Source organism: Streptomyces sp. KM273126 (genome assembly GCF_004337435.2).
Taxonomy (GTDB): Bacteria; Actinomycetota; Actinomycetes; order Streptomycetales; family Streptomycetaceae; genus Streptomyces; species Streptomyces acidicola.
This window is the reverse complement of sequence record NZ_SJXB02000002.1, coordinates 57,297-114,967: the sequence shown is the minus strand read 5'-3', so window position 1 is coordinate 114,967 and position 57,671 is coordinate 57,297. Positions and strand designations below refer to the sequence as shown.

Here is a 57,671-nt window from a genome sequence, read left to right as displayed (position 1 = left end):
CCGGACGTGATGCGCAGGCGGGTGGAGGAGACCCTGGACCTCCTGGGCCTGGCCGCCCTCCGTGACCGCCCCATCGCCACCCTGTCCGGCGGTCAGCAGCAGCGTGTCGCCATCGGCTCGGTCCTCACCCCGCACCCCCGGGTCCTCGTCCTCGACGAACCGACCTCCGCGCTGGACCCGGCCGCCGCGGAGGAGGTGCTGGCCGTGCTCCAGCGGCTCGTCCACGACCTGGGGACGACCGTGCTGATGGCCGAACACCGGCTGGAGCGCGTCATCCAGTACGCGGACCAGGTGGCCCTGCTGCCCTCTCCGGGCGCGCCCCTGGTCCTGGGCACGCCGTCGGAGGTGATGGCCGTGTCTCCGGTGTACCCGCCGGTGGTGGACCTCGGGCGCCTGGCGGGCTGGACGCCGCTGCCACTCACGGTTCGGGACGCGCGGCGGCGGGCGGGGGTGCTGCGGGAGCGGCTCGGTCGTACGACAGCGCCGGGCGCCGAGGGCGTGAGGGCCGGTGGGACCGTACCGGAGCCGCCCCTCCCCACGGCTCCCCGGAAGCCGTCCCGCCACCCCCGCTTTCTCCGCTTCCTCCGCGGGCGTGCACCGTCACCCGACCTGAACGGCTCGGCTCCCGCCCACCCGGCGGAGGTTGACGCACTCACCGTCCGCCGCGGCCGTGTCGAGGCCCTCCGCCGTGCCGGTCTCACCGTCACGCCCGGCGAGACGATCGCCCTGATGGGCCGGAACGGGGCCGGAAAGTCCACGCTGCTCGGCGCCCTGGCCGGCCTGGTGGAACCGTCCGCCGGAACGGTGCGCGTGGGCGGGGCGGTCCCCCACCGCACGCCCCCGCGCGACCTCGTCCGCCGCGTCGGCCTCGTACCGCAGGAGCCGCGGGACCTGCTGTACGCCGACACGGTGGCCGCCGAGTGCGCGGCGGCCGACCGGGACGCGGGCGCCGCGCCGGGCACGTGCCGGGCGCTGGTCTCCGGTCTGCTGCCGGGCATCGACGACGACACGCACCCGCGGGACCTGTCGGAGGGTCAGCGCCTCACCCTCGCCCTGGCGGTGATCCTGACGGCCCGCCCTCCCCTGCTCCTGCTCGACGAGCCGACCCGCGGCCTGGACTACGCGGCGAAGGCCCGCCTGGTCGGCGTCCTGCGCTCGCTGGCGGCCGAGGGGCACTCCATCGTGCTGGCCACGCACGATGTGGAGCTGGCCGCCGAACTCGCCCACCGGGTGGTCCTGCTCGCCGACGGCGAGGTGATCGCCGACGGCCCCGCGGCGGACGTGGTGGTCGCCTCCCCGTCCTACGCCCCGCAGGTCGCCAAGATCCTGGCCCCGCAGAAGTGGCTCACGGTCACTCAGGTACGTAAGGCGCTGGCATGACGGCAACCACTGGGGCAAGCACCGCGAGAACCCCTCGGCAAGCCCGCCGGGCCCGCCCCGTCCGTCTGGGCCCCCGCTCCCTGGCCGCCCTCGTCCTCGTCAGCGCCGTGGGGGTCGCCGGCTTCGGCTGGCCCTTCCTCGCCCCGCCCGCCTCGCAGGTGAACGCCCACGCGCAGGACGCCCCCTGGCTGTTCGCGGGCCTGCTGGTCCTGCTGGTGGCCGTCGTCGCCGCGACGATCTCTGAGTCGGGGCTCGGCCCGAAGGCGGTCGCCATGCTCGGGGTGCTGGCCGCGGCGGGGGCGGCGCTGCGGCCGCTCGGGGCCGGAACCGCCGGGATCGAGCCGATGTTCTTCCTGATGGTGCTGAGCGGCCGGGTCCTCGGTCCCGGCTTCGGCTTCGTCCTCGGATCGGTCACGATGTTCGCGTCGGCGCTGCTCACCGGCGGGGTGGGCCCCTGGATGCCCTTCCAGATGCTCGCCATGGGCTGGTTCACGATGGGGGCGGGCCTGCTGCCGGGCCCGGACCGCCTCCGGGGCCGGTCCGAACTCGCCCTCCTCGCCGCGTACGGCTTCCTCGCCGCCTTCGCCTACGGCACCGTCATGAACCTCGCCGGCTGGCCCTTCCTCCATCAACTCGCGTCCACGGTCGCCTTCGCCCCGGACGCCGCGCTCGCCACGAACCTGGCCCGCTTCCTGACGTACTGTCTGGCCACATCCCTCGGCTGGGACCTGGGCCGGGCCGCCGTCACCGTCGTCCTGACCCTCTCCCTCGGCGCTCCCGTCCTCAAGGCCCTGCGCCGTGCCACACGCCGGGCCGCATTCGAGGCTCCGGTCACATTCGAGCCGACTGGCTGCGGTCCCAACGCGTGAACCGCCCCACAGCACACAGATCACAAACGCAGCAGGATCGTAAATCGCCAAGGGCGACAGATACCCGCCCATACCCTCTGTGACCTGCACATCATCAGCCAAGTTGCACATCCCCCTTCACTCATCACGCGATCATAACTAGCCCAAAAGCGTAGATCACGGACATGCGGCCGACCCGCTTTCCTGGAGGGCGTCGCGCGGCGCCGACACGCCCCACCCGGGCCACGACGCCGGCGCATGACCGAGCCGCACGGGTACACCGACCTCGCGGCGCGGGCATGCCGGCGACAGTCCTGTTCCCGACGAAAGGCATCCCGATGTCCGCCTCGACCGTCCTCCGTACCGCCACCACCCCGAAGAAGGCCCTCGCCGCCGCGGCAGCGGCAGCCACCGCCGCCGGCACCCTGATCGCCGCCACACCCGCGCAGGCCACGTGGGAGACCTCTCCCGCCCGGTCCCGGGCGGTCGCGAAGAAGATGATCGACGAGAGAGCCCAGTACCGGTGCTTCGCCAGGATCGTCGACCGCGAGAGCGACTGGCGCGTGACCGCGACCAACGCCTCCAGCGGCGCCTACGGTCTCATGCAGGCCCTGCCCGGCTCGAAGATGGCCTCGGCGGGCAGGGACTGGAGAACCAACCCGGCCACCCAGATCAAATGGGGCATGAGATACATGAACAACCGCTACGGCAGCCCGTGCGGCGCCTGGAAGTTCTGGCGGGCCAACGGCTGGTACTGAGCACGGTCGCTCCGCCCGGTTGTCGGTGCCGGCTGGCAGGCTGGCCGGCATGGAACAGCGAGAGCAGCGCACGTCGGTCCGCATCGTCGTCGTCGACCCGGACCTCGGCGCCCAGTGCGACCGGGCGGAGCACCACCTTCTGGCCCCCCTGGCGGGCTCGGCCCACGGGACCCGCGATCACGCACTGTTCACGGACGGGCTCGCGGCCTTCCGGCGCATCCGTACGGCACTGGCCGAAGCCGTGGCCCGAGGGCCACGGGTGTGGACGCCGAACGGCCGCTGGGAGCACGAGGGCCTGCGCATCGCCGATATACCCCCGAGGGAAACGGACGTGCTGTACGCGCTGCTGCGTGAGCTGTCCGCGGCCCTGGTGTCACCGCCGGACGCCCCCGACCCCTCGGGCGTCGTCGCGGCGTTGCGCGACACGATCCCGTCGGCCGGGCCGGGTGCGGACACCGCGGTCGGCCTGGTCGGTGCGCTGGCACGCGTGCTCGCGCTGGTGGACCTCGCCGCCGACGCCGACACCGCCACCCTCTTCGCCGCACTGGAGGCAACCGACGGCGAGGACGTACGGCTGACCCACGCACAGGAGGACGCGTGGCAACGTCTCGCCCACCGGGTCACCATGCTCCTGACGGAGTCCGCCCCGCTGCACCGTTTCCTGTACTGATCCCCGGGTGGCCGCCGCTCAGCCACGCCCGGTGTCCGGCGCCGTCGATCGGGCGAGCCGTTCCTGGAGCCGGGCGTGGCGGAACTGGTACACAGGGCCTGTCGCCCGCAGGATGTTGCGGCGCCGGGCGTCCTCCAGGAAGGACATCAGACGTACGGGAGTACCTTCCCGGGCGGAGAGCTGTGCGGCCGTGAGGACTGTGGCGACGGCGAGGTTGCTGACGGGGCCCGCGTAGAGGGCGGCCCAGAGGAACAGGAGGAGGGCGGGCACGGCCCCGGCCCACCACCCGAATCGCAAGCCCGTGTAGGGGTAGATCAGCAGCACCAGGCCGCCCCCCACCAAGATGCCGAGGACCAGCCTCAGCCGGCTGTGATGCCGCCATACGTCGCGAGGGCCGACCGACCGGGTGTCCGTCACCCGGGATCTCCTGAGCCTCTCCCTGACCTCGTCGTACTCCGGCCCTGATCCGGTCCCGAGGACGGTTCCCCTGATGAGTTCGTATCCGTCGCCGGTCGCCATCGTGGCACCGAATCCGAGGGGCAGCGCGGATACGTAGGAGAGCCAGGCCGGCCCCGGGGCGTCCCCGAAGTACCGGAAGAGCAACCACATCGAGGTTCCCGAGAGGAGCCAGATACCGAGGCCGATCACGAGGGCGGCCGGGGGAAAGATGTCACGCCATCCCGCGCTCGGGAGCGGATGGTGATCGCTGAGGTTCATGTGTCTCCGGCCGACGAGGGAACCTGCGGCGTACACCGTGGGAGGCACGAGCAGGCACGTCCCCAGGGGGCCGAGGGTCTGCCACAGCACGACGGCACCGACCGCCCCGTAGCACAGACTGACCACAACCCCGAGGAAGACGGCCCTGGGCCGTGATTCCGCCCAGGCGGGGATGTGCCACCACCGCAGGTCCTGCGTGCCCTCATCGGTGAGCCGGGCAGCAAGGAAGCGCAGGGTCCGCTCGGCGGTCTCGGGGGAATGACGCGGGCGCCGTTTCCCCGCCTTCCGGGTGTACGCCGCGGTGACCAAGTGGTCCAGGAGGTGATCCTCGATGGAGCGGGGTGTGGGGAAGCGCGTGTCGTCGAGCAGTTCGTCGACCGGGTCGTTGTCGTCGTAGACGTCGCGCACGAGGGCGATCTCCAGTGGCCTGGTCAGGGCCTGGGTGACCGCGCTGCCGGGTTCGTCCAGGAGACAGCGGGTGAGCGCCTGCCAGGCGGGCGGAATCTTCTCGGACCGGGAGTCGAGCAGGTACTCGGCGGCGTCCTCGGGACACACGGGTTCGATCTCCAGAGCGACGGCACCGCCCAGCCGGGCCCGCTTACCGGCCTGCACGGCTTCGTCACGCCGGGAGACCAGCACCAGTCGGAAGTCCGCCTTTTCCATCGCGCTCACCATGGCACCCCGCAGCTTGCCGCGGACTTCGTCGAGCCCGTCCAGGAAGAGCGCGATACGGCCGTTCTTCAGCAGATCGCGAGCCTGCTCACGGCCCTCCCGGCTCCGGAACAGCGGGTACTCACGGGAGAGCCGGACCGCCGCCCAGTCGGTCACGGTCTCCTCGGCCGGATTCCAGCCTTCCAGGGACAGCAGTACCGGTACCGGGATGCGCGCCCGGCCCTCCGCGTCGGCCGCCTCACGGTATGCGAGCGCGTCGAGGAGCAGCAGCAACACGGCCGCCGTCTTTCCCACCGCCGGAAGGCCGACGAGCAGCAGGCGGCCGGAGGCCAGCCCGCCGTAGACCTCATGCAGTTCAGGCAGGCCGCCGCCCTTGCGCAGGACCTCACGGGTGGTCTCCCGAAAACCGGGCACGGGGGGAAACCGGGCGCGTTTCCCTTCGGCGGTCGCTCCGGCGAGACGGCCCGCCAGCTTGATGCCGGTCACATGCCATCGCACCGGCAGCGGAGGCGGATTGAGCAGGCGCCGAAACCCGGCCTCCTCCTGCCACTGTTCCTTCACCGCCCTGGCCAGTTCGTCGGCCGCCACGTCGAGCGGTGGTCCGGCGACGGTGTTGTTGTGGACGATCTGGGTGTTGTGGTTGCCGAACTGCTGGTTGACCGGCCCGTTGTACGTGTTGCCGGGTCCGGTGGGTCCGGTGGGTCCGGAACCTCTCATCCCGCGGACCCGAAGTGGATTTCCTGGTGGTTGTGGTCGCCCGTCTGTACGTTGACCGGTCCGTTGAAGGTGCTTCCGGACATCACTCCTCCGACGGGGCCGCCCGCAGTACCGAACTCCCTCGCCAAGGCACGGAGTTGTGCGGCGAACCGCTCTTGCTCCTCCGACTGCAGACTCTCCAGCAGGGAGGCGAACTCTCCCTGCCACAACCGGGCGTGCTCGTCCCGCACCCCCTCCCGGTCGTGCTCGTCAGCGCCGTTCAGAGCGGCGGCGGTCCGGTCCAGACGGTCGAGGGCCTCGTTCTCCCGCTCGGGATCGCCCCGGCCTACGAGCCGCGCGCACCGCGTCCGGAACCAGGCCCAGGCATCCGCTCCCGCGGCTTGCACGACGGCCATGCCTCCGGCCCCTGCCACCGCCGCCATCGCTTCCACCAGCACTGTCAGTCGCCTCCCCGTCCGTATGCCCAACCGGGGCGGTGTGACGGTGGCGCGCGTCAGGCGTCTCCCATGTGCCGACACTCGAACCAAACGGTCTTGCCACCATCGGACCCGGGCTCCACACCCCACTTGTCGGTCACGGCCTCCACCAGGGTGAGCCCACGGCCACTCTCCGCCTCCTGAGTCAGCTCAGATGGTACAGACGGGAGTTGAGGAAACCCATCCTTCACGTGCACCCGGACCCCCGCCGCCTCCCGCAGCAACAGCACCTCGCAGCGCCGGTCCGGGACATGGCGTACCACGTTGGCGACCAGCTCGGTCACGCCCAGTTCCACGGCGTCGGACAGCTCCGCCATGCCCCACTCCCGCAGATGGAGGCGGACGACGCGCCGGATGTACCGCGCCGAGTGCTCACCGACGGTGAGGCACATGCGGTACTGCTCGGGGTGGGAGCCCACGAGGATGGGGGGAATGTATCCGTTCACACCACAAGCCTGACCTCGCACGACTACCGTCGGCTACCAATCGGATACAACCGGCCCGACAGTGGGCCGAGTTGCGCGAGAGGGGACCCAGCGTGACCCACATCAACACCCTCGACCCGGGCGCCTCACCGCTCGACTACTACGGGTTCGAGCTGCGGCGGTACCGCGAAGCCGCCGGGCTCACCCAGAAACAGCTCGGCGACATCCTCAACTACACGGGTTCGCTGGTCGGGCAGATCGAGACGGCCCGCAAGCTGCCGACACCCGAGTTCAGCGAGCGGGCGGACGCGGCGCTGGGGACGGGCGGGCTGCTGTCCCGGCTGGTCGATCTCGTGATGCGCAGTCAACTTCCGGCCTGGTTCCAACAGGTGGCCGAGTTGGAGTCGCGGGCCGTCGAGATCTGCACCTTCCAGACGCACATGATCCACGGTCTCCTCCAGACCAAGGAGTACGTACGTGCCGTACTCGGCGCGCTGGACCAGACCGATCTGGACGACCGCACCGCCGTGCGGCTCGCCCGCCAGCGCACCTTCGAGAAGGAGGAGTCGCCGGTCCTGTGGGCGATCCTCGGCGAGGCCGCGCTGCACCAGGCGGTCGGCGACCGGGAGGTCATGCGGGGGCAACTGGCCCACCTGTTGTCGTTCGAGGGGAATCCCCGGATCAACATCCAGGTGCTGCCGTTCTCGGCCGGTGCGCACGCGGGGCTACAAGGCTCATTCACCCTCTTCCGCTTCGAGCGCGACCCAGACATCGTCTACACCGAGGGCTACGGGAGCGGGCATCCGACCGCCAACCCAGACACTGTCAAGGACTGTTCGCTCCGTTACGATCATCTTCAGGCCGCCGCCCTCTCCCTCAAGGACTCGGCGGAGCTGATCCGACGCGTGATGGAGGAACGCTATGGAGAGCAACGCGATCCCGACGGGGACCCGGTGGCGTAAGTCCAGCTACAGCAGCGACCAGGGCGGCGACTGCGTCGAGTGCGCGCCGCTCGGCCCGCTGACTTGGCGCAAGTCGTCGTACAGCGGCGACCAGGGCGGCGAGTGCGTCGAGATCGCCGAAACCCCCTGCGCCACCTCGCCCACCACCCCGTCCATCGCCATACGCGACTCCAAGAACCCGGCGGGGCCCCACCTCACCGTCGGCCCCGCCGCGTTCGCCACGTTCCTCACCTGGACGACAACGGCTACAGCCGCTGGATGATCGTGCCGGTGGCCAGTCCGCCGCCCGCGCACATCGTGATCAGCGCGAACTCCTTGTCCGTGCGCTCCAGTTCGTGCAGTGCGGTCGTGATGAGCCGTGCGCCCGTCGCCCCCACGGGGTGACCCAGCGCGATCGCACCGCCGTTCACGTTCACCTTCGCCAGGTCCTGCTCGAAGACCTGTGCCCAGCTCAGCACCACGGACGCGAACGCTTCGTTGATCTCGACCACGTCGATGTCCTTCAGCGACATTCCGGCCTTCCCCAGCACCGCCCGGGTCGCGTCGATCGGCCCGTCGAGGTGGAAGTGCGGGTCCGACCCCACCAGCGCCTGCGCGACCACACGTGCCCGCGGCCGGAGCTTCAGCGCCCGCGCCATCCGCTTCGACGTCCACAGGAGCGCGGCCGCGCCATCGCTGATCTGCGACGAGTTGCCCGCCGTGTGCACCGCCGTCGGCATGATCGGCTTCAGGCGTGCCAGGGCCTCCATCGACGTGTCGCGCAGCCCCTCGTCCCGGTCGACGAGGCGCCACATGCCCTGCCCCGCCCGCTGTTCGTCCTCCGTGGTCGGCACCTGCACGGCGAACGTCTCCCGCTTGAACCGCTCCTCCGCCCAGGCGGCCGCCGCCCGCTCCTGGGACAGCAGCCCCAGCGCGTCGACGTTCTCCCGCGTCAGCCCACGGTGCCTGGCGATCCGCTCCGCCGCCTCGAACTGGTTGGGCAGGTCCACGTTCCACTCGTCGGGGAAGGGCTTGCCCGGACCGTGCTTGGACGCCGATCCCAGCGGCACCCGTGACATCGCCTCGACCCCGCACGAGATGCCCACGTCGATCACCCCCGCGGCGACCATGTTGGCCACCATGTGCGAGGCCTGCTGCGACGAGCCGCACTGGCAGTCCACCGTCGTCGCCGCGGTGTCGTACGGCAGGCCCATGGTCAGCCAGGCCGTCCTCGCCGGGTTCATGGACTGCTCGCCGGCGTGGGTCACCGTGCCGCCGACGATCTGCTCGACGCAGTCGGCCTGGATGCCGGTACGGCCGAGGAGTTCGCGGTAGGTCTCGCCCAGGAGATAGGCGGGGTGCAGGTTGGCGAGCGCGCCGCCGCGCTTGCCGATGGGGGTGCGTACGGCTTCGACGATCACGGGTTCCGCGGCCATGGGGGGCTCCTCTGCTCGGTTACCCGCGCGGCGCGGGGCGTCCCGGCCCGACCCGCCACGCATAACTAGTACGCGTTCTAGTTCTGTTGGCAGTGTGCTGACGGCGTGTCCGCCGCCGCAAGGGGCGTGCAGCCATCAGCGGCCTCCAGCAGGCTCCGGAGGCTTGATCTGCACGAGTTCCGCACGCAATTGAGGCACCCACGCCTCTTGCGACTTGTAGAACCCGTTACTACCGTCTCGGCAAATCCTCATAACTGATGGACCGTCAGAACGACGGGAGTCGCCCATGCCCTGTCCAGCGCTGCCCGACGGGTTCGACTTCACCGACCCCGACCTGCTGCACCACCGCGTTCCGCTGCCGGAGTACGACGAACTGCGCCGGGCCGAACCGGTCCGCTGGATCGCACAGCCGCACGGCCTGGCCGGCTTCGACGACGACGGCTACTGGGCCGTCACCCGGCACGCGGACGTCAAGTACGTCTCCACGCACCCGGAGCTCTTCTCCTCGTACCTCAACACGGCGATCATCCGCTTCAACGAACACATCGAACGCGACGCCATCGACGCCCAGCGCCTGATCCTGCTCAACATGGACCCGCCCGAGCACACCCGGGTCCGCCAGATCGTGCAGCGCGTCTTCACCCCGCGCGCCATCCGCGCCCTGGAGGACGCCCTGCGCACCCGCGCCCACAGCATCGCCCAGGAGGCTCTGGCGCAGCCCGGACCGTTCGACTTCGTCACCCGGATCGCCTGCGAACTGCCCCTCCAGGCCATCGCCGAGCTCATCGGCATCCCGCAGGACGACCGCGCCAAGATCTTCGACTGGTCCAACAAGATGATCGCGTACGACGACCCGGAGTACGCCATCACCGAGGAGGTCGGCCAGGAGTCCGCCACCGAACTCATCGCCTACGCCATGAACATGGCCGCCGACCGCAAGCAGTGCCCGGCCGAGGACATCGTCACCACGCTGGTGGCCGCCGAGGACGAGGGCAGCCTCGCCTCCGACGAGTTCGGCTTCTTCGTCCTGATGCTGGCCGTCGCGGGCAACGAGACCACCCGCAACGCCATCACCCACGGCATGCACGCCTTCCTCACCCACCCCGACCAGTGGGAGCTCTACAAGCGGGAGCGCCCGGCGACGGCCGCCGAGGAGATCGTCCGCTGGGCCACCCCGGTCAACTCCTTCCAGCGCACCGCCACCCAGGACACCGAACTCGGTGGCCGGACCATCAAGAAGGGCGACCGGGTCGGGCTCTTCTACGCCGCCGCCAACCACGACCCCGAGGTCTTCGAGAACCCGGACGTCTTCGACATCACCCGCGATCCCAACCCGCACCTCGGTTTCGGCGGCGGAGGCCCGCACTTCTGCCTCGGCAAGTCCCTGGCCGCCCTGGAGATCGACCTGATCTTCAACGCGGTCGCCGACACGCTGCCGAACCTCAGGCCCGCGGGCGACCCACGGCGCCTGCGCTCCGCCTGGATCAACGGCGTCAAGGAACTCCGGGTCAGCGCGGACTGAGCGGCTCTGGGGGCGTGCCCGAGCTTCCCCAGAGCCGCTCAGGCCCCCCGTACCCGGGCCGGCGGCTTCCCGGCTCCGCCGGCCCGGCACGGAGAGCCGGGCGAGATCCGGAGCACCGGGTTCACGCCAACCACACACGTCGGTGAACGTTCTGCCGCCGCCCCACGTCTTCGACTGTGGCATCGTCAGCCCCACAGCCTCGACCTCGAAGACTTCGAACGGAACCCCCGAACCGTGGCCCCTGCCGAACTCACCATCGTCCGGCCGGACCCCACGGCCACGCGCTGGAAGCGTCCCTTCCGCACCCTGTGGGAGCGCTACCGCGTGCCGTTCCTGGCCACGGTCCCCACACTCCCGCTGTACGCGGTGTGGTACCTGTTCCTCGCCACCGGCGGCGGGGACCTCGCGGCCCAGCAGGCGTGGACGGGGTTCGTGTCACAGCACGGCGGATCGGCGTACAACCTCTTCTGGTACGGCGGGATGCACACCGCCAACTACAGCCTGATCTCGCCCTATCTGATGGCCGCGATCGGGGTGCGCACGGTCACGGTGGTGTCCGGTCTGGTCGCGTCCTGGCTCGCGGCCGTCCTCGTGGAACGGGCGGGCGTACGGCGCCCCGTGGGCCCCGCGCTGCTCGCGTCGCTCGCGCTGTGGTGCAACGTCGCCTCCGGCCGCAGCACCTTCGCGCTGGGCACCGCCCTCGGCCTCGCCGCCTGTGTGCTGCTGACCCGTGAGCGGCGGGTCGTCCTCGCGGGTGCGTACGCGGCGCTCGCGACGATGGCGAGCCCGGTCGCGGGGCTGTTCCTGGCCGTGGTGGGCGCGGGCTTCCTCGTCGTACGGGACTGGGGGCGTGCCGCCGCGCTGCTGGTGCCGCCTGCGGTGGTCGTGGGGGTGACGACGCTGTTCTTCCCGTTCACCGGCGAGCAGTTGATGCCGCCGGCGCGGATCTGGCCGCCCGTGCTGCTCGGGCTGACCGTGACGGCGCTGGCGCCGCGGAGCTGGCGGGTGGCACGGTGGTCCGGGGTCGTCTACGCGACCGGGACCGTGCTCGTGTACCTGGTGGCCTCACCCATCGGCACCAACGTCGAGCGGTTCGCCGAGCTGTTCGCGCCGGCCGTGCTGCTCGCGGCGCTGCTCACCGTGCGGGGACTGCGCCGGAACCTGCTGATCGCGGTCCTCGTCTTCGCCGTGGGCTGGGTCGGCAAGAAGACGGTCGACGACCTGAAGGTGTCGACGACCGTGCCCGCGTGGGCCGCCGACACCCGGGGGGTCGTCCAGGCACTGAAACGGGCCGGCGCCGACCGCACCCGCGTCGAGGTGGTCCCCGCCCGCAACCACCGCGAGGCCACCGCGCTCGCCCCGCACGTGAACCTGGCGCGCGGCTGGAACCGGCAGCTCGACATGGAGCGCGGCCGTCTCTTCTACGACGGCACGTTCTCCGCCGTCACCTACCGTGCCTGGCTGGACCGCTGGGCCGTCGGCTTCGTCGTCCTGCCGCTGGGCAAGCCGGACGGGTTCGCCGAGGACGAGGCGCGCCTGGTGCGCGAGGACCGGCCCGACTGGCTGGAGCCGGTGTGGCGGGACGCGCACTGGCGGGTGTACCGGGTGCGCGGGGCCGTACCGCTCGTCTCGGCGCCCGCGACCGTCGTACGGACCACGAGCGCCGCAGTCGACCTGCGGATGCCGCGCTCCGGTTCGGTGACCGTGCGGGTGGCGTACTCGCCGTGGCTGCGCGCCGACGGCGGGTGCCTGACGCGGGACGGCGAGTTCACACGGCTGACGGTGACCGAGCCGGGCGCGTACCGGATCAGCTCGGAGTACGGTCCATCGCCGTCTCCCGCTCGCTGCTGACCTCCGCCGCCTTCGTCACCGTACGGGCGCGCGGGCCCTGGAGCAGATACGTCAGCCCGAAGCCGCCGCCCACCACGACGGCGCCGCCGACCGCGTCCAGCACCCAGTGGTTGCCGGTCGCCACGATCGCCAGGGCCGTGAAGAACGGGTGCAGCAGGCCCAGCGCCTTCATCCACCACTTGGGCGCCAGGATCGCGATCACCAGACCGCACCACAGGGACCAGCCGAAGTGCAGCGACGGCATGGCCGCGTACTGGTTCGTCAGCGCGGTCAGTGTGCCGTAGTCGGGCTGGGAGAAGTCCTGCACGCCGTGGATGGTGTCGATGATCCCGAGGTCCGGCATCAGGCGCGGCGGGGCCAGCGGGTACAGCCAGAAGCCGAGCAGCGCGAGCAGGGTGGCGAACCCCAGGGACGAGCGCGCCCAGCGGTAGTCGACCGGGCGGCGGACGTAGAGGACGGCGAGGACCGACAGCGGCACGACGAAGTGGAACGACGTGTAGTAGAAGTCGAAGAAGGCCCGCAGCCAGTCGATCTTCACCACGGCGTGGTTGACCCAGTACTCGATGTCGATGAACAGGGCCTTCTCGATGTCGAGGATCTCCTGGCCGTGTTCCTCGGCGGTGGCCCGTCCGCCGGTCGCCGCGAGCCGGACCTGTGAGTAGGCGGCGTAGGTGACGCGGATCAGCAGCAGTTCGAGCAGCAGGTTCGGGCGGGCCAGGACACGGCGCAGGAACGGCAGGAGCGGGACGTGCTTGAAGCGCGTGGGGACCGGTTCCGCATAGTCGGTCGGGATCGGCGACTGGTAGTGGGGCGAGGTGCGGGACAGGAACGGCACGACCAGGGCGGCGGCGAGCGCGGCCAGCAGGACGACGTTGTCCCGCAGGGGGTACAGGGCCGCCATGTTCGGCAGCATCATCTTCGCGGGCAGCGTCATCACCAGGATGACGGCGACCGGCCACAGGTACCGGTCGGAGGCCTTCCGGCCCACCCGGCCGACCACCGCGAGCAGCACCCACAGCAGTTGGTGCTGCCAGGTGGTGGGCGACACGGCGATCGCGACACAGCCGGTGATCGCGACCGCGAGCAGCAACTGCCCGTCGCGTGCGTACCGTACGGCCCGCCGCAGGCCGGCCACGGCGACGGCGGCGCCCAGCAGCAGGAACAGCCCGATCTCCAGCGGCCCGTTGAGGCCGAGCCGGAGCAACGCGCCGTGCAGGGACTGGTTGGCGAGGTCGTCCGCCGCGCCGCCCAGGCCGACACCCGCGAGATGGTGCACCCAGTAGGTGTACGAGTCCTGCGGCATCGCGGCCCAGGCGAGCGCGGTGCACGCGGCGAACGTGATCCCGGTGGACGCGGCGGCGCGGCGCCGCCCGGTGAACCACAGCAGCCCTGTGAACAGCAGCACGGTCGGCTGGAAGGCGGCCGCGATCCCTATGAGCACCCCGCTCGTCCGCTCCCCCCGGACGACGAAACACCCGGCCAGCACGAGCAGCACCGGGATGATGCTGGTCTGGCCCAGGTACAGGGCGTTGCGCACCGGCAGCGACAGCAGCAGCAGGCTGACCGCGACGGGCGCGGCGAGCAAGGCGGTACGGCGGGAGGTGGGCCCCGGCAGGGCGCGGGCCGCGATCAGCCCCAGGGCGACGACCAGGAGCAGTGTGCCGAAGGTCCAGCCCCAGCCGAGGGCCTGCTCGGCCGAGCGCGTGAGCGGTTTGAGGACGAGCCCGCCGAAGGGTGTGCCCGTGAACCGGGTCGAGTCGTACAGAGAACCCGTCACATGCAGCACGCCGTCGGGCCCGACCCAGGTCTCCAGATCCGTCAGCCGCTCCCCCTTGGGCGTACTCAGCACGACGGTGACCTGACGTACGGTCAGGACGGCGGCGACGAGCCACAGTAGGACACGGACCGCCCCCAGCCTCGTCGCCACCATGCCCGCCCCGAAGGCACTCCCCGGTCTGCTCTGCTCCGCGTTCGCCACGCCCCGTCGACCCTCCCGCCCCGCTTGTCCCGTATGTCACCATGTGCGCACCCTAAGAACTACCTCAGAGCCTCGCACTGCCCCAGGTGTGAGACGCAGGCAACCCCCACTTCACCTGACGTCTTCCCTGCTTTGGTCCGGATGACGATAGTGCGCGGAGGGTTGCGTTCACCCGTGCGAGGCGACACAGATCACAGCGGGGTTCCCAGGAGCGCGGGTTCCGCCCCGGCGGGACCAGCCGGCCACGCTGACCGGACAGACGAAAGGCATGGTGCATGAGCAGCAGCGAGTCGAGGATCTGGAACGACGTCGACGCCTACTTCTCCGCCCTCCTCGCACCGGAGGACGAGGCGCTGACCGCCGCGCTGCGCGACAGCGACGCGGCCGGGCTCCCGCACATCAACGTCGCCCCCAACCAGGGCAAGCTGCTCCAGCTCCTGGCCCAGATCCAGGGCGCCCGCCGCATCCTGGAGTTCGGCACGCTCGGCGGTTACAGCACGATCTGGCTGGCCCGCGCGCTTCCCGAGGACGGCCGGCTGATCAGCTTCGAGTACGAGGTGCGGCACGCGGAGGTGGCCCGCCGCAACCTGGACCGCGCGGGCCTGGGACGGCTCGTCGAGGTGCGGGTGGGCCCGGCTCTGGAGTCGCTGCCGAAACTGGCCGACGAGAACCCGGAGCCGTTCGACTTCGTCTTCATCGACGCCGACAAGGCCAACAACCGTAACTACGTCGAGTGGGCCCTCAAGCTCACCCGCCCCGGCGCGCTGATCGTCATCGACAACGTCGTCCGGGCCGGCCGCGTCACCGACGCCGGCAGCGACGACCCGGGCATCAGGGGCACCCGGGCCGCACTGGAGCTGATCGCCTCCCACCCGAGGGTGAGCGGCACGGCGGTGCAGACGGTGGGCAGCAAGGGGCACGACGGCTTCGCGCTGGCCCGGGTGCTGTACTGACGCGCCGTCAGCCCGGCCGTCTCGGGCCACGGTCCTCTCAGGCCTCGTGGTAGAAGCCCACGTTGACGCTGCGCGGGGCGGTGCGGTCCCGGATGACGAGTTCGCCCGAGCTGCCGCGCGGGAGCGTGAAGGTGGTGCCGTACGGGAGCATCTGCGCCTGCTGGCCGGCCAGCGCCAGGCTCACCTCGGAGGACGGCTCGGCGTGCGTGCCGCGCAGCCAGGTCACCTGCCAGTCGCCGTCGGGCCCGCACAGGAACTCCAGGTGGACCCGGGAGACGAACAGCCAGTCGTCGGGCGTGGCGAGCCGGCACACGGTCTTGTCGCGGCCCACACGCAGCACCGTGCCCGGGTCGCTGGGCGCGTCGGCCATCAGCATCCCGGCCGTCGCCCCGGTGTCCTCCTCGGAGACCGAGGCCATGGTGAGTTCGAGCACGTGCGCTCCTTCTGGGTCACGGGTTCCGGTCTGCGCGGTCCCGCAGTCCAGAGGATCCAATAATCACTCCGCGGCGCACGCTCAGCGCACCGCCGCCGCCGCATGATAGATCGCCGGCTCGGACGCCCGAGGCTGCTCCGGCACAATGGGGTCATGACCGAGCGAAAGCCACCGGGTGTCAGCTTCGAGTCCTTTGTCGACAAACAGATCCGGGACGCGGAGGCGCGCGGCGAGTTCGCGACGCTTCCCGGCGCCGGGAAGCCACTGAGCGGCGACGACACGTCGTACGACGAGCTGTGGTGGATCAAACAGAAGATGGCGCGCGAGGGCATGTCGGTCCTGCCACCGGCACTCGCCCTGCGCAAGGAGGCCGAGGACGCGCTCGCGGCCGCCGCGTCGGCCCCCTCCGAACGGCTCGTGCGGAAGATCATCACAGAGATCAACACGAAGATCCGCGACATGATGTTCAAACCCCCGCCGGGCCCGCCCCTGGGCCTCAAACCGTACGACGTGGAGGAGCTCGTCGGGCAGTGGCGCGAGCGCCGGGGGCGGGAGCGCGGCGAGAGCTGAGCACGTGGTCAGGCGAATAATCGTTTGCGGTCCATCGGTGCACCCTCCCGACAATGGCCCGCATGTCCTCACCTGCGACCACCGTCTGGTCCATCGCCCCGGAGCCCCACGACTCCCCCGTCGCCGCCGCACTCTGGCGGGCGTACTACACGGAGGTCAGCGACCGCTGGTACCTGCTGCACGAGGGGCGCCGGACGGACTCGGACGAGCTGGAACGCGAGGTCGCGGCTGACACGGGGGACCACCTGGCCCCGCCCGGCGGGCTGCTGCTGGTTGCGCGGTACGGGGGCGATCCCGTGGGCACCGCGGGCGTACGGATGCTGGACTCCGTCACGGCGGAGCTCAAGCGGGTCTTCCTGCACGAGAGGGCGCGGGGCAGGGGCGGGGCCGCGCTGCTCGTGACCGCCGCCGAGGACGCGGCCCGCGGCCTGGGTGCCGAGCGGATCGTGCTGGACACCCGTAACGACCTGGTGGAGGCCCGCGCCCTGTACACCCGGCTCGGCTACGAGGAGACCGAGCCCCACAACCAGCAGCTCTACGCCGAGCACTGGTTCCGCAAGGACCTCACCCGGCTCACAGGCCTCACTGGCCCCAAGGGTCTCACTGGACCCACAGGCCTCATGGGCTGAAGTACCTCGACGGCTAGAGGTTGTCACCGATGGGGCGGCGGTTGGCTCCGCCGTGGGGCCGGGTGCCCGGGCCGTCGTGGGGGCGTTCCTGGTCGGAGCCGCACAGTTCGGCGTTCAGTTCCGCCACCAGCTGCGCGAGGTCGGTGGGGCGGTCCGGGCCCCACCAGTCACCGAGAAGCTCGGCGAGGGACTCCTCGCGGGCCCGGGCCAGCCGGTCGGCGGCCTCACTGCCGGTGTCGGTGAGCTCCAGTTCGAGCCCCTCGCGGCGGACGAGACGGCGCTCCTCGACCTGCCGGGACGCGGCGAGGACGACGTCCAGCGGCACGGTGCGGCCCTCGGCCAGCAGCGCGGGCTCGGCCCGGCCGTACTTCCTGATCCGCAGCAGCAGCCAGCTCGCCGCCGGCAGCAGGTCGTAGCCCGCACGCGCGGTGATCTTCTCGTAGATCTCCCGCCGCCCCTCCCGGGACCCGAGCAGCGACAGGGCCCGGCACACCTCGTCGTACGACGACCTCTGGACCGGGTTGGTTGCCAGCGTCTCGCTGATGTCCGGCGCCGTCACCGAGGCCCGCAGCCGGTCCTCGTGCAGGAACCAGGCCAGCACGAAACCGAGGAGGGTGACCGGCACCGCGTACAGGAAGACCGCGGTGATCGAGGAGGAGAACGCGTGGAGGGCGTCGGCGCGGAGGGCGGGCGGGAGTTCGGCGATGCCGTGCGGGTCGGCGCGCAGCGTGGCCGGGGTGACACCGGGCGGCAGGCGGGCGCCCCCGAGTGCCGCCGCGAGCTTTTCGCCCAGGCGGCTCGCGAAGACCGTGCCGAAGATGGCCACGCCGAACGAGGCGCCGATCGCGCGGAAGAAGGTCGCGCCGGACGTGGCGACGCCCAGGTCCTCGTACGGCACCGCGTTCTGCACGATCAGCACCAGCACCTGCATGACGAGGCCGAGGCCCAGTCCGAAGACGAAGAGGTACACGCTCGTCTCACCGTCGGAGCTGTGCTCGTCGAGCTGGTGGAGCAGCAGCAGTCCGACGGTCGTGACGCCGGTGCCCGCGATCGGGAACACCTTCCAGCGTCCGGTACGGCTGACGATCTGCCCGGAGGTGGTGGAGGCCAGCAGCAGGCCCAGCACCATCGGCAGCATGTGGACGCCGGACAGGGTGGGCGAGACACCGCGGACGACCTGGAGGTAGGTGGGCAGGTACGTCAGCGCGCCGAACATGGCGAAGCCGACGACGAAACTGATGACGGCGGCCAGCGTGAACGTCCGGACCCGGAACAGCTTCAGCGGCAGGACGGGCTCGGCGGCCCTCCGCTCCACGGCGACGAGGCACACGGCGAGCACCACCCCGAGCACCGCCAGCCCGATGATCTGCGGCGAACCCCAGGCCCAGGTCGTGCCACCGAGCGAGGCGACGAGCACCAGGCAGGTGGCGACGGACGCGATGAGGAATGTACCGAGGTAGTCGATGACGTGCCGCGTGGCGGCGACGGGGATGCGCAGCACGGTGGCGATCACGATGAGCGCGACGATCCCGACCGGCAGGTTGACGTAGAACACCCAGCGCCAGCTCAGATGCTCGGTGAACAGCCCGCCGAGCAGCGGCCCGAGCACGCTGGTCGTGCCGAACACGGCCCCGAACAGCCCCTGGTACCGGCCTCGTTCACGCGGCGGGACGATGTCGCCGACGATCGCCATGGACAGCACGATGAGCCCGCCGCCACCGAGCCCCTGGAGCGCCCGGAAGGCGATCAGCTCGGGCATGCTCTGCGCCATTCCGCACAGCGCGGACCCGACGAGGAAGATGACGATGGCCATCTGGAAGAGCCGCTTGCGGCCGTACTGGTCACCGAGCTTCCCCCACAGCGGCGTGGCCGCGGTCGAGGCCAGCAGATACGCGGTGACCACCCAGGACAGGTGCTCCAGGCCGCCGAGATCGCTGACGATCGTCGGCAGCGCGGTCGACACGATGGTCTGGTCGAGCGCGGCGAGCAGCAGGCCCAGCAACAGGGCACTGATGGAGACCAGAACACCGCGGTTCGGACGCCCCGCGGCGGCGCCCCCGTGCCGGGCCGGGGAGGGGCTCGCGCCTCCGTCGGCACCCCCGGCCGCATCCGAGGCACGCGACGCAAGCGACGCGGACGACGTACCGGAGGCACCCGATGCACCCGATGCGTCCGGCGTACCCGATGCACCAGGTGCACCAGGTGCACCCGATATACCGGATGTGCCGGACGCACCCGACGCACCTGACGCACGCGCCGCCCCGGACGCGCCGGATGCACTCGACGCACCCGACGCACCCGGCATTCCTGACGTCATGAAGACCTCCCGAGGCGCGAGGGTCTTGCGGAGCCCGGTCCCGGGCTTCTCCCTCCATCGTGGCCGGTGTGACCGGTTATGGCCTGTTGAGTCCCGCCGGAATCTGTGATTCCGGGATGTCTGGGAGATTCTGTGCGCGAGATCTGCATAATTTCTGGAGATCGCGCGGGGAGGAACCACACGTGAGTGAAGCAAGCGGCAACGGCGGCGCATCGCACCGCCACCTCTGCCCGGAGTGCGCGGCACCGCGCACGCTGGACGGCACTCCGTCCTGCTCGTGCAACCGGCGCGCCTCGGAGGCCCTGCGCGACGCGCGCACGGCGGAGGCGGCGGCAGCCGAGGACTTCGACCCGTTACGAATACGGCCCTACGTCGAACTGAGCGGCGAGCGGGAAGCAACCCCGGCCGACGCACCCCCGTCGACCGCGCGGCAACCCGACGACGTCCCCACCATGGCCATGCCGGTGGCGTCCACGACGACCCGCCCGGACTCGGCCGACGTACGGCTCTTCGAGGACGACACCGCCGAACCCGCCCGCCCCGAGCCCGCCCATCCGGAACCCGCCGATCCCGAGCACACGGAGCCCACGCCCCCGACGCCTCCCGAGCGCGCGCCCCGGCTCAGCCGCCGCATGACGATCGCCGTCGCCGCAGCCGTCGCCACCGTGCTGGCCGCCGCGGGCTTCGCCGGCGGTCTCTTCTCGTACAACACGCCCACCCGCGACCACGCACTGCCGGACGACCTGCGGGCGAGTGTCCCGGACACGTCGGCGGACGACGAGGCCTCATCGGAACCCTCCGGGGCAACCCCGTCGACGGCCCCCGCGCCAAACGCCCCACCCGCACCGTCGAGCACGAGTCCGAGCGCGTCCCTCTCCACACCCGACAGCTCGGCACCCCCTCGGCCTCGCCGACCCCGACCCCGACCGCCACCTCCCCCAGCGCCACCGCCTCCGAGCCCCCCGGCTCCGGCGACGCCGACGAAGAGCCCGGCCCCCGAACCCTCCGCCGCGGCGACGACGGCCCCGAGGTCACCGAACTCCAGCTCCGCCTGCGCCAGGTGGCCGTCTACTTCGGCGACATCGACGAGAACTTCGACGAACAGGTCGAATCAGCGGTACGCCGGTACCAGTTCACCCGTGACATCGACGATGACGACCGGGGGGTGTACGGCGGGCCGACGAGGGAGAGGCTGGAGTCAGAAACAAGCGAGCCGTAGTCAATGCCCCCGGCCGGCGACAGCACCCACCCGAACCGCCCGCCGGGCCGGCCGCCGGGCAGACCGGCCAGCCGGTCGGCCGGACGCAGCGGGTCACCCCACCCGCACCCGTATCCCGCTCCCGTCGACCACGTCCACCGTCACCCCAGTGAGATCCGGCACCCACGCATCCGGCCGGTGGACCTGGGCCCGGGGCCCCACCCCGACCACCCGCATTCCCGCGGAGCGCCCCGCCGAGATCCCCGCCCCCGAGTCCTCGAAGACCAGACAGTCCGCAGGAGCGACCCCCAGTTCGGCGGCCCCCTTCAAGAACCCCTCGGGGTCGGGCTTGCTCGCCCCCACGGACTCCGCGGTGACCCGCACGTCCGGCAACGGCAGCCCGGCGGCACCCATCCGCGCGGTGGCCAACGCGACATCCGCAGACGTCACGAGCGCATGCGGCACACCGGCCAGCGAGGCCAGAAACGCCGTCGCGCCCGGAATCTCCACGACGCCGTCCACGTCCGCGGTCTCCTCGGCGAGCATCCGCGCGTTGTCGGCGTGGTTCTGCTCCATGGGCCGGTGCGGCAGCAGCACGGCCATGGAGGCGTACCCCTGCCGTCCGTGCACGACCTTCATGACCTCGTCTCCGTCGAGCCCGTGCCGATCGGCCCAGCGGCGCCAGATCCGCTCCACGACGGCGTCCGAGTTGACGAGGGTGCCGTCCATGTCGAGCAGGAGGGCACGGGCGGTCAGAACGGTGGTGGCCGTCATCGGCATGCTCCAGGAGACGGGAAGGGGCCGCGAACGGCCCCGGAAGGACAAGGTGACCCCGCCCGCCGGTCAGGGGTAGCGGGCGAGGGCCACTTTGTTCCTTCACGATACAAAACGGAGCCGCACCACGCCACCACTCCCGACCTGGGCTTTCACGGAAGGCGCACCCCGAGTTCACCCAGAAGCTCATTCGCGGGCTCGCCCACGGGTTCATCCGCGAGGCCGGCCCGGGCCCACAGTCCGCGGGCCCGTCAACGCGAGACCCCCGCCCCTCAGCCGACCACGGCCTCGTAGAGGCTCCACACGCCCAGCGCCAGCATCACCAGCGCCGCGACCTTGGTGATGAGCCGCAGCGGCACCCGCTTCATCAGCGCCTTGCCGCCCACGATGCCGAGCCCGGCCACCGCCCACAGCGCGAGCACCGCACCAAGGCCCACGGAGAGCGGGTCGTCGTAGCGGGCCGCGAGGTTGGCCGTCATGATCTGGGTGAGATCACCGAACTCGGCGACCAGGATGAGCATGAAGCCCGCCCCCGAGACCCTCCAGAAGCTCTGGTCCTTGGGCTTGCGGACCTCCTCCTCGCCGTCGTCGCCCTTCAGCAGAAGCATCGCCGCGCCACCGAGGAACAGCACGCCGGTGAGCGCGGACACAATGCGCCCCGGCAGCAGGGTCAGCACACTGCCGGCCGCGACGGCGAGCGCGACATGCACGGCGAAGGCGGCGGCGACACCGACGAAGACGTACGAGGCCCGGTAGCGCGTACCAAGAACGAGCCCGGCGAGTGCGGTCTTGTCGGGGAGTTCGGCGAGGAAGACGACGCCGAAGACGACCGCCATGACGCTGAAACTGATCACGATCCCTCAATCGGTCGGGGCTGCCCCGCCGAGAAAGACCGTCCACTGACGCGACACCTCGGCACGGCAGCACACGATGCACCCGCGCCGACGGGCACGGGTAGGTACCCGTACCGGACGGCACGGGCAGTGCACTGCTTGCCGAAGGTCTCGCTGGCCGGCCCCGTCACGGGGCCCGCCTCCGGGCGCCGGCTCAGCCGAGCTGAGCAGTATGTCGACGGTCCGGCGAAGAGCTACTCCCCTTCTGCGCCGTTCATCATACGGGACGGCGCAGACGCCCTGTGAGGGGCCGCCCGCCCCGAGCACCCCCGCCCGCAACAAAGCGGCACGTCAGAGGCTCGCCCCGAAATCCGACAGGAACCTGCACACCCCAAAGGCTTGTCCTGTCATGCGCACGTCACTAACTTCTCACCGAACGCTTACCCGCAGGAAACGGAGCGCCGCGAGAGTTCCGTTGCTCACACCCGACCACCCTCACCCCCAAGGGAGTTCGTATGCGCAAGTTCTACGCGCGTCGACGAGTCAGCATACTCACCGCGCTCACCGGTCTCATAGCCTCCGTCGCACTCTTCAACTCCCCGACCGCGTCCGCCGCGATGCCGACCCCGGTCAGCGGTGCCACCGCCCGCAGCTACCTCTCGCAGCTCACCGTGGCCACCGAGAACCGCACGGGCTACAGCCGTGACCTGTTCCCGCACTGGATCACCATCAGCGGCTCCTGCGACACCCGCGAGACGGTCCTCAAGCGCGACGGTTCGAACGTCGTCACCAACTCCTCTTGCTCCGCCACCAGCGGCAGCTGGTACTCCCAGTACGACGGCGCCACCTGGACCGCCGCCTCCGACGTCGACATCGACCACATGGTCCCGCTCGCCGAGGCCTGGGACTCCGGCGCGAGCAAGTGGAGCACCGCCCAGCGCCAGGCGTTCGCCAACGACCTGACCCGCCCGCAGCTCATCGCCGTCACGGACAACGTGAACCAGTCCAAGGGCGACAAGGACCCGGCCGAGTGGATGCCGCCGCGCACGGCCTACCGCTGCACGTACGTCCGCGCCTGGGTCCAGGTGAAGTACTACTACGACCTGTCGGTCGACTCGGCCGAGAAGAGCGCCCTGACCAGCGCCCTGTCCGGCTGCTGAACCGTTCCTCCGCACCCCGGCCGGGTGCCGAGCCCGTCCGGACCGTGACGCCGCGGTGAGACCCGGGCCTTCCCCTGAGCCCGCCCGGGCCTCACCCGGCACCGGCACCACCCACAGCCCCTGAGAGCCGCCGGCAACCGCCGGCGGCTTTCGTGGTCGACCGGCACCGCGGCGACCGCCGAGGCCGAACCGGAACCAGCGGAACCTCCCCGTTCCACTCCGTCGTTCCGTACCGTACGGGTCGACGAAGGAAGGTGATCGCCGATGGCGGGGCTGCGACTGGGGCCGCTGCTGAGATACGTGGACGACTCGTCCGCGACCGTATGGGTCGAGACGAGCCGTCCGTGCACCGCCGAGGTGCGCGGCGCCGACGGAGCAGGCGGCGAGGCCCGCACCTTCCAAGTGGCGGGCCACCACTACGCGTTGGTCCCGGTCACCGGTCTGCGTCCCGGCACGGCGTCGACGTACGAGGTCCTCCTCGACGGCGCCCCCGTGTGGCCCCTGCCCGACTCGCCCTTCCCGCCCTCCGAGATCCGCACCCCCGACGGGGACGGTGTCCGGGTCGCCTTCGGCTCCTGCCGCTGGGCCGCCCCTCCCACCCACGAGGCGGACCCGGTGGGCCCGGACGCCCTGGACACCCTCGCCGCCCGTATCGCCGCCGACCCCGCGGCCGAACGCCCCGACGTGCTCCTGCTGCTGGGCGACCAGGTGTACGCGGACGAGACGTCGGACGCCATCCGCCGCTGGCTCGCCGCCCGCCGCGACCTCACCGAACCTCCCGGCGACCAGGTCGCGGACTACGAGGAGTACACGCGGCTCTACTACGAGTCCTGGCTCGACCCGGAGGTGCGCTGGCTGCTCTCCACCGTCCCCAGCTGCATGATCTTCGACGACCACGACGTCATCGACGATTGGAACACCAGCGCCGCCTGGCTCGCCGAGATACGGGCCACCCCCTGGTGGCGCGAGCGGCTGCTGAGCGGGCTGGTGTCGTACTGGGTGCACCAGCACCTCGGCAACCTGTCCCCCGCCGAGCTTGCCGCCGACCCGCTGTACGCAGCCGTCCGCGCGTCCGCCGACGCCACGGACCTGCTGCGCGCGCACGCCTCCCGCGCCGACCAGGACCCCTCCTCGGTCCGCTGGAGCTACCGGCGCGACTTCGGGCGCGTCCGGCTGCTGATGGTCGACACCCGGGCCGCGCGCGTCCTGGACGAGGGCAAGCGGTCGATGCTGCACCCGGCCGAGGAACGGTGGCTGCGTGAGCAGGTGCTGGACACGCCCGGCTCGTACGACCACCTCCTCATCGGCACCTCTCTGCCCTGGCTGCTGCCCCACCTCGTGCACGACGCCGAGGCGTGGAACGCCGCCCTGTGCCGGGGCGAGCGCGGGGGGCGCTGGGCGCGGTTCGGGGAGGATCTGCGGCAGCGGGCGGACCTGGAGCACTGGGCCGCGTTCCCGGCGTCGTTCGAGGCGCTGGCCGGGCTCATCGCCGAGGCGGGGTCGGGCGAGCGGGCACCGGCGACCGTGTGCGTGCTCTCCGGCGACGTACACCACGCGTACGTCGCGGAGCCGTCCTGGCCCGAAGGGAGCGGCCCCCGCTCCCGTGTGCTCCAGCTGACCTGCTCGCCCGTGCACAACTCGATCCCGCTGTCCATCCGGCTCGGCTTCCGCTTCGGCTGGAGCGGCGTGGGGCGCGCCCTGGGGCGCTGGTTCGAGCGGCACGGTCGCGGTGAGCGGCCCTCCATCGACTGGCGCCGGACGGGCGGCCCGTGGTTCGGCAACCAGTTGATGACCCTGACCCTGCGCGGCCGCTCGGCCCGGCTGCGGCTCGACCAGGCCCGGGCGTCCGGGAACGGCGGCCCCCGGCTTGAGACGGTGACGGAGTACGAACTCACCCCCCAATAACCCCATTGTGCCCGTTTGTTGCATACGTTCCCGTGTCAGTTCTGTTGCCCCTGATGCACGTGAGGCATCCCACACCCGGTTACCTCAGGTCTCGGCTCCGGCCCCGTACGACGGCATGATGAGGCGGACCGTCCGCTTCCAGCGGACGGTTCTCCGTATCGCGTCCCCCATGCACGGGAGTCACACGCCTTGTCCGCAGCGACCGCCGCCCCCGCCGAGGGCCCCTCCGAGGACCCCGCTGAGGGCTCCTCCGAGGACCTCTCCGTCTCCCTCGCCCTCGTCGGCGCGGGCCCGCGCGGCACCAGCGTCCTGGAGCGCCTGTGTGCCTCCGCGCCCGACCTGCTGCGGCCCGGAACCCGACTGACCGTCCACGTCGTCGACCCCGCGCCCCCGGGCCCGGGACGGGTCTGGCGTACCGCCCAGTCCCCCCACCTGCTCATGAACACGGTGGCCTCGCAGGTGACCCTGTTCACCGACGAGAGCGTGGACTGCTCGGGCCCGATCCGCCCGGGGCCGAGCCTCCACGCGTGGGCGTCCGGGGAGTTGGGCCCCGACGAGTACCCGACCCGCGCCCAGTACGGCCGTTACCTGGAGTGGGTCTTCAGCGAGGTGGTGCGGGAGGCGCCGCGCGCGATACGGGTCGAGGTGCACACGGCGCGCGCGGTCCACCTGGACGACGCCCCCGACGGCCGCCAGACCCTCGCCCTCTCCACGGGCCGCACCCTGACCGGCCTGTCCGCCGTGGTCCTCGCCCAGGGCCACCTGCCGGAGGTCCCCGACCCCACCCAGCGCGACCTCACGTCGTACGCCGGCCGGAACGGCCTGCGCCACATCCCGCCCGCGAACCCGGCCGACGTGGACCTCGATCCCCTCGCCCCCGGCGAGCCCGTCCTCCTGCGCGGCCTCGGCCTCAACTTCTTCGACCACATGGCGCTGTTGACCACCGGCCGGGGCGGCCGCTTCGTGCACGGGCCGCGGGGTCCGCGCTACCTCCCGTCGGGCCGTGAGCCGCGCCTGTACGCGGGTTCCCGGCGCGGCATCCCGTACCAGGCGCGCGGCGACAACGCGAAGGGCCCGTACGGCCGTCACACCCCGCTCGTCCTCACCCCCGAGGTGATCGCGGGGTTCCGCAAACGCGCGGACTCGGGCGAGGCCCCCGACTTCCTGACGGAGATATGGCCGCTGGTGGCGAAGGAGGTCGAAACGGTCTACTACGAGGGCGTACTCAGCGACAGCCCCGCCCTCGCCGACTTCCGCGACCGCTTCCTCTCCACCCCCCATCGGGGCCCTGAGGAGACCGCCGTCCTCGACGAGTTCGGCATACCGCACGCGCGCCGCTGGTCCTGGGACCGTGTCGCTCGGCCGTACGGGGACCAGGCCTTCCCCGACCCCGGCGCCTGGCAGAGCTGGCTGCTCGCGTACATCGGCGAGGACGCGGCCCAGGCGGCGCTCGGCAACGTCGACGGCCCACTCAAGGCCGCCCTCGACGTCCTGCGGGACCTGCGCAACGAGCTCCGGCTCATCGTGGACCACGGCGGCCTGACCGGCGGCTCCCGCCGCGACCACCTGGACGGCTGGTACACGCCGCTCAACGCGTTCCTGTCCATCGGCCCGCCCCGCAGCCGCATCGAGGAGATGGCGGCCCTGATCGAGGCCGGCGTCCTGACAGTGGTGGGCCCGCGCATCCAGGTACGGCCGCAGGACGGGGCCTGGCACGCGCACTCCCCGGACGTCCCCGGCTCGGCCGTACGGGCGACCACCCTCATCGAGGCGCGCCTCCCGGAACCGGACCTGCGCCGGACCGCCGACGAACTCCTGGCCCGGCTGCTGAAGACGGGTCAGGCACGTCCGCACACCGTCGACGGTTACGAAACCGGAGGGCTGGACGTAACACCGCGCCCGTATCGTCTGATCGACCGTCAAGGAGTCACCCACGCACGGCGGTTCGCGTTCGGGGTGCCCACGGAGGGAGTGCACTGGGTGACCGCCGCCGGGGCCAGACCCGGTGTGGATTCGGTCACGCTGTCCGACGCGGACGCCGTGGCCCGAGCGGCACTGCACACCCTCGACCAGCAAGCGGAACATCAGTCAGACGCACATGCATGGCCGAATGTTGAACTTGCAAGCATAGATTAGGTCGACCTAACGTGGGCCACCGATCGGTATCCGTCCCCACCGGCCCTTCACAAAAGGACCGGGAAACCAGACCGAGGGAGTCCCCCCACATGACCGGACGCCTCAACAGCGCCCAGCCGTACGCCATCGGCCTGTTCCGCATCGTCATCGGCCTGCTGTTCGCCTGCCACGGCGCCATGGCGCTCTTCGGCGCCTTCGGCGGCGTGGACGGCAACGGCACCAGCGCCGAGACCGGTGCCTGGCCCAACTGGTACGCGGCCGTCATCGAACTCGTCGGCGGCAGCCTGGTCCTGCTCGGCCTCGGCACTCGTGCCGCGGCGTTCATCGCCTCCGGCGCCATGGCCTACGCGTACTTCACGGTCCATCAGCCCGATGCCCTGTGGCCCATCGAGAACAAGGGCGAGGGCGCCGCGATGTATTGCTGGTCTATGTTCCTGCTGGTCTTCACGGGCTCCGGCGCGTTCGGCGTCGACCGGTTCTTCGCGAACCGCTCGGCCACGACCGCGAAGAAGCCCGCCTCGGACCAGGCGCCCGTGGCGGCCTGACCCGCACCACGCACTCCGGCGCCCGTCTCCGCCCCGCGGAGGCGGGCGCCGCCGCACACCCCCGCCCCGCCCACCCCGGCGGCATCAGCGGTGAAGTCCAGCCACACCCTGTTCTCGGCTTTCCCATAAGCGGAATCCCGACGGCTCCACCCCCGGCGAACGAGCCGCCCTCGCGGGGCAGCAGCCATGTGAACAGCACGTGACGCCCACACAAGCCCCTGTGAGCCGTCCGTCACACCCGGGGCGTACGCTGTCTGGCTGTTACAGGCCGCCCCGGTGATCCCGGTGACCGGCGGCCCACGGGGGAGTCAGGGGAGTTGTCGGTGCTTGAGAGTGTGGGGTCGCTGGCTGCGAGCCCATGGATCTATGCCGTGGTGGCCGTCTCCGTCCTCCTGGACGTGTTCGTCCCGATCCTGCCGAGCGGCGTCCTGGTCATCACGGCGGCGACGGCGGCAGCCGCGGGCACGGCGTCGGGTGCGGACGACGTCCCGGACATCCTCGCCCTCCTCCTCTCCGCGGCGACCGCCTCCGTGCTCGGCGACCTGGTGGCGTACCGAGTGGCCCGCCGGGGCGGCGAGCGCCTGGACCGCGCCATCGCCCGCTCCCGTCGCCTCACCACCGCGCAGGAACGTCTCGGCGCGGCCCTCTCCCGGGGTGGCGGCGCCCTCGTCGTCCTCGCCCGCTTCGCCCCCGCCGGCCGCTCGGTCGTCTCCCTGGGCGCCGGCGCCGCCAACCGCCGCGTCCGCGACTTCCTCCCCTGGTCCGTCCTGGCCGGCATCACCTGGGCCACGTACAGCGTTTCCCTCGGCTACTTCGGCGCGCACTGGCTGGGCACGACGTGGATCGCCACGGCGGTGTCCGTGGGGGCCCTATTCGGTGCGGGTGCCGGGGCGGCGTACCTGATGCGGGAACGCTCCGCTGGGGGGCGGTAGGTCTCGTCTGCCGGGTTGTTGTGTGTGGTCGGCTGCGGGTTTCGTTGTGGCTGGTCGCGCAGTTCCCCGCGCCCCTTGGAAGCACGGGCGTACCCGCCGCCAGAACGCGCCGTGAGTTCCGCACACACCGCCGGTAGATCCGCACGCACCGCCGGCAGTTCCGCACGCACGACCAGCCCCGTACGTACTGCCAGCCCCGTACGCGCCGAAGGCAACGCACCCGACGCCCGCCCCCACCGGCCGGCAGCCGCGTACGCACGGCAGGGGGTGTGCCGGGAGGTGTCCGCCCGCAGCGGCCGGCGTCCGCCGCCGAGCACATACGACACCCCACAGACCCGCCGGACCGAGGACGGAGACCTCCCGGCACGCCCCCGACCCACGACGAAACCGCAGGCGCCCAAGCCACGACGGCGGGAAAGCCGCCCACGGGCCCCAGCTCAGGGAGACGCGGTCGCGCGACTCCCCCGCACCTCCAGCCCCGCCAACAACTCCGCCGTGGCCGCCGCCACGGCGTCCACCGCGCGGTCGAACACCTCACGGTTGTGGGCGGCCGGCGCCCGGAAGCCGGACACCTTGCGTACGTACTGGAGGGCGGCGGCCCGGATCTCGTCCTCGGTGGCTTCTTCAGGGAGGACGGGCGGACGGAGAGTCTTGATGCTTCGGCACATACGCCCAGTCTGCATCCGAGCGCTCCGTCAGGTTGGGTCGGCCAGTGGTTCTGCGATGCCGATGAGGTTGTCCCCCACGGGCCCGACGCGGACCGACCATCCCAGCGCTGTGAGGTCGCTCGCGAGCGCCCCGGCATCGTGGAACACCTTCACGACGCGGTACTGGCTGCCGTCATCGAGACGGCGCAGCACCGCGGGGACGGCCGCCTCCGTGAGGACTTCCTCGCTCGCGGCCGCGCCGGGACCGTCGTCGATGAAGATCGCTCTGCCGCCGGGCACAAGCATGGCGGCGACGGAGTTCCAGAAGTCGCGCAACCGGGTCGGCGGGATGTGTGAGAGCCAGAAGGCGAAGAACACCGTGTCGTAGCGCCGCGGCGGCTGCCACGCGAACAGATCGGCCTGAATGAATCGGACGTTGGGGGATGGCGTACGCGCACGCGCGATGGCCAACACCTCGGCGGATGCGTCGACGGCCGTCACCGAATGCGCGCGGGCGGCGAGCATCGGAGTCCACTGGCCCGTTCCGCAGGCCAGCTCCAGCACGTCCCCGATGACCGGAAGGTCGTCGACTGCTGTCAGCAACCGCTGCAGGGCCTCGCACTCCGCATAGGGCCGATCGTACTCAGCGGCACCTGCGCGGTAGTAAGCGAGTTGCTCCGCCAGGAGGGCGTCCTCTTCATGCAGGTGGCTGTCCGCTGGCTGCACGGGCTCTCCGTCCCTTGGTGACATTCCCCACCAGATCATCAGGTCTGCCCCCGAGGCAGGGTCAATCCGTGCCGTTGATCACGCGGGGATGCTGCACGTCAGTCTTCGTCCGCACCGGACAGGGCTTCGCTGATCACGCGGGTGGCGAAGTCGCGGTCGCCGGTGAGGCGGTTGATGTGCTCCGCCAGCAGGAAGGCGGTGACTTCCAGGGGATTCATCTCGTCCTCGGTCCAGTATCCGTACTGTTTGCGCCACAGACTGGGGCTCAGGCCGGTGCCTGCAGCGACGAGCAATCCGGCCATGGTGGGGATGACCTCGGGACGGACGCTCTTGGGCATCATGCGCATCGTCGCCACGAGGTTGGGCACCACACACGCGATGACGTCCTTGTCATGGTCCTCGTAGGCCATCCGCAGCCACTGCATGAACATGTAGATGAGCGTGCACGCGCCGTCCAGCATGTCATCGACTTCCTTGGGGCCCAAGGACGCGGTGAACTGGTCGGTCAGCGCCTGTTGTTCGGGGTCGGTCTCGGTCCTGCCGTCGTAGATGGCTTTGAGCCGAGAGTCGATCATCATGAGTGCTGCGCCCACATCGCCGGCGGGAGCGTGCTGGGGGTCGCAGGGCGATGACACAGAATTCCTCCTCCGCTGACCGTGGGTAGCACGGTATGTCCGTACCGTAGCCAGCCGATGAGACGAGGTTTGGACGAATCCCGATGAAGGGCCTTCTGGTGGCTGGCACCAGATCGACCGAAGGCGCCCTGCGCCACTCAAACTTCGACGGCACAAGCTCAAGATTCCGTGACAGAGGAAAACCTCCACTCATCGTGAAGCGCGAGAAGGAACTCGCATCCCAAAATCGAACAGGCGTAGCATTGCCGCGTGGCTGAGACCCATGACTTTCCGAGTGACCTCCTGGCCGGCCAGGAGGAGCTGCATCAGGTCCGGGCCGAGCTGCTGGCCCTGCTGAAACGGCTCCCCTGGTCGGTCAAGCCGCTGGACGGCTTCAGCGACGACCACGGCTGGCGCAAGATCGAGCGCCCCGCGTCCCCGGGCTGGACGGCCGACGAGCAGGCCGAGGTCGAGAAGCTGCGCGAGCGCGAGCGCGAGCTCGCCGTCTTCGTCAGCTGCCACCGCTTCTGGGCCGAGGTCGACACCCAGCACAAGGTCGACGCCCGGATGCGCCTCAAGCACGCTCACGAGACGACGAAGCCCCCGGACGGAACGGCGGAAGGCGCATGAACCCCGGAAGGGACATGAACACCGAAAGACCCCGGCCGCGATCGGCCGGGGTCTTCGTACCGGTGGGCGCGAACGGTCGCGAACCGCCGACATCCTGCTTTCACACGAACGGCCTCCCGGGAGAACCCCAGAAGGCCGCTGACCTGTCCACTTAAACCCGGTGGGCACGGACGGTTTCGAACCGCCGACATCCTGCTTGTAAGGCAGGCGCTCTACCGCTGAGCTACGCGCCCGGACGAGTCGACAGCCTACCTTGCCTCACGGTATGCGCCGCAAACCCGTATCGGGGGATAGCCGTGTCTAACGACTGAGCGGGAGTGCGTCCTGATACCAGAACCCATGCTCAGCCGCGTGCCCCCTGCGGTGTCGGGCACGCTGGTCACCCACTTTCGCTCCACTGCCGGGCGGCACGACTCGCGATCGTGGTCCGGGAAGGCGGGGGCGGGTTTCCTCACGCCGCGGGGTCTCCGATCGGGCCTGGGCGGTCCGATGCCCCACACGATCACTCCGGTCGTGTGGGGGCGGTGCCGTCCGTCGCCGGATCGGATACCCAAGGGCGCGTCGCCCGATCGCGATGCTGGCCGCATCGTGCCGGGACACTTGACGGGTGGGGGTGGTCAGCGGCTGCTGCCAGTGCTGAGCACCCCACCGGGATGTATAGGCCGGATCCACCGCGACCAGCGCGATGTTCTGCTCGGCGGCCATCGCCACCAGCCGGGCCTTGAGCTTGGCGGTGGGGAAGCGGGAGATCAGACGTCGGAACCGCTTGTTGCGGCCGTGCTTCTCCCGCATCTTGCCCTCGCTGAAGTCGAGGTCCTCGATGGCGATCGCCGCCGCCCCACACCGGCGGGTGTGGTGCAGCAGCCGGGTGAGCGCGTGCCGTAGCTGGGCGTCCCGGTGCGCAGTGCTGCCCGACAGGTCGTAGAAGAAGCGGCGGGGCTCGCCGACCGGGTTGCCGTGGATGTCCAGGTGCCAGGCGGCGAGGTGGTCGTCGTTCATGTCCACTGCCACCACGCCCCTGGCGAGGGCTGCTTCCAGCGGCAGGACCGCAGCAGGCGTGCGCTGCCAGGAGGCGGTCACGTACCAGCGGCGGCGCAGCGGGTCGTGGTGGATGCGGTAGGCCACCGCCCGGTTGACGCTGATCCGGTCCAGCCACTCCTCGCCGCGGTACTTGAACGCAGCGGCGGCGTCCAGCAGGTAGCGGCCGTGCGGGGCGTTGGCCAAATGCGTCAGGGCGGCCGGAAGCTTGATCGAGACCTGCCCGGTGTCGGTGATACGGATGGTCTCGTTGCCCAAACGCTTGCCGGACTCTCCGTCAGCGGCCAGGAACACCCGCGACGCCTGCCACCGCTCCCGCCACCCGCGCTCGTCCAGCCCGGCCTCATCCAGATGGTGGCGCAGATTCGCGAGCTTCTTGCCGCCGCGCACCACGCGTACCCCGCCCGCGGCCCAGTCCGCCTCCAGCCTGGCCAGCCGGGCCTTCAACGCGCACAGACGGCGGGACTTGGCATGCCACTCCGCCCGCGAGCCGTACCCACGAGGCAGCCCCTCACGCTTGTTCGCCTTGGCACCCAGCGGACGGGCCAGCCGGGCATCGAGCGCGGCGATCTGACCGCGCAGCCACGTCATGTGGGCGGCTTGGCCGCGCCGGGCCAGCGCCCACTGGTCATGTGTGGCCTTGGTGATGCTGCCCGCCCACCGCGCCGACGAGACACCGGACAGCTCCCGCTTGCGGACCGCCCAGGCGTCCGTGCCGTGTGTCGGTCCCTGTCGGGAGCGCACCGCGAGATCCCGTGATGCCAGCGAGCCGAGGAACGCACCGACCTCCCGCAACACCGCCGTATCCGTCTCCGATACCCGCAGCCGGGTCCGGATCGTCACCCCCGACGGGCCGGGCACCACAAACGGCGCCGCCACCTCCCGCAGTCCGCCCACCCCTTCACCCCCGGCGTCGAAGATCCGTCACCCCTCCAACGACCCTCGATCCCAAAGGTCACGCATTCGATACAAGAACTCCCATTCAGTAATTTCAATCCACCTCTGATCCGGCAGCGGCCCGGATCTCCCTCGGCGCGCCCGCTCCGTACCGTCGGACTCAGCGACACCGTCGCGTCTCCTGGCGATCGCCGCCGACGCCTCGGTCACCGTGCGAACGGCGAACTGAACGCCCCGTGTGTTCGTCCTTACCAGGTGGGAGAATGACACCTGGCAGAGCGGATCACAGCACGGGAGAGGGATGTGACGGCGACACCACGGCGGCCGGACACACTGTTTGCGTCACGCGCGCAGCACCCAGCGTGTCCCCGCCCGGAGAGGCCGTCCCGAGACCGTGACGCGGCGAGACGTCGCCGCGGGCCGTCCGGCGCCACCGGCACTGCCGACACCGCCGACACTGCCGACACCGCCGGCACCACCGGCACCGTCGCCACCGCCCGTGACCTGCTGATCCTCATGTCACTCCCCGTGCTCGCCGCCCTCGCGCTGCCCGCGGCCTTCGCCGGCGGCGGCACGCGGCGGTGGTTCGGAGGGCGGGCCGAGAACCAGCGGGCCGAGGCGCAGGCCGCGAAGGACGCCGCGGCGGCCGCGTTCTACGAACTCGACACCGCCCAGCGCGATCTGCGGATCTCGATAGAGACCATCACGGCCGTCGACGACTCCCCCGCCGCCCGCCGGGCCGTGACGGACTTCGACGCGCTGGGGCGGCGCATCGACGAGGTCAGCCACCAGTACATCAACGCCGTCGACGCCCACGACCTCGACCGCGACGACCTGGAGGCCGCGGTCGCCTCACGTGCCCGGGCCGAGCTGACCACCGCGAAGGACGAGCTGACCCGGGTCAAGCGGGAGCTGGACCGCTTCGCCGACGGGCTCGGCCCGCTGCTCGGCAAGGCCGAGACCCAGCTGGCCCGGCTCGCCCCGGCCGTGGAGCGCGCCCGCCAGGCCCTGCTCGCCGCCACCAACGCCCTTGACGCCGTGCGGAGTTCAGGGCTCAAGGCCGACGACCTCGCCGCCCGTCTGGCCGCCCTCGGCCCCGAGCTGACGAAGCTGAACCAGGGCGCCGGACAGCACGGCGTACCGCAGACGCTGGAGCGTGCCGAACGGGTCGCGCGGGACGCCGAGGCGGTGCGCGCGGAGGCCGAGCGGCTCCCGGAGCGGGCCGCGGAGATCGACCACCGGCTGGTGTCGCTGCGTACGCGGGCGGATGCGCTGCGCACCCGGTCCGGGCAGGTGGAGCCGATGCTGAGCGAGCTGCGGCGGCGGTTCGCGGCCGCGTGCTGGCAGGACCTCCAGCAGGTGCCGGAGCAGGCGGCTCAGAGCGTCGCGCAGGCCGAGCTGAAGCTGCGGGAGGCACAGGCCGCGCGGGACGAGCAGCGCTGGCCGGACGCCACCTCGCTGCTGTCGACGGTACGGGCGCTGCTGAACAGCACGGACGAGGCGGTCTCGGCGGCCGGTGACCGGCTCCGGCGGCTGAACGCCGTGCAGAAGGACCCCCAGCAGGAGATCGACCGCACCCGGTTCGCGCTCCGCGACGCCCAGCGCCTGGCCATGGCGGGCCGCTCCACGCCCGACCCGCGGCACGCCCGCCCGCTGGACGACTCGGTCGCCCGCCTGGAGCGCGCGATCGTCACGCTGGAGGGACGGCACCCCGACTACTGGCACTTCCTGACGGAAACGGAGGCCGTCCGGGCGACGGTGGCCCGGGTGGTGTCCCAGATCCGCGGGGAACGGGGTTCGGGCGGCGCGTGAGACGCCACGTGCGGCGGCGCGTGAGGCGCCACCTGCGCCGGCACCTGCGACGGCGCGTGAGGCGCTGCGCGCTGTTGGCGCCACGGCCCTGACGGGCGGATATTGAAGGAAGGCAACGAAGGTACGTACGGCCTCCACCACGCCCGAGGGAGGCGGACATGGCCACGCACGCGCACCCCGAACCCAGGCAGCGGATCCGGCTCGACGAGCACCTGCCGGTCGACCACCGGCTCAGTACGGTCTACCGGATCGGAGCGGGCCTCATGGGGCTCGTACTGCTCGCCTTCGGCATCCTGGGCCTCATCAACAAGGTCGGCTTCTTCAGCACCGGCGGGGCCACCGTCGTGGGGCTGAACACGAACGGCACGCTCAGCGTCCTGTCCATCTGCATCGGTGTGCTGCTCTTCGTGGGCATGGTGATCGGCGGCAACTTCGCGTCCACACTCAACATGGTGGTGGGCGTCGCGTTCATCCTGAGCGGCTTCGTCAACCTGGGCCTGCTGGACTCGAACTACAACTTCCTCGCCTTCCACATCCAGAACGTCATCTTCAGCTTCGTGTACGGGCTGCTGCTGATGACCTTCGGCATGTACGGGCGGGTGGGGACGGCCCTGCCGCACGACAACCCGTACTGGAAGGCCCGCCATCCGGGCCGGGAGGAACAGGCCGAGCCCGCGGCGAATGCCGGCGCCCTCCCGCGAGGAGAGGACGCCGGCTCCTGACTCAGGTGCGGTAGGCGAAGTACACCGAGGTCGGGTACTGGGCGATGATGCTCGCCACCGACCTGCGGTAGGTGTCCGCGTCGTGGTACGTCAGGTACGGCACACCGCTGGAGCTGCGGTACGTCGTCATCATGGAGTGGTCCTTGGACCCGTTCTTGTCGAAGTCGATCTGCATCACGTCACCGACGTCCATCTGGTAGACGTTCGCGAGCGGCGTGGTCCGCTTGGCGGTCTGCGTGAACCAGGACCACTCGTTGACGCCGATCCAGGCGTCGGCCGTACCGTTCGACGCGTAGTACCAGGTGTCGTACTCCTCGGGCGTGACCGTGGAGATCTGCTTCCAGCCGCCGGCCAGCAGGCCCTGGCTGAGGTAGTTGGTGCAGTCCCCGCCGAGCGAGTTGTACTTGCGGTACGCGGGGTTGTAGTCCTTCCAGTACTTCTCGGTGTACGTGGCCATCGCCGCATAGTCGTACGTGCCGCCCGTGAGCTTCTTGGGCTTGGCGGGCGCGGGGAGGGTCGTGGCGGCCTTGGGGGCGTCGATGACGGCAAACGTCGAAACAGGAGCGCTCGGGGCCCGGGAGGCACTGCTCGCCGCCCCGGGCTGACCGGCGGCCGCCGTCGCGGCGGGGTCGTTGATCGGCCGGGGGCCGTTGTCCGTCGTGCGCAGCCCGGACAGCTGCCAGGTGCCGTCGGGCTGTGCGGTGAAGGTGAGTTCGTGGTGGGCCCGGAAGCCGGTCGTGTCGGGCTCGTCGCCACGGATCTTCGCGTAGGTCAGGGTCGTGGTCTCGGTGACCCGGACCGTGGCCTGCTGCCCGTTCACCTGGGTGCTGTCCACGGTGACGTCGGTGTCGGCGTCGGTGTAGGCCTCGCCCAGCGCCGCGAGGCGGGACCGGGTGTCGCGCAGGGCGGTCACCGCGGTCCCCTCCGTCCGGCTGACGGCGGCGGACAGGTGGGCGCCGCCCGTCGCCTTCAGGGCCGTCCGGGGAGCCTGGCCGTCGTCGAGCAGGGCGGCCGTACGGTCGGTGAGTACGGCGTCCGCCATGCGGCCGAAGGTGTCGGTGGTCGCGCTGGTGACGCGGGGGGCCTGGGGCGCCGGCTCGTCGGCGGCGTGCGCGGTGGCCACGGGGAGCAGGGTGGTGGAGAGGGTCACCGCCGCCAGGGCGGCGCACCGGCGGCTCAACATCCTTGTTTTCACGGGGAGTTCTCCTTGACCCCGGGGTGGTCGGGCCCCGGGGAGGGAATCTTTACATGTCCTCCTCAACCCCTCCACACCAGGGGTCGCCTGCATCACTTCACGAGCGTCGACCAGTCCGGCGACTGGGCGGGGTCCAGGGTGCGCAGCCGCTGCAGGGTTTCGGGTTTCTGCACGTCGAGCCAGTCGGCGAGTTCACGGAAGGACACACAGCGCACGTCCTTCTTCGTACACACGGTCTCGATGGTCCGGTCGACGGCCCGCATGTAGATGCCGCCGTTCCAGTTCTCGAAGTGGTTGCCGATGAACAGTGGCGCCCGGCTGCCGTAGTACACGCGGTTGAATCCGGCCATGTAGGTGTCGACGGTCTCCTCCTCCCAGCGGGGGTACTGGGCCGGGTCCCCCTCGACCTGACCGTCGGACTGGTTGTAGAGGAAGTTGAAGTCCATGGACAGGCCCTGGTACTCACCCTTCTCGTACGGGAGCAGCTGCAGCGGGAAGTCCCAGATGCCGTTCTTCTTGCCTGGCCATATCTGGAAGTCGCCCTTGGAGCTGGAGTCGTAGCGGTAGCCGTAGTCCTTCACGGCCTTCAGCAGGTTCTCCTGGCCCTCCAGGCAGGGCGCGCGTCCGCCGACGACCTCCTTGTTCACATCGAAGGGCAGCGCGGGCAGGTCCTTGTTGCCGGTGTTGGTCTTCCACTTCCCCACGAAGGAGTTGAACTCGCCGATCTCGGTCTTCCACTCCTCGACGCTCCAGTCCTCGCCGCCCTTGTCGCCGCAGAAGTGACCGTTGAAGTGGGAGCCGATCTCGTTGCCGTCCTGCCACGCCCTGCCGAGCTGCTCCAGCGTGGTGCGGATGTGTTCGTCGGTGGGGTAGCTGATCGCCGCGGACCCCTTCTCGTGCTGCGGCGGGCCGTAGAGCGTCTTCTTGTCCTTCGGCAGCAGATAGATCCCGGTGAGGAAGAACGTCATATGGGCGTCGTACTTCTTGGCGAGCTCCCGGTAGTGCGAGAACAGACGGTCGTCGCCCTCCAGCGCGCCGTCCCAGGAGAAGACGACGAACTGGGGCGGCTTCTCCCCCGGCTTGAGCGGCTCCGGCTTCAACTGCCCTTTCTGCGGCCCGGTGTACGACGTGGAGCCGTCGCCGATCAGCTTGGTCCTGCCGTCCCAGTCGGGTTCCCCGGTCGCCCCGGGGGAGGGCGCCCGGCCGTCGGTGCGGGGCTGTTTCTCGGCGGAGGCGGTCGGTGCGGTGCTGTCCGAGCGGTTCAGTCCCACGTGAGTCGCGGCAGTGGAGGCGACGATGAGGAGGACCGCCATGGCCAGGAAGCCGGGGCGGGGGCTGCGGGGCGGGCGGGCCCGGCGGCGACCGCGGCGGCCACGGGAGCGGCCACGGCCGGATGACGACTGCGCACTCGACTGCTGCTGCGCGTGGATACGCGGCTTCGACTTCATGCGGAGCTCAATCTGCGAGGGGGTTGGGGGGTGCGGTGGTGCTTTGGTGCGGTACTGCGCGCGAGCCGTCGGCGTCAGCCGAGCGGACTCATGGCGCTCGACCAGATGCCGTAGGGGATGTCGACGGCAGGGGCGCCGGCGATGCCCTTGAGCGGCAGCGGTTCGAGACTCTTGGTCAGGTCCATGCGGTAGACGACGACCGCGGTCGACACCGAGCGGTTCGTGCCCACGTACCAGGCCGCGGTGTCGTCCTCGGTGGTGCCCGCCTTCCCCGCGACCTGCGCCGAGGCGGGGGCCGCTGTGGGGTGCGCGCCGCGGAAGGAGTCGGTGAGCGCCTCGGTGACCTGGCGGGCCACCTCGGGGCGCACCGCACGGCGCCGCTCGGGCGTGTCCAGCGCGACCCGGGAGCCGTTGCGGGTGATCCGGCGCACGGAGTACGGCTCGGTGTGCGTCCCGCCGGCGGCGAACGTGGCGTACGAACCCGCCATGCGGATCGCGCTCGGTGTGGAGTTGCCCAGGGACAGCGCGGGCACCTGCGGCCCCATGCTGCCGGGCAGCAGGCCGATCGCCTCGGCGGTCTCGCGCACCCTGTCCAGGCCCGTGTCCATGCCGAGCTGCATGAAGGGCGCGTTCACGGACTGGGCGAGCGCCGTGCGCAGGGAGATGTTCCCCCAGGACTTCCCGCCGTCGTTGCGGGCGGCGACCTTGTTGCCGCTGCGGTCCCAGTAGTAACCCTCGGGCGTGGTGACCAGGGTGCCGTCGTCTCCGTCGTAGACGGACTCCGGAGTGACACGTGTCCTCGGGGTGCCGCGTTCCTTGCTGACCCCGTGCTCCAGGCCCGCCGCGTACACGAGCGGCAGGAACGCCGAACCGGCCGGGACGGTGGTGGCGTTGGACTCGTTGAAGCCCTGCTCGCGATGGTCGGGTCCGCCGTGGACGGCGAGGATGCGGCCGTCGGCGGCCACCGAGGCGGCTCCGTAGTGCGCGGCCTTCGCCTTGTCCGGGGAGTCCTTCAGCGCCTTCTTGCGGGCCTTGGTCACGGCCTGGGTGAGGGCCGTCTCCCGTTTGCGGTCGAAGGTCGTGTAGATCTGGTACCCGCCCCGGTCGAAGTCCTGGTCGGAGATGCGCGCGGCCTTCTTGGCGTACTGGGCGGCCAGTTCGACCAGGTAGTCGGTCTGCCGGCCGGTGTCGAACGCCTGGGACTGGTCCAGGGGCTGGGGGAACTTCGTGTACGTGGCGCGTTCGGTCTTCGTCAGCCGGCCGAGGCCGACCATCCGGTCCAGGATCCAGGACCAGCGCTCCTCGGCCCGCGCCTGGTTGGCCTCGCCCAGCGCCGGGTCGTAGAGGCCGGCGCCCTTGAGGAGGGAGGCGAGGAACGCGGCCTCGCTGACGTCGAGTTCGCCGACGTCCTTGCCGTAGTACGCCTGCGCGGCCCGCTGGATGCCGTAGGTGCCGCGGCCGAACCAGCTGGTGTTGAGGTAGCCCTCCAGGATGTTGTCCTTGCTCGTCCGGCTGTCGAGCTTGAGGGCGATCATCGCCTCGGTGAACTTGCGGCCCACCGAACGGTCCTGGGACAGGTAGACGTTCTTGACGTACTGCTGGGTGATGGTGGAGCCGCCCTGTGTGTCGCCCTCGCCGACGGTGCGCCACAGGGCGCGGGTCAGTCCGCCGAGGGAGATGCCCGGGTCGGAGTAGAAGCTCGCGTTCTCCGCCGCCAGCACCGCCCAGCGCACGTCCTCGGGGATGTCCTTCAGCGGCATGGCCTGTCGCCGTACCCAGCCGGTACGGGCCATGGGGGTGCCGTCCGACCAGAAGTAGACGTTGTCCTGCTGCGTGGCGAAGGTGTTCAGGTCCGCGGGGATGTCCGTGGCGGCGTAGGCGGCGGTCAGGAGCGCGCCGCCGAGCCCGGCGGACACCAGCACCGTGCCCAGCGACTGGCGCCAGGAGGGCACCCAGCGGCGCCAGCCGGTACGGCCCGGCCGCGGGTACCTCGGGCGGAGCCGGCGGGCGGCGGGCGCCCAGCGCTGGACGAGGCGTAAGGGTGCCGGTGGAGGGGCCGGTCTGCGGCGGGTGCCGCGATGGCTCGATCCGGTCCCCTGCATGGCCGGCTGACGCGCGGTTCGCCCCGTTTGCGTCTCCGGTAAGCCGTTCTCCCGGTGGCTGCCCCCCGTCCGGATCCCGGGGTGCTCCGGGTCGACGGAACCTGTCCCCGTGCCGGTCGTGGTGTCAGCCGCCGTACCGGTCGGAGTACGGCGCTGCCACCAGCGCGGCGGTGCGGCCCGGCGGCGGCCTGAGCGACCGCTGTGCCGGCTAGCCACGGCGGGCTCCGGGGCCCGGACGGTCCAAGGGATGCACGGCATTGGTCCGATGCCGAGCGGTGGTCACAACTGCGTCTCCCTCCGCACGTGGAATCGCACGCGTGGACAGACGCAGCCGCCGAAGACGCGACCACGTTCCCCCTGCTTCCCCCGGCCTTTCGACCTCCACACGGCGTCCACAAATTATCAGCCACTTTCACAAGTTCCCCGATCCGGAACCGGCCAGAAAGAGCCACGTGCACCCCGTCATCAAACCCGGCCACATTCAGACACTCCGGCCACCGGGGAGAGGGGTTCAGAGGCTCTGCCGCCATGCCGGGGCCGCCGGTTAACCTGTGCGCATGCCTCGCTACGAGTACCGCTGCCGGACCTGCGGCGACACCTTCGAACTGAGCCGTCCCATGGCGGAGTCCTCCGCCCCCGCGGACTGCCCCGCCGGCCACGGCGACACGGTCAAGCTGCTGTCGACGGTCGCCGTGGGCGGCTCGGCGTCCGCCCCGGCCCCGGCCCCCGGGCGGCGGGTGGTGGTGGCGGGGGCGGCTGCTGCGGCGGGGGCTGCTGCGGCTGACGGGAGCGCCCCTCAGGAACGCGCTCGCCGCCCTGCTGTCGCCCACCGCGACTCGGTCGTCGACGGCCCTCGCGCTCCACGAGGTCGGCGCGCTCCTAGGGCCTGTTCTGAAGTTCCCCGCCTGCGCCCCGACGCCCGGCACGCACCGGCTGCGGACGTCAGCGGCTCCGCCGCGGGCGCTTCGCCCGCGCTCCGCGCGGACGAAGGGGAACTCAGAACAGGCCCTGGCCGTGAGCGCACCGTCGCCATCGCGGCCCGCCTGCCGCTGGTGAAGTCGCGGACTTCAAGCGCCCAGGACTGCGCCGACACAGCCCGCACGCACCACGAGCGCGCCTACCGGCACTCCTTGAGGAACTCCCGCAGGATCCGCTCCCCCGCCGCGACCCCCCGCTCCGGCAGAGCGGTGACCGCGGGCGCGGTCCAGCCCGCGTCGGCCAGCTCGCCGTGTCCCGGGCGCCAGCCCCGGTCGGCCGCGAGCAGCAGGTCGGCGTCCAGCAGTGAGTCACCGGCCGCGAGCGTGAGCTCGGCCCCGGTGCGCCGGGCGATCTCCCGCACGGCCGCGCTCTTGGTGAGCGGCTTCGGCACGGCGTAGATCTTGCGGCCCTGGAGCGAGACCGTCCAGCCACGGTTCTCCGCCCAGACCGCCAGCTCCTTCACCCAGTCCTCGGGGAGCAGTTCACGCTCCACGACGAGGTAGACGAACAGATCCTCGGCCACCCGGTGCTTGCGCACCCAGGACGGGTCCGACGTGGCCTCCATGTACGCCCGTACCTCGTCCAGCGGAGCGCACTCGTCCGCCAGCCGGGCCAGCACCCGCGCGTGCCACGCCGGGTCCGTCACCCCGTCCACCAGGATGTGCCCGCCGTTCGCGCAGATCGCGTACTCGGGCGCGGGGCCGGGCAGGTTGATGCGCTGGTACTGCTTGCGTGTACGGGTCGTCGTCGGCACGAACACCGCCGCGTCCCCGAGATCCGTGAGCAGGCCGGCCGCGGTCTCCGTCATGTACGACAGCGGCCTGCTCTCGTGCACCTCGACGCACAGCAGCCTCGGTGCCCGCGCGTCCGGCATGGTCAGCGCCAGCGCAGCCGCGGAGTAGATGAGCGTACGGTCGAGGTCGCTCGCCACCAGGACGGCCATCAGAGGGCCACCGCCTTTCCGTCGGCGCCGGTGGCGCCCCGTGTGTACTTGGGGTGGATCAACCCGACGCAGGTGTAGGGCAGTTCGGCCACTTCCTCCACCGGCACCCCGCGCTGCTCGGCCAGCAGGCGTACGTGGTCGAGATCAGCTCCCGCCCCGGCCCGCGCGAGGATCCTCCACGGTACGCGGCGCAGCAGCACCCGGGTGGTCTCGCCGACACCGGGCTTGACGAGGTTGACGTCGTGGATGCCGTACTCCTCGCTGATCCGCTCGACGGCGGCCCAGCCCTCCCAGGTCGGGGTGCGGTCGGCGGCGAGGAGCTCCTTGGCCTGCGTGTCCACCGCGTCGGCGACCTCCGTGAAGCGGTCCGAGACGGCGTCCAGGAAGTCGTTCGACACGTCCGCACCGGCGAGCTCGCGGTAGAACTTCGCGCCGTGGTAGTCGTTCGGGCCGACCAGGTCCGAGCGCAGCACCGTACGCGAAATCAGCCCGGAGACCGTCGAGTTGAGGCACGCGGAAGGGATGAGGAAGTCCTCGCGGGTGCCGTACGTCCGTACGCACGAGCCCGGGTCGGCCAGCACCGCGATCTCCGGGTCGAAACCGGTGATGCCGTCGGATTCCTCGAACTCCCGCAGGGCGTCGGCCAGTTCCCGGGTGATGGCGCCCTTGCCGGTCCAGCCGTCGACGAACACGACGTCGGCCGGGTCGTGGTGGTCGGCCAGCCAGCGCAGCGCGTTGGCGTCGATGCCGCGTCCGCGCACGATCGATACGGCGTAGTGCGCCAGGTCGAGCCCGTGCCGCCGCAGCGCCCAGCGGCGCATCAGAACGCCGACGGGGGTGCCCGCGCGGGCGAGCGACACGAGGACGGGCCGCGGTGACCTCTCGGCCAGCACCGTCTCCGTCACGACCCCCACGGCCTGGGCTATTCGGGCCGCCGACTCCTCCAGCGCGTCGCGGAAGAGCGCCTGGTACCGCTCGCTCGGCTGGTACTCCACCGGCAGCGACTCCGCGTAGTGCGCGCCGCCGCTCTGGATGGCCTCCTCGCGCTCCTCGGTGGGCGCCTCCAGCGTGACGTCCGAGAGGTCCTGCAGCAGCCAGCCGACCTCGTCGGGCGCGTACGAGGAGAAGGCGGGGCCGCGGAGGGGCTCGGGCAGCATGGGGGGCCTTTCGGTGACGTGCGAGGTCGCGGGCGAAACTCGCTGGGCCGCGTACGGCGGGACGTACGACGGGACGACGGCCAGCAGCACGCTCGGCGTGTGCGGGGCCAGCTGGGCCAGCAGTCCGTCGGCGGCGTGGAGCGCGGGGGTGTCGGCCGCCGAGTCGACGACGGCGACGACCGCGTCGAAACCGGCGCCCGCGACGTTGTAGGCGTAGCGCCGGCCGGGGCCGTCGTCGGGGTCGTCATGGGCCGGGAAAACGATTCGGCTGCGAATCGCGTAGCCGGGGTCGTCGACCGCGAGGACGGGCGAGCGGGTGGTCGTGGAGTACCGCACCTCGGCGTCGCTCACCTTCTCCAGCGCCCGGGCCAGCCTGAGCGGCGCGTACATCAGCTCTTCGAAGCCGAGCACGAGCACGCTCCGCGCGCCTTCCGGCAGCGCGCCCGCGATCCGCGCGGCCATGGCGGGCAACGCCTTCTCCAGGCGGGCCCGGTGCTCTCGTGTGAAGCCGTGCCGCCCGCCGTCGGGGACACCGCGAGGCCAGCCGAGCTCGACGCGGGCGACGTGAGCCGCGGCGGCACCCGCCCGGACGGGCTCCCCGGCCCGCTCGTGCTCCGCCACCAGGACCTGCCCCTTCTCCAGCACGCCCTCCGGCAGCCGTACGGTCCCGGAGGCCGCCGCCACAAGGTCGACGCGGGCGCCGATCTCGGCGGCGAACTCCTCCAGGCGCCCGAGGTCGGCCGCCGACCGCATGTCGACGAGCGCGACGATCACGTACCGTCCGCGCGGGTAGCGGGCGTGCAGCTCGCGGATGGTGTTCATGACCGTGTTCCCGGTGGAGAACTCGTCGTCGACCAGCACCAGCGGCCCGTTGCCCGCGAGCAGTGCCGGGTCCTCCGGCAGCAGGAGGTGGGAGGTGGCGTGGGAGTGGGACTCCTCGAAGCCCCCGGCCCGGGCGACACCCTCGACGGGCCGCCGGGTGGAGTGCAGGTACGGCGCGAACACCACGCCGTCCGCGACCGAGTGGCCGAGCCCGGTGGCCGTCTCGGCGTACCCGAGCACGACGGCCTCGCCCGCCTGGTCGCCCAGCAGTTCGCGCACCCGGCGGCCGAGGGCGAACCCGTGCCCGTACACGACGGACGGCGACTGCGGCACATGCTTGCCCAGCACGTTCGACACCAGTAGGTGCGCCCGCCGGGGGTTGCGGCGCAGCGCCAGTCCCAGCAGGTCGCCCAGCCGCTCGTCGCCGATCAGCTCGACGCCGAGCCGCTCGGCGACCCAGCTCCCGGACCAGACCTCGTTGTTCTTCATCGATTCCTTGTCGGTAAGGCGTCAGCCCTTGTCGGTGAGGATCAGCGAGCCGTCCCCGCCGGCCCCGTCAGTCGGGCAGACCCGCCGCCAGCAGTTCCACGAAGCCGATGTCCTCGTTGGCGACGCCGAAAACCTCGGCGCGCGTCAGGACGCGCTCGGCCCAGGCGCGGTGCGGCTTCACCTCGTTCATCTTGTTGGTGTAGGCGGACCGCAGCACACCCCCGCCGTCGCGCTCGGGTCTGAGGATGTCCCGGGCGTCGCTGAACTCCTCGTGGCTGACCACGGACAGCGCGTGCACGGGCAGTACGTGCGAGGGGTGGATGCAGGTCTTGCCGAGGAGGCCGTTGGCCTGGTCCAGGGAGATCTCCCGCAGCAGGCCGTCCATCGCGTGCTCGATCAGCGTCTCGCGCAGCCGGGTGGCCCGCACCTCCAGGAAGGGGCTGCTGCGCAGCTGCGGCTTGAACATGCGCTCCTGGACCCGGAAGTACTCCCAGACCGGCCCGGTCACGGTGAAGCCTGTGCCGTCGGCCCGCCCGAGCACGTTCACCACGTCGGCGATCACGGAGGCCACGATCTGCACGTCGTACGCGGTCATGTCGGGCGCCCGGCGCAGCGCGTACGAGGAGCAGAAGTCGGTGACGCCGAGGCGCAGCGCGAGCACGCGGTCGCGGTACTTGTCGACCGTGCGGAAGATCCCCTGGAGGGCCTCGCCCCGTGTCTCCAGGTACAGCAGCTCGGGCGACTCCAGGACGGGCATCGCGAACAGCCGGCGCCCGCTCGACACCTCGGCCGCGGTGAGCGCCTCCAGGAACAGGACGCCCCGCTCCTCGGTGAACTTCGGCAGAACGAATCCGGACAACAGCCGGACGGCCGGTCCGAGCCGCCGCACGAGGTCCGGTATCTGCTCCGGCGTGCGGACCCGGATGAACAGCAGCGGCAGCTCCGCGTCCGGCCGCCCGGCGAGGTCGGTGAACTGCCGGACCAGGTTCTCCTCGGCACCCGCGACCTCGGAGTCGTCGATCGAGTCCTCCAGGCACAGCACCATGGAGACCACACCGCGCCCGGCCTGCTTCACCACGTCGTCGGCCAGCCTGGCCCTGGTGGCGGGGCTGTAGAGCGTGGCCCCGAGGGCCGCCGCGAGCACCCTGGCCGGGGAGTCGGCGGTGAAGAAACCGGGCTCCCGGTGGAAGAGGCGCTGACGCTCCTCCGGGGCGAGGTGCCTGAAATGACGCATAAGAGTCCCCCGTGGCGGCTGGTCGGCCCGGTGAAATGGTGGCCGGTAATAGTACGTAGAGATCCATGTCGTGGGTTCCCGCTGGGCATGAAGTTCTGGTAAATCGGGCGCATCGAAGGCTGTCGGTCCCGGCTGGATGAACGTGACCCCGCTTTGTCGTGACCAGGACCGAGAGGGCAGGATGATCCGTATGACGCACGCGATGCTGAAGGGGTCGAACGTCCCGCTGGAGGCCACGGCGGTACGCGCCGTGCTGCGCTGGACACCCGGGCAGGGTGTCCCGGATGTCGACGCCTCGGCACTGCTCCTCGGCCCCGACGGGCGCGTACGGTCCGACGAGGACTTCATCTTCTACAACCAGCCCCGCCACCCCTCCGGCAAGGTCTGGCGGCTCGGCAAGAAGCGCGACGCCGAGGGCCTCACGGACACCATCCAGACGGATCTGACGGGTGTCGAGTCCGCCGTCGGACGGATTCTGCTGGTCGCCTCGGCCGACGACGTCTCCTTCGAGCACGTACGCTCCCTGCGCATCCTGCTGTACGACGCCACGGTCGCCGACGCGGAACCGCTGGCGTACTTCGACGTCAAGCCGGAGACCGGCGAGGAGACCGCGCTGATCTGCGGCGAGCTCTACCGGCGCGGCGGGGTCTGGAAGTTCCGTGCGCTCGGCGAGGGCTACAGCAACGGCCTGCAGGGACTGGCGACCGACTTCGGCATCTCGGTGGACGAGTCGGAGGCCGCGGCACCCGATGCCTCCCCGCCCCTCCCGCCCGAGCAGCCGACGACGACGGTCCCCCCGCAGCCCGCGTACGGCTACCCCCGGCGGCCACCACACAACAGCAGGTCCAGCCCGGGTACGGCTATCCCCAGCCGGCCGGCCAGCCGATGAGCCCGCCCGCCTACGGCTATCCCCACCCCCAGCAGGAGCCGGTGACCGCGGGCGCCCCACCGGCGTACTACCTGCAGCCACCGGCCGGAGCCGGCGCCCTACCGGACCCGGACTTCAAACTCCCGCCACAGGGACCGCAGTTCATGGGCCGCTAGGCCGTAGCGGCGCAGGGAACGGCGCGTCCTCAAGGGCGTGGGGAACTGCGCGGCTTTTAAGCGGCGCGGGGCTGTGTCGATATGCGGCTCCGCCGCGATGGGGGCCCCCGCTCGAACGCAGCCGAGAGTGGGGGAGCGACAAGCCACAACCAACCCGCACCCGCCAACGCACCGAACCAACCGAGCTCAAAGGCGCCCCGGCCAAGCCCGGCGGCAGGCGCTACCGCTCAACCTTGGACTTGTACCCCCGCCCCCACTGCAACCCCCACCCGTACAACCGGTCGAGCTCCGCCTGGAACCCGTACACGAACTTGACCTCGCGCCGGACGACGATCTCCCCCTTCACGTTCTCGATCATCACCACCGCGCAGGACCGCGCCTGAGGGTGCCGCTCGTCGAGGCCGATCTCGATCCGCGGACCGTTGCTCGGGTACAGCGTGACGACCGCATGGGTACGGTCGAACGCGGGCGTCTGGTCGTAGATGTACACGAAGACCAGGAGCCGCTTGATCTCGTCCCGGTGATCGAGGTTGACGTAGATCGTCTCCCCCGACCCGGAGCCGAACCGGTCGTCTCCGCTGCACTTCACGTACGGCGGCGCGTTGGTGTCACCGAAGAAGCTGCCGAGGGGCTGGACCACGCCCTTGGACCCGTCGGTGAGCTCGTACAGCACCCCGAGGTCGAGGTCGACGTTGACCATGCTCTGGCTGTGCGCCTTGACCTCGTCCGGCTTGAGCGCCTGGAAGGGATGGCGCAGCAGGCTCTGCCGCTTGGGGGCGCCGATGTCGGAGGTGCGCATCCGCCAGGACAGGTTGACGCGCAGATTGCCGGTGGCCGCGCCCTGTTTGGTGAGTGAGACCGTCTGGTGCCGTTTGACCAGTTCGATGGCGTTGCTCGCCGCGCTGCCCGAGTCGAACTGCGCGCGCCCGCCCAGCAGACCGTCGAAGAAGCCCATTCCCGCCCCCACACTGCCGTGTCCGTATGTGCGTCATGTACGTCCCGCATGTACGTCATGTACGTCGAAACCGCCGCGGGGCGGCCGCTTGAGGACTCGTCCTCGACGGCCGCCCCGCTCAGAGCGTTCCTCACCAGGAGGGGTGTCACACACCGGAACCGGCGGATCCGGTCACACCCCCGCCCGGGCTCGCGCCGGTTTCAGACCCCGGACGAGACTTCCGCCTTGTCGTCCGAGGACTCAGCTTTTCCCTCCGCTGCCGCGAGCGCCCTGTTGCGGCGGACGGACGACCAGAAGGACCAGCCGATCAGGACGACGCCGATGAGGCCGGTGATGACCTCGTTGATCTCGTACCGGATGGTGACCAGCAGGATCGCGGCGAGGGCGCCGATCGCGTAGTGCGCGCCGTGCTCCAGGTACACGTAGTCGTCGAGGGTGCCCTGACGGACCAGGTAGACCGTGAGCGACCGGACGTACATGGCGCCGATGCCGAGACCGAGGGCCATGAGGACGATGTCGTTGGTGATGGCGAAGGCGCCGATGACACCGTCGAAGGAGAAGGACGCGTCCAGGACCTCCAGGTAGAGGAACATGAAGAACGCCGCCTTGCCGGCCAGCTTGACGACCGAGACCTGCTTGCCGCTGCGCTTGGCCGCTTCCTCCTCCTCGTGCTCGCGCTCCTCCTCTTCCTCCAGCTTGTCCTCGAAGTAGCCGGAGAGGCCGCCGACGACGAGATAGGTGATCAGACCCGCGATGCCGGAGATCAGGACCGTCTCCGTCTTGTCGGCGTAGGTGCCGCCGTGCTGGTGCGCCTGGGTCGCGAAGGTCATCGCGCTGATCAGCAGGACGATCATCGCGATGCAGACCGACAGCATGTCGATCTTGCCGAGCTTGGCCAGCGGACGCTCAAGCCAGCCCAGCCACTTGATCTCCCGGTCCTCGAAGACGAAGTCCAGGAAGATCATCAGCAGGAACATGCCACCGAAGGCGGCGATCGACGGGTGCGCGTCGGTCACGTACTGCTGGTACTGGTTCTTGTCGGTGAGCGCGAGGTCGACGGCCTCGATGGGGCCCAGGTTGGCGCTGATGGCGACGATCACGACGGGGAAGACCAGCCGCATACCGAAGACAGCGATCAGGATGCCGATGGTGAGGAAGATGCGCTGCCAGAAGGCGTTCATCTTCTTCAGGATCCCGGCGTTGACCACCGCGTTGTCGAAGGACAGCGAGATCTCCAGGATGGACAGGATCGCGACGAGCCCGAAGGCGGTCCATCCGCCATAGAGAACAGCTGCGACCAGGCCGAGCGCGGTGACCGCGAACGACCAGCCGAAGGTTTTCAGAACCACTGGCTACCCAATCGTGTTAGTACGGGGCTCCCCCGCGCCACGCGCGGCTTTACGAAACTTTGAACCCGAAGTCTAGTCCGGCACGCTTCATACCCCATACGGGCCCTGCTTTAGCGCATATTGCGCTACGAGACGTTGACCCCGAAGTCCAGCGCGATGCCCCGAAGCCCCGACGCGTACCCCTGTCCCACCGCCCGGAACTTCCACTCGCCGCCGTAGCGGTACACCTCGCCGAAGATCATCGCGGTCTCGCTGGAGGCGTCCTCGCTCAGGTCGTAGCGGGCGAGTTCCTGGCCGTCGGCCTGGTTCACGACCCGGATGAAGGCATTGCTGACCTGACCGAAGGACTGGCCGCGGTTGTCGGCGTCGTGGATGGAGACCGGGAAGACGATCTTGTCGCAGTGGGCCGGCACCTTCGACAGATCGATCAGGATCGACTCGTCGTCGCCCTCGCCCTCTCCGGTGAGGTTGTCGCCGGTGTGCTCGACCGAGCCGTCCGGACTCCTGAGGTTGTTGTAGAAGACGAACCACTCGTCGCCGAGGACCCGGCCCTCGTTGCACAGCAGGGCGCTGGCGTCCAGGTCGAAGTCGGCGCCCGTGGTGGTGCGGACGTCCCAGCCGAGCCCGATCATCACCTGCGTGAGGTTCGGCGCGGCCTTGGAGAGGGAGACATTGCCTCCCTTGGCGAGCGTGACGCCCATGCTGCTGGTCCTCCCCGTGTCGAGCTGTGTGGTGTTGTACGAGCGCTGTGACGATACGAACGGAACGGTACGCCCGCTTCGTGTGGGTGGATGGGGGTGGGTGGGTGTGAGAGCACGTCCGGCGCCGCACTCGACTGGGAGATGCGGCGCCGGACGGGGTGAGCCAGGTGCACGCTTCGGACGCACGCACACGGCTCGGACGATCACATACGGATACGGCTACAGATACGGATACGAATACGGTTCAGACGTTCACACCGAAGTCCTGGGCGATACCGCGCAGGCCCGACGCGTACCCCTGGCCGATGGCGCGGAACTTCCACTCCGCTCCGTGACGGTAGAGCTCGCCGAAGACCATGGCGGTCTCCGTGGAGGCGTCCTCGCTGAGGTCGTAGCGGGCGATCTCGGTGCCGCCGGCCTGGTTCGCGACGCGAATGAACGCGTTGCGCACCTGGCCGAAGGACTGCTGGCGGTTCTCGGCGTCGTAGATGGAGACGGGGAAGACGATCTTCTCGATCTCGGCCGGAACCCCGGCCAGATTGACCTTGATCTGCTCGTCGTCGCCCTCGCCCTCACCGGTGATGTTGTCGCCGGTGTGCTCGACCGAGCCGTCCGGGCTCTTGAGGTTGTTGAAGAAGACGAAGTTCGCGTCGTTGCCGACCTTGCCCGAGGTGTCCAGCAGCAGGGCGCTGGCATCCAGGTCGAAGTCGGTACCGGTCGTGGTGCGGACGTCCCACCCCAGACCGACGATGACCGCGGTCAGGCCAGGGGCCTCCTTGGTCAGCGATACGTTGCCGCCCTTGCTGAGGCTGACTCCCACGAGTCCTCCCTTTGGTGTCCAGGGGCGGGGAGCCCCGTCGTGCGTTGGCATCAGATCAACGAGTCGATCCTAGTGAGGGGTTCCCGCCCGCCGCAGGCCCTGGGGGCCAAGAATCACAGGGTGTCGAGCGCCTTGACGTACTCGTTCAGGTCACGGGCGTCGGGCAGGGCGTTCACGACGCTCCAGCGCACGACACCCTCCTTGTCGATGATGAACGTGCCGCGTACGGCGCAGCCCTTGTCCTCGTCGAAGACGCCGTACGCGCGCGAGGTGTCGCCGTGCGGCCAGAAGTCGGAGAGCAGCGGGTACTCCAGGCCCTCCTGCTCGGCGAAGACGCGCAGCGTGTGGATGGAGTCGTTCGAGACGGCGAGGAGCTGGACGTCGTCGTTGACGAACTTCGGGAGGTTGTCGCGGAGTGCGCACAGCTCGCCGGTGCAGACGCCGGTGAAGGCGAACGGGTAGAAGAGCAGCACGACGCTCTTCTCACCGCGGAAGTCCGACAGCTTCACGCTGGCGCCGTGGTTGTCCTTGAGCTCGAAGTCCGGGGCCTTGTCGCCGACCTGGATGGCCATGATGTCCTGCGTTCCCTTCCATGGGCTGTTCGGGGCAACCCCAGCCTACGCAGTGATCACCACCCCACGGCATCCTTCACCCCCACCGCCCCTGCCCATCCCTCCCTGAGGGCTGCGCCCCGAGCCCCCGCGGGGGTGGGTGATGCGCACGCAGACGGGCGGCCGCCGACGACTGACGTCCGAGAACGGCGTCGGGGGCTGAGCCCCAAGGGCGAGGCCAAAGGCCCAGCCCTAAAACCCGGGGGCCAAGGGGGCCAAGGGCCCAACCCCGAAACCCGGGGGCAACGGGGCCCAGCTCTGAAACCCGGGGGCCAAGGAGGCAGAGCCCCAACCCCCGGGGGGCAGGGGGCGCAGCCCCCTGGGTGGGGTCGAAGGGGCATAGCCCCTGGGGATGGGACGGGTAGGGGCGGCGGGGGCGGGGAAAACGGCCTACGGCCGCGCCCCCGCCCCCGGCGCACCCACGCCCCGAAGGGCGCTCACCTCTTGGACTTGGCCCCCTTCGGGGTCGCCAGACGGCTCCCGCTCCAGTCCTTGCCGACGCTCACACTCTTCATCGCCGACAGACCCGCCGTCGTCGCGGCTTCGGAGATGTCACTCGGCTCCACGTAGCCGTCCCGCCCCGTCTTGGGCGTCAGCAGCAGGATCGAGCCACCCTCTTCGATGTACGTGATGGCGTCCACCAGCACATCGGTCAGGTCGCCGTCCTCGTCGCGGAACCACAGCACCACGGCATCGGCCACGTCGTCATAGTCCTCGTCGACGAGCTCACTGCCGACGACTTCCTCAATGGCCTCGCGGAGCTCCTGGTCGACATCGTCGTCGTAGCCGATCTCCTGGACCACCTGCTCGGGCTGGAACCCCAGCCTCGCGGCAGGGTTCGTCCGCTCCTCCGCGTGGTCCGCGGTCGCGCTCACGGGTTGCCTCCTGATCATGTTCGGTGGGGTCGCCCCCAGGGAAGTTCAGCCACGCGCGTACGCGAAGCTTGGCCGTAGTCCACACGGGCGGGACGGATCGCGCAAGTACCCAGCCTTGGAGACCGCCGAAACGGTGACGATCCTGGCCGTGTCGCCGCAACTCCAGGCATGGAATCACAGTAGAGGGTGACACGCGCCACACCGTCCTGCCCGATTTGCGCATTCGGTAACGATCCGAGGGTACGAAAGTCGAACGCCTTTGCGGAACGTGTCACAGCTCGGGCGTATCGTTGCGTTTCAGTCGGTCCTGCCCCAAGCGTCCGGGGGAACGTCCTGGTTACCTCACGGTAGAGATGACGTTTCGCGCCCCCGAGGTACACGATGGGGAGCGGTGCAGGCACAGAGCAGAGCGGCCCTCCGACAGCGAAGGAACAGCGTGGCTTCCGGATCCGATCGCAATCCGATCATCATTGGCGGCCTCCCGAGTCAGGTCCCTGACTTCGATCCCGAGGAGACCCAGGAGTGGCTCGACTCGCTCGACGCCGCCGTGGACGAGCGCGGCCGTGAGCGCGCGCGCTATCTGATGCTCCGGCTGATCGAGCGGGCCCGCGAGAAGCGCGTGGCCGTGCCCGAGATGCGCAGCACGGACTACGTCAACACCATCGCCACCAAGGACGAGCCGTTCTTCCCGGGCAACGAGGACATCGAGCGGAAGATCCTCAACGCCACCCGGTGGAACGCCGCCGTGATGGTGTCGCGGGCCCAGCGGCCCGGCATCGGCGTCGGCGGGCACATCGCCACCTTCGCCTCCTCCGCCTCGCTGTACGACGTGGGCTTCAACCACTTCTTCCGCGGCAAGGACCGGGGCGACGGCGGCGACCAGATCTTCTTCCAGGGGCACGCCTCCCCCGGCATCTACGCCCGCGCGTTCCTCCTCGACCGGCTCGGCGAGCCGCACCTGGACGCGTTCCGGCAGGAGAAGTCCAAGTCGCCGTACGGGCTGTCGAGCTACCCGCACCCGCGGCTGATGCCCGACTTCTGGGAGTTCCCGACCGTGTCGATGGGCCTCGGCCCCATCGGCGCGATCTACCAGGCGCGGATGAACCGCTATCTGCAGGCGCGCGGGATCGCCGACACCTCCGAATCCCACGTATGGGCGTTCCTGGGCGACGGCGAGATGGACGAGCCGGAGTCGCTCGGCCAGCTGACCCTGGCCGCCCGCGAGGGCCTCGACAACCTGACCTTCGTCGTCAACTGCAACCTCCAGCGGCTCGACGGCCCGGTGCGCGGCAACGGCAAGGTCATCCAGGAGCTGGAGTCGGTCTTCCGGGGCGCCGGGTGGAACGTGATCAAGCTGGTCTGGGACCGGTCGTGGGACCCGCTGCTCGCCCAGGACCGCGACGGTGTGCTGGTCAACAAGATGAACACCACGCCGGACGGCCAGTTCCAGACGTACGCCACCGAGACCGGCGCGTACATCCGCGACCACTTCTTCGGCGGCGACCACCGGCTGCGCGCGATGGTCGCCAACATGACCGACGACCAGATCCTGCACCTGGGGCGTGGCGGTCACGACCACCGCAAGATCTACGCGGCGTACGCGGCGGCCCGCGCCCACAAGGGCCAGCCGACGGTCATCCTCGCCAAGACGGTCAAGGGCTGGACGCTCGGCCCGAACTTCGAGGGCCGCAACGCCACGCACCAGATGAAGAAGCTGACGGTCGCCGATCTGAAGCGGTTCCGCGACCGGCTTCATCTGCCCATCTCCGACAAGGAGTTGGAGTCCGGTCTTCCGCCGTACTACCACCCGGGGCGGGACTCCGAGGAGATCCAGTACATGCACGACCGCCGCAAGGGTCTTGACGGGTACGTCCCGACCCGTCTCGTGCGGTCGAAGCCGCTCGAACTGCCGGGCGACAAGACGTACGCGAGCGTGAAGAAGGGCTCGGGTCAGCAGTCGATCGCCACGACCATGGCGTTCGTCCGGCTGCTGAAGGACCTCATGCGGGACAAGGAGATCGGCAAGCGGTTCGTGCTGATCGCGCCCGACGAGTACCGCACCTTCGGCATGGACTCGTTCTTCCCGAGCGCGAAGATCTACAACCCGCTGGGCCAGCAGTACGAGTCGGTGGACCGCGATCTGCTCCTCACCTACAAGGAGTCGCCGACCGGCCAGATGCTGCACGACGGCATCTCGGAGGCGGGCTGCACCGCTTCGCTGATCGCCGCCGGTTCGTCGTACGCCACGCACGGCGAGCCGCTGATCCCGGTGTACGTCTTCTACTCGATGTTCGGTTTCCAGCGGACCGGCGACCAGTTCTGGCAGATGGGCGACCAGCTGGCGCGCGGTTTCGTCCTGGGTGCGACCGCCGGCCGTACGACGCTGACCGGTGAGGGCCTCCAGCACGCGGACGGCCACTCGCAGCTGCTCGCCTCCACCAACCCCGCGTGTGTCGCGTACGACCCGGCGTACGGGTTCGAGATCGCGCACATCGTGCAGGACGGTCTGCGCCGGATGTACGGCTCCTCCGAGGAGCACCCGCACGGCGAGGACGTCTTCTACTACCTGACCGTATACAACGAGCCCATCCAGCACCCGGCCGAGCCCAGGAACGTGGACGTCGAGGGCATCCTCAAGGGCATCCACCGCTTCCGGGTCGGCGACTCGGGCAGCATCCCGGCGCAGATCATCGCGTCCGGTGTCGCCGTGCCGTGGGCGGTCGAGGCGCAGGCGATCCTCGCCGCCGAGTGGAACGTGAGGGCGGACGTCTGGTCGGCGACCTCGTGGAACGAGCTGCGCCGTGAGGCCGTCGAGGTGGAGCGGCACAACCTGCTTCACCCCGAGGAGGAGCAGCTGGTTCCGTATGTGACGCGGAAGCTGACGGGTGCCGAGGGTCCGTTCGTGGCCGTCTCCGACTGGATGCGGAGCGTTCCGGACCAGATCGCGCGGTGGGTGCCGGGCACGTACCAGTCGCTGGGCGCGGACGGCTTCGGCTTCGCCGACACCCGGGGTGCGGCGCGGCGCTACTTCCACATCGACGCGCAGTCGATCGTGGTCGCGGTGCTGACCGAGCTGGCGCGTGAGGGCAGGCTCGACCGGTCGGTGCTGAAGCAGGCCATCGACCGCTATCAGTTGCTGGACGTCTCGGCCGCCGATCCGGGGGCCGCGGGCGGCGACGCGTAGGCGTGCGCCCCTCACGGGGCGCACGCCTTCCCCCGCATGTGAAGGGGCCTTCGGCAGCAGCCGAGGGCCCCTTTTTTGTCTCCCGGTTTTTGTCTCCCGGTTTTTGTCTCCCGGTTTTTGTTTCCCGGTTTTTGTCTCCCGGCGCGCCGCCCCCCTCCGGCAGCGCGCCGCAGGACCGGTCCGTCCCCCATGCCGGCTGGGAGCCGACCCGGTTGACACACTGTGACCTGCGGCACGTGCCCAGGGCGACGGATCTTTAGCGTTGTCACCCTGATGAGGGAAAGTGCTCCCAAACCAGCCCGGACAAGACCAGGCAAGACCAGGCAAGAGTGGCCTGGATGAGGCCTAGATGTGGCCGATCCCCGCGCCCGCCTCGGCGTTCTCGCCACGCTTGGTCAGGAAGGCCACCAGGACGGCGACCCCCGCGACGCCCGCGGCGACGAGGCTGGCGAGGCCCATGCCGGAGATGAACGTGTCGTGCGCGACCTCGGTGACCTTCGCGGCGATCTCCTCGGGCATGCCCTCGGCGACCGGTGGCATACCGACCTGAACGGCCTCGGAGGCCTGGTCGAGCTGGGCCTCGGTGAGCGGCGGGAGGCCCGCCTCCTTCCAGTTGCCCGGCAGGTCGCTGTCCACCTTGGAGGCCATCACGGCGCCCAGGACCGCCGTACCGAGGCTGCCGCCGATCTGCATCGCGGCCTGCTGGAGACCGCCGGCGACACCGGAGAGCTCCATCGGCGAGTTGCCCACGATGACCTCGGTGGCGCCCACCATGACCGGGGCGAGGCCGAGGCCGAGGAGTGCGAACCAGAGCGACATCACGGCGCTGCCGGTGTCCGTGTCCAGCGTGGACATGCCGTACATGGCGATCGCCGTGAGCGCCATGCCGCCGGCCAGCGGGACGCGCGGTCCCGCCTTGGTGATGAGGACGCCCGCGAGCGGGGAGCCGACGATCATCATGCCGGTGAGCGGCAGCAGGTGCAGTCCCGCGTCGATCGGGGTCATGCCGTGCACGTTCTGCAGGTAGAACGTGACGAAGAACAGGCCGCCCATGAACGCGATGGCCATGAGGATCATCAGGACGACGCCCGCCGAGACCGGGACCGAGCGGAACAGCCCCAGCGGGATCAGCGGCTCCTTCACCCTGGTCTCCCAGACGGCGAAGAGCGCGAAGCCCAGCACGGACGCGCCGAGGAAGGCCCAGGTCATACCGCCGCCCCAGCCCCAGTCCGGGGCCTTGATGAGCGCCCAGACCAGGCAGAACATGGCGGCCGACAGCAGGGCGATGCCCAGGATGTCGAAGGAGCGCGGGGCGTTCTCCGCGCGGTGGTCGAGCAGCATCCAGGCGCCGAGGGCCACGGCGAGGATGCCGACCGGGACGTTGACGAAGAAGACCGACTGCCAGTTGACGTGCTCGACCAGCACACCGCCGAGGATCGGGCCGCCCGCGGTGGAGGCGCCGATGACCATGCCCCAGATGCCGAGCGCCATGTTCAGCTTCTCGGCCGGGAACGTGGCGCGCAGCAGACCGAGTGCGGCCGGCATGAGCAGCGCGCCGAACAGGCCCTGGAAGACGCGGAAGGTGACGACCATGGGGATGGAGTCGGACAGGCCGATGATCCCCGAGGCCAGCGCGAAGCCCACCACGCCGACGAGGAACGTCTGGCGGTGGCCGAAGCGGTCACCGAGCTTGCCGGCGGTGATCAGGGTGACCGCGAGGGCGAGGAAGTAGCCGTTCGTGATCCACTGAACATCGGCGAAACTGGCGCCGAGGTCCTTCTGGATCTCCGGGTTGGCGATCGCCACGATGGTGCCGTCGAGGGCCACCATCATGACCCCTACGGCCACGGTTATGAGAGTGAACCAGGGGTGGCCGCGCAGGCCCTTGGAGGGCTGCTGCTC

Annotated in this window: 48 protein-coding genes, 1 tRNA gene and 2 pseudogenes (2 of these 51 cut by a window edge); 23 read left to right on the top strand and 28 right to left on the bottom strand. The window is 70.5% G+C overall.

Translation table 11 applies throughout. The features are described 5' to 3' along the window. The 4 genes from E0500_RS31075 to E0500_RS31060 form a co-directional block, all read left to right on the top strand. A protein-coding gene (locus tag E0500_RS31075) for an ABC transporter ATP-binding protein (RefSeq protein ID WP_131563589.1) crosses the window boundary here: on the top strand, nt 1-1,380 show its 3' portion. Its footprint begins 342 nt before the window's first position; 1,380 of the gene's 1,722 nt are visible here — the last part of the coding sequence; its start codon lies off the left edge, out of view; the stop codon is at nt 1,378-1,380. After that, nucleotides 1,377-2,249: an ECF transporter S component gene (locus E0500_RS31070; RefSeq protein ID WP_131563588.1), complete on the top strand. Its 873-nt coding sequence runs from the start codon at nt 1,377-1,379 to the stop codon at nt 2,247-2,249. Before E0500_RS31075 ends, E0500_RS31070 begins: the two co-directional genes overlap by 4 nt. Before the next feature lie 317 nt (nt 2,250-2,566). Continuing rightward, nucleotides 2,567-2,986: a transglycosylase SLT domain-containing protein gene (locus tag E0500_RS31065; RefSeq protein ID WP_131563587.1), complete on the top strand. Its 420-nt coding sequence runs from the start codon at nt 2,567-2,569 to the stop codon at nt 2,984-2,986. A 49-nt stretch (nt 2,987-3,035) separates the two neighbouring features. Then, nucleotides 3,036-3,656 (top strand): hypothetical protein, encoded by a 621-nt coding sequence (locus E0500_RS31060; protein WP_131563586.1) that lies wholly within the window; start codon nt 3,036-3,038, stop codon nt 3,654-3,656. Nucleotides 3,657-3,674: 18 nt separating this feature from the next. Here E0500_RS31060 and E0500_RS31055 read toward each other — a convergent pair whose 3' ends face one another. The 3 genes from E0500_RS31055 to E0500_RS31045 form a co-directional block, all read right to left on the bottom strand. Further along, the gene (locus E0500_RS31055) at nt 3,675-5,762 is read right to left on the bottom strand and encodes a hypothetical protein (protein ID WP_131563585.1); all 2,088 of its coding nucleotides are present in this window, start codon (nt 5,760-5,762) and stop codon (nt 3,675-3,677) included. Then, nucleotides 5,759-6,157 (bottom strand): hypothetical protein, encoded by a 399-nt coding sequence (locus tag E0500_RS31050; protein WP_131563584.1) that lies wholly within the window; start codon nt 6,155-6,157, stop codon nt 5,759-5,761. Before E0500_RS31050 ends, E0500_RS31055 begins: the two co-directional genes overlap by 4 nt. A 98-nt stretch (nt 6,158-6,255) precedes the next feature. Further along, nucleotides 6,256-6,684, bottom strand: a complete 429-nt coding sequence (locus tag E0500_RS31045) for an ATP-binding protein (RefSeq protein ID WP_309505258.1) — start codon at nt 6,682-6,684, stop codon at nt 6,256-6,258. A 92-nt stretch (nt 6,685-6,776) separates the two neighbouring features. Here E0500_RS31045 and E0500_RS31040 point away from each other — a divergent pair, with 92 nt between their 5' ends. Together E0500_RS31040 and E0500_RS31035 are read left to right on the top strand one after the other, a co-directional pair. After that, the gene (locus E0500_RS31040) at nt 6,777-7,625 is read left to right on the top strand and encodes a helix-turn-helix transcriptional regulator (protein ID WP_131563583.1); all 849 of its coding nucleotides are present in this window, start codon (nt 6,777-6,779) and stop codon (nt 7,623-7,625) included. Further along, a complete protein-coding gene (locus E0500_RS31035) occupies nt 7,585-7,887 on the top strand; it encodes a DUF397 domain-containing protein (RefSeq protein ID WP_131563582.1) in 303 nt (100 codons plus the stop codon). Before E0500_RS31040 ends, E0500_RS31035 begins: the two co-directional genes overlap by 41 nt. Here the strand turns inward: E0500_RS31035 and E0500_RS31030 are convergent. Then, a complete protein-coding gene (locus E0500_RS31030) occupies nt 7,871-9,040 on the bottom strand; it encodes a steroid 3-ketoacyl-CoA thiolase (RefSeq protein ID WP_131563581.1) in 1,170 nt (389 codons plus the stop codon). The two genes, E0500_RS31035 and E0500_RS31030, sit on opposite strands and share 17 nt — an antisense overlap. Nucleotides 9,041-9,326: 286 nt before the next feature. Here E0500_RS31030 and E0500_RS31025 point away from each other — a divergent pair, with 286 nt between their 5' ends. Both E0500_RS31025 and E0500_RS31020 read left to right on the top strand, forming a co-directional pair. After that, nucleotides 9,327-10,562, top strand: a complete 1,236-nt coding sequence (locus tag E0500_RS31025) for a cytochrome P450 (protein ID WP_131563580.1) — start codon at nt 9,327-9,329, stop codon at nt 10,560-10,562. A 234-nt stretch (nt 10,563-10,796) separates the two neighbouring features. Further along, nucleotides 10,797-12,413, top strand: coding sequence for a glycosyltransferase family 87 protein (locus E0500_RS31020; RefSeq protein ID WP_131563579.1), 1,617 nt, complete (start codon nt 10,797-10,799; stop codon nt 12,411-12,413). On the opposite strand, the gene E0500_RS31015 is transcribed toward E0500_RS31020, so the two are convergent. Beyond that, on the bottom strand, nt 12,370-14,391 hold the full coding sequence (locus E0500_RS31015) for a bifunctional glycosyltransferase 87/phosphatase PAP2 family protein (RefSeq protein WP_131563578.1): 2,022 nt from the start codon (nt 14,389-14,391) through the stop codon (nt 12,370-12,372). The genes E0500_RS31020 and E0500_RS31015 overlap by 44 nt on opposite strands. A 275-nt stretch (nt 14,392-14,666) precedes the next feature. Here E0500_RS31015 and E0500_RS31010 point away from each other — a divergent pair, with 275 nt between their 5' ends. Next, a complete protein-coding gene (locus tag E0500_RS31010) occupies nt 14,667-15,344 on the top strand; it encodes an O-methyltransferase (RefSeq protein WP_131563577.1) in 678 nt (225 codons plus the stop codon). A 37-nt stretch (nt 15,345-15,381) separates the two neighbouring features. Here the strand turns inward: E0500_RS31010 and E0500_RS31005 are convergent, their stop codons facing one another. Further along, a complete protein-coding gene (locus E0500_RS31005; protein ID WP_131563576.1) occupies nt 15,382-15,777 on the bottom strand; it encodes an FHA domain-containing protein in 396 nt (131 codons plus the stop codon). A 153-nt stretch (nt 15,778-15,930) separates the two neighbouring features. Here E0500_RS31005 and E0500_RS31000 point away from each other — a divergent pair, with 153 nt between their 5' ends. Together E0500_RS31000 and E0500_RS30995 are read left to right on the top strand one after the other, a co-directional pair. Beyond that, nucleotides 15,931-16,347, top strand: coding sequence for a DUF1992 domain-containing protein (locus tag E0500_RS31000; protein WP_131563575.1), 417 nt, complete (start codon nt 15,931-15,933; stop codon nt 16,345-16,347). Between the two features lie 53 nt (nt 16,348-16,400). After that, nucleotides 16,401-16,976, top strand: a complete 576-nt coding sequence (locus E0500_RS30995) for a GNAT family N-acetyltransferase (protein ID WP_399120337.1) — start codon at nt 16,401-16,403, stop codon at nt 16,974-16,976. 13 nt (nt 16,977-16,989) lie between these two features. Here the strand turns inward: E0500_RS30995 and E0500_RS30990 are convergent, their stop codons facing one another. Together E0500_RS30990 and E0500_RS45170 are read right to left on the bottom strand one after the other, a co-directional pair. Further along, the gene (locus E0500_RS30990) at nt 16,990-18,999 is read right to left on the bottom strand and encodes an MDR family MFS transporter (RefSeq protein WP_131563604.1); all 2,010 of its coding nucleotides are present in this window, start codon (nt 18,997-18,999) and stop codon (nt 16,990-16,992) included. Between the two features lie 661 nt (nt 19,000-19,660). After that, nucleotides 19,661-20,173 carry a hypothetical protein gene (locus E0500_RS45170; protein ID WP_309505257.1) on the bottom strand — a complete coding sequence of 171 codons (513 nt, stop codon included), beginning with the start codon at nt 20,171-20,173 and terminating at the stop codon, nt 19,661-19,663. A 180-nt stretch (nt 20,174-20,353) separates the two neighbouring features. Here E0500_RS45170 and E0500_RS45165 point away from each other — a divergent pair, with 180 nt between their 5' ends. Then, nucleotides 20,354-20,512 (top strand): peptidoglycan-binding protein, encoded by a 159-nt coding sequence (locus E0500_RS45165; RefSeq protein ID WP_309505256.1) that lies wholly within the window; start codon nt 20,354-20,356, stop codon nt 20,510-20,512. 93 nt (nt 20,513-20,605) lie between these two features. Here the strand turns inward: E0500_RS45165 and E0500_RS30980 are convergent, their stop codons facing one another. Both E0500_RS30980 and E0500_RS30975 read right to left on the bottom strand, forming a co-directional pair. Continuing rightward, complete coding sequence (locus E0500_RS30980; protein ID WP_131571617.1) at nt 20,606-21,271, bottom strand: HAD family hydrolase; 666 nt, start codon at nt 21,269-21,271, stop codon at nt 20,606-20,608. Between the two features lie 266 nt (nt 21,272-21,537). Continuing rightward, nucleotides 21,538-22,119, bottom strand: coding sequence for a TMEM165/GDT1 family protein (locus E0500_RS30975; RefSeq protein ID WP_131571620.1), 582 nt, complete (start codon nt 22,117-22,119; stop codon nt 21,538-21,540). Nucleotides 22,120-22,613: 494 nt separating this feature from the next. On the opposite strand from E0500_RS30975, the gene E0500_RS30970 reads away from it, so the two are divergent. From E0500_RS30970 to E0500_RS30950, 5 genes are all read left to right on the top strand, one after another. Beyond that, complete coding sequence (locus E0500_RS30970) at nt 22,614-23,258, top strand: HNH endonuclease family protein (protein ID WP_131571623.1); 645 nt, start codon at nt 22,614-22,616, stop codon at nt 23,256-23,258. 264 nt (nt 23,259-23,522) lie between these two features. Continuing rightward, on the top strand, nt 23,523-25,163 hold the full coding sequence (locus E0500_RS30965; RefSeq protein ID WP_131571626.1) for an alkaline phosphatase D family protein: 1,641 nt from the start codon (nt 23,523-23,525) through the stop codon (nt 25,161-25,163). Between the two features lie 309 nt (nt 25,164-25,472). After that, nucleotides 25,473-27,299 carry an FAD/NAD(P)-binding protein gene (locus E0500_RS30960; RefSeq protein ID WP_258573831.1) on the top strand — a complete coding sequence of 609 codons (1,827 nt, stop codon included), beginning with the start codon at nt 25,473-25,475 and terminating at the stop codon, nt 27,297-27,299. An 89-nt stretch (nt 27,300-27,388) separates the two neighbouring features. Then, nucleotides 27,389-27,844 (top strand): DoxX family protein, encoded by a 456-nt coding sequence (locus E0500_RS30955; RefSeq protein WP_131571632.1) that lies wholly within the window; start codon nt 27,389-27,391, stop codon nt 27,842-27,844. A gap of 323 nt (nt 27,845-28,167) precedes the next feature. Further along, on the top strand, nt 28,168-28,776 hold the full coding sequence (locus tag E0500_RS30950) for a VTT domain-containing protein (protein WP_131571023.1): 609 nt from the start codon (nt 28,168-28,170) through the stop codon (nt 28,774-28,776). Between the two features lie 437 nt (nt 28,777-29,213). On the opposite strand, the gene E0500_RS30945 is transcribed toward E0500_RS30950, so the two are convergent. The 3 genes from E0500_RS30945 to E0500_RS30935 all read right to left on the bottom strand — a co-directional run bounded on the left by E0500_RS30945 (nt 29,214) and on the right by E0500_RS30935 (nt 30,784). Next, nucleotides 29,214-29,444: a DUF2277 domain-containing protein gene (locus E0500_RS30945; protein ID WP_181587292.1), complete on the bottom strand. Its 231-nt coding sequence runs from the start codon at nt 29,442-29,444 to the stop codon at nt 29,214-29,216. A gap of 27 nt (nt 29,445-29,471) precedes the next feature. Next, nucleotides 29,472-30,149, bottom strand: coding sequence for a class I SAM-dependent methyltransferase (locus E0500_RS30940; protein WP_309505255.1), 678 nt, complete (start codon nt 30,147-30,149; stop codon nt 29,472-29,474). Between the two features lie 98 nt (nt 30,150-30,247). Next, entirely contained in the window at nt 30,248-30,784 is a 537-nt protein-coding gene (locus E0500_RS30935; protein ID WP_131571029.1) for a hypothetical protein, read from the bottom strand. 249 nt (nt 30,785-31,033) lie between these two features. Here E0500_RS30935 and E0500_RS30930 point away from each other — a divergent pair, with 249 nt between their 5' ends. After that, nucleotides 31,034-31,393, top strand: coding sequence for a hypothetical protein (locus E0500_RS30930; RefSeq protein WP_131571032.1), 360 nt, complete (start codon nt 31,034-31,036; stop codon nt 31,391-31,393). 161 nt (nt 31,394-31,554) lie between these two features. Here E0500_RS30930 and E0500_RS30925 read toward each other — a convergent pair. After that, nucleotides 31,555-31,626 (bottom strand) — tRNA-Val (locus E0500_RS30925). Nucleotides 31,627-31,693: 67 nt separating this feature from the next. After that, nucleotides 31,694-33,328: an IS200/IS605 family element transposase accessory protein TnpB gene (locus tag E0500_RS30920; protein ID WP_131571035.1), complete on the bottom strand. Its 1,635-nt coding sequence runs from the start codon at nt 33,326-33,328 to the stop codon at nt 31,694-31,696. A gap of 516 nt (nt 33,329-33,844) precedes the next feature. Here E0500_RS30920 and E0500_RS30915 point away from each other — a divergent pair. Together E0500_RS30915 and E0500_RS30910 are read left to right on the top strand one after the other, a co-directional pair. Next, on the top strand, nt 33,845-35,140 hold the full coding sequence (locus E0500_RS30915) for a hypothetical protein (RefSeq protein ID WP_258573678.1): 1,296 nt from the start codon (nt 33,845-33,847) through the stop codon (nt 35,138-35,140). Nucleotides 35,141-35,298: 158 nt separating this feature from the next. Beyond that, complete coding sequence (locus E0500_RS30910) at nt 35,299-35,862, top strand: DUF4383 domain-containing protein (protein WP_131571040.1); 564 nt, start codon at nt 35,299-35,301, stop codon at nt 35,860-35,862. Nucleotide 35,863: 1 nt separating this feature from the next. On the opposite strand, the gene E0500_RS30905 is transcribed toward E0500_RS30910, so the two are convergent. From E0500_RS30905 to E0500_RS30895, 3 genes are all read right to left on the bottom strand, one after another. Beyond that, complete coding sequence (locus E0500_RS30905; RefSeq protein ID WP_399120331.1) at nt 35,864-37,057, bottom strand: amidase domain-containing protein; 1,194 nt, start codon at nt 37,055-37,057, stop codon at nt 35,864-35,866. A 92-nt stretch (nt 37,058-37,149) separates the two neighbouring features. Next, nucleotides 37,150-38,370 carry a hypothetical protein gene (locus tag E0500_RS30900; RefSeq protein ID WP_181587452.1) on the bottom strand — a complete coding sequence of 407 codons (1,221 nt, stop codon included), beginning with the start codon at nt 38,368-38,370 and terminating at the stop codon, nt 37,150-37,152. Nucleotides 38,371-38,579: 209 nt separating this feature from the next. Further along, nucleotides 38,580-40,607: a transglycosylase domain-containing protein gene (locus E0500_RS30895; protein WP_131572266.1), complete on the bottom strand. Its 2,028-nt coding sequence runs from the start codon at nt 40,605-40,607 to the stop codon at nt 38,580-38,582. 557 nt (nt 40,608-41,164) lie between these two features. Between E0500_RS30895 and E0500_RS30890 the strand changes: the two are divergent. Then, nucleotides 41,165-41,391 (top strand): annotated as a pseudogene (locus E0500_RS30890) (zinc ribbon domain-containing protein). A gap of 333 nt (nt 41,392-41,724) precedes the next feature. Here E0500_RS30890 and E0500_RS30885 read toward each other — a convergent pair. The 3 genes from E0500_RS30885 to E0500_RS30875 form a co-directional block, all read right to left on the bottom strand. Then, entirely contained in the window at nt 41,725-42,528 is an 804-nt protein-coding gene (locus tag E0500_RS30885; protein WP_131572025.1) for an HAD family hydrolase, read from the bottom strand. Beyond that, nucleotides 42,528-44,996: a phosphoribosyltransferase gene (locus E0500_RS30880; protein WP_131572024.1), complete on the bottom strand. Its 2,469-nt coding sequence runs from the start codon at nt 44,994-44,996 to the stop codon at nt 42,528-42,530. The genes E0500_RS30885 and E0500_RS30880 overlap by 1 nt, the downstream gene beginning before the upstream one ends. A 67-nt stretch (nt 44,997-45,063) precedes the next feature. Then, nucleotides 45,064-46,230: an HpcH/HpaI aldolase/citrate lyase family protein gene (locus E0500_RS30875; RefSeq protein WP_131572023.1), complete on the bottom strand. Its 1,167-nt coding sequence runs from the start codon at nt 46,228-46,230 to the stop codon at nt 45,064-45,066. Between the two features lie 190 nt (nt 46,231-46,420). Between E0500_RS30875 and E0500_RS30870 the strand changes: the two are divergent. Next, nucleotides 46,421-47,274, top strand: a pseudogene (locus E0500_RS30870) (TerD family protein). Nucleotides 47,275-47,494: 220 nt separating this feature from the next. Here the strand turns inward: E0500_RS30870 and E0500_RS30865 are convergent. From E0500_RS30865 to E0500_RS30840, 6 genes are all read right to left on the bottom strand, one after another. Next, complete coding sequence (locus E0500_RS30865) at nt 47,495-48,229, bottom strand: Tellurium resistance (protein ID WP_131572100.1); 735 nt, start codon at nt 48,227-48,229, stop codon at nt 47,495-47,497. Between the two features lie 200 nt (nt 48,230-48,429). Continuing rightward, nucleotides 48,430-49,578 carry a DUF475 domain-containing protein gene (locus E0500_RS30860; protein WP_131572099.1) on the bottom strand — a complete coding sequence of 383 codons (1,149 nt, stop codon included), beginning with the start codon at nt 49,576-49,578 and terminating at the stop codon, nt 48,430-48,432. Nucleotides 49,579-49,703: 125 nt separating this feature from the next. After that, nucleotides 49,704-50,279, bottom strand: a complete 576-nt coding sequence (locus E0500_RS30855) for a TerD family protein (protein WP_131572098.1) — start codon at nt 50,277-50,279, stop codon at nt 49,704-49,706. Between the two features lie 244 nt (nt 50,280-50,523). After that, nucleotides 50,524-51,099: a TerD family protein gene (locus E0500_RS30850; protein WP_131572097.1), complete on the bottom strand. Its 576-nt coding sequence runs from the start codon at nt 51,097-51,099 to the stop codon at nt 50,524-50,526. 113 nt (nt 51,100-51,212) lie between these two features. After that, on the bottom strand, nt 51,213-51,671 hold the full coding sequence (locus E0500_RS30845; protein WP_131572096.1) for a peroxiredoxin: 459 nt from the start codon (nt 51,669-51,671) through the stop codon (nt 51,213-51,215). A gap of 476 nt (nt 51,672-52,147) precedes the next feature. Beyond that, entirely contained in the window at nt 52,148-52,585 is a 438-nt protein-coding gene (locus tag E0500_RS30840; RefSeq protein ID WP_165934986.1) for a DUF3052 domain-containing protein, read from the bottom strand. A 436-nt stretch (nt 52,586-53,021) separates the two neighbouring features. Here E0500_RS30840 and aceE point away from each other — a divergent pair, with 436 nt between their 5' ends. Continuing rightward, nucleotides 53,022-55,769, top strand: coding sequence for a pyruvate dehydrogenase (acetyl-transferring), homodimeric type (gene aceE / locus E0500_RS30835; RefSeq protein ID WP_131563358.1), 2,748 nt, complete (start codon nt 53,022-53,024; stop codon nt 55,767-55,769). A gap of 345 nt (nt 55,770-56,114) precedes the next feature. Here the strand turns inward: aceE and E0500_RS30830 are convergent, their stop codons facing one another. Then, nucleotides 56,115-57,671: the 3' portion of an MFS transporter gene (locus E0500_RS30830; protein ID WP_131563359.1), read on the bottom strand. It continues 63 nt past the right edge of the window; the window shows 1,557 of its 1,620 coding nt (coding positions 64-1,620); its start codon lies off the right edge, out of view; it ends in the stop codon at nt 56,115-56,117.

Excerpts from the sequence above, each read along its gene's own strand:
- E0500_RS31070 (WP_131563588.1), top strand. The coding sequence starts at position 1,377 with ATGACGGCAACCACTGGGGCAAGCACCGCGAGAACCCCTCGGCAAGCC.
- E0500_RS31065 (WP_131563587.1), top strand. The coding sequence starts at position 2,567 with ATGTCCGCCTCGACCGTCCTCCGTACCGCCACCACCCCGAAGAAGGCC.
- E0500_RS31060 (WP_131563586.1), top strand. The coding sequence starts at position 3,036 with ATGGAACAGCGAGAGCAGCGCACGTCGGTCCGCATCGTCGTCGTCGAC.
- E0500_RS31055 (WP_131563585.1), bottom strand. The coding sequence starts at position 5,762 with ATGAGAGGTTCCGGACCCACCGGACCCACCGGACCCGGCAACACGTAC.
- E0500_RS31050 (WP_131563584.1), bottom strand. The coding sequence starts at position 6,157 with ATGGCCGTCGTGCAAGCCGCGGGAGCGGATGCCTGGGCCTGGTTCCGG.
- E0500_RS31035 (WP_131563582.1), top strand. The coding sequence starts at position 7,585 with ATGGAGAGCAACGCGATCCCGACGGGGACCCGGTGGCGTAAGTCCAGC.
- E0500_RS31030 (WP_131563581.1), bottom strand. The coding sequence starts at position 9,040 with ATGGCCGCGGAACCCGTGATCGTCGAAGCCGTACGCACCCCCATCGGC.
- E0500_RS31025 (WP_131563580.1), top strand. The coding sequence starts at position 9,327 with ATGCCCTGTCCAGCGCTGCCCGACGGGTTCGACTTCACCGACCCCGAC.
- E0500_RS31010 (WP_131563577.1), top strand. The coding sequence starts at position 14,667 with ATGAGCAGCAGCGAGTCGAGGATCTGGAACGACGTCGACGCCTACTTC.
- E0500_RS31000 (WP_131563575.1), top strand. The coding sequence starts at position 15,931 with ATGACCGAGCGAAAGCCACCGGGTGTCAGCTTCGAGTCCTTTGTCGAC.
- E0500_RS30995 (WP_399120337.1), top strand. The coding sequence starts at position 16,401 with ATGGCCCGCATGTCCTCACCTGCGACCACCGTCTGGTCCATCGCCCCG.
- E0500_RS30980 (WP_131571617.1), bottom strand. The coding sequence starts at position 21,271 with ATGCCGATGACGGCCACCACCGTTCTGACCGCCCGTGCCCTCCTGCTC.
- E0500_RS30970 (WP_131571623.1), top strand. The coding sequence starts at position 22,614 with ATGCGCAAGTTCTACGCGCGTCGACGAGTCAGCATACTCACCGCGCTC.
- E0500_RS30965 (WP_131571626.1), top strand. The coding sequence starts at position 23,523 with ATGGCGGGGCTGCGACTGGGGCCGCTGCTGAGATACGTGGACGACTCG.
- E0500_RS30955 (WP_131571632.1), top strand. The coding sequence starts at position 27,389 with ATGACCGGACGCCTCAACAGCGCCCAGCCGTACGCCATCGGCCTGTTC.
- E0500_RS30945 (WP_181587292.1), bottom strand. The coding sequence starts at position 29,444 with ATGTGCCGAAGCATCAAGACTCTCCGTCCGCCCGTCCTCCCTGAAGAA.
- E0500_RS30915 (WP_258573678.1), top strand. The coding sequence starts at position 33,845 with ATGTCACTCCCCGTGCTCGCCGCCCTCGCGCTGCCCGCGGCCTTCGCC.
- E0500_RS30910 (WP_131571040.1), top strand. The coding sequence starts at position 35,299 with ATGGCCACGCACGCGCACCCCGAACCCAGGCAGCGGATCCGGCTCGAC.
- E0500_RS30900 (WP_181587452.1), bottom strand. The coding sequence starts at position 38,370 with ATGGCGGTCCTCCTCATCGTCGCCTCCACTGCCGCGACTCACGTGGGA.
- E0500_RS30895 (WP_131572266.1), bottom strand. The coding sequence starts at position 40,607 with ATGCAGGGGACCGGATCGAGCCATCGCGGCACCCGCCGCAGACCGGCC.
- E0500_RS30885 (WP_131572025.1), bottom strand. The coding sequence starts at position 42,528 with ATGGCCGTCCTGGTGGCGAGCGACCTCGACCGTACGCTCATCTACTCC.
- E0500_RS30880 (WP_131572024.1), bottom strand. The coding sequence starts at position 44,996 with ATGAAGAACAACGAGGTCTGGTCCGGGAGCTGGGTCGCCGAGCGGCTC.
- E0500_RS30875 (WP_131572023.1), bottom strand. The coding sequence starts at position 46,230 with ATGCGTCATTTCAGGCACCTCGCCCCGGAGGAGCGTCAGCGCCTCTTC.
- E0500_RS30865 (WP_131572100.1), bottom strand. The coding sequence starts at position 48,229 with ATGGGCTTCTTCGACGGTCTGCTGGGCGGGCGCGCGCAGTTCGACTCG.
- E0500_RS30855 (WP_131572098.1), bottom strand. The coding sequence starts at position 50,279 with ATGGGCGTCACGCTCGCCAAGGGAGGCAATGTCTCCCTCTCCAAGGCC.
- E0500_RS30845 (WP_131572096.1), bottom strand. The coding sequence starts at position 51,671 with ATGGCCATCCAGGTCGGCGACAAGGCCCCGGACTTCGAGCTCAAGGAC.